This window comes from Pedococcus sp. P1_H8, assembly GCF_056405175.1.
In genome coordinates, this window is the sequence record NZ_JBFUCP010000012.1 from 1 (window position 1) to 55,926 (window position 55,926).

57 protein-coding genes (1 of these 57 only partly in view) are annotated in these 55,926 nt (G+C 69.2%); 29 read left to right on the forward strand and 28 right to left on the reverse strand.

Translation table 11 applies throughout. The annotated features are described in order from the left end of the window. Positions 1-127: 127 nt before the first annotated feature. From AC1DYG_RS16490 to AC1DYG_RS16510, 5 genes are all read right to left on the reverse strand, one after another. Entirely contained in the window at positions 128-1,363 is a 1,236-nt protein-coding gene (locus AC1DYG_RS16490) for a DUF6884 domain-containing protein (protein WP_477640955.1), read from the reverse strand. A gap of 186 nt (positions 1,364-1,549) precedes the next feature. Further along, a complete protein-coding gene (locus AC1DYG_RS16495; protein ID WP_477640956.1) occupies positions 1,550-2,446 on the reverse strand; it encodes an HNH endonuclease in 897 nt (298 codons plus the stop codon). 9 nt (positions 2,447-2,455) lie between these two features. After that, positions 2,456-3,004, reverse strand: a complete 549-nt coding sequence (locus AC1DYG_RS16500; RefSeq protein ID WP_477640957.1) for a hypothetical protein — start codon at positions 3,002-3,004, stop codon at positions 2,456-2,458. Between the two features lie 147 nt (positions 3,005-3,151). After that, positions 3,152-5,404 carry an FG-GAP-like repeat-containing protein gene (locus AC1DYG_RS16505; protein WP_477640958.1) on the reverse strand — a complete coding sequence of 751 codons (2,253 nt, stop codon included), beginning with the start codon at positions 5,402-5,404 and terminating at the stop codon, positions 3,152-3,154. 206 nt (positions 5,405-5,610) lie between these two features. Then, positions 5,611-7,281 (reverse strand): hypothetical protein, encoded by a 1,671-nt coding sequence (locus AC1DYG_RS16510; RefSeq protein WP_477640959.1) that lies wholly within the window; start codon positions 7,279-7,281, stop codon positions 5,611-5,613. 402 nt (positions 7,282-7,683) lie between these two features. On the opposite strand from AC1DYG_RS16510, the gene AC1DYG_RS16515 reads away from it, so the two are divergent. From AC1DYG_RS16515 to AC1DYG_RS16535, 5 genes are all read left to right on the forward strand, one after another. Continuing rightward, a complete protein-coding gene (locus tag AC1DYG_RS16515) occupies positions 7,684-8,466 on the forward strand; it encodes a DUF4352 domain-containing protein (RefSeq protein ID WP_477640960.1) in 783 nt (260 codons plus the stop codon). Between the two features lie 117 nt (positions 8,467-8,583). Continuing rightward, on the forward strand, positions 8,584-10,266 hold the full coding sequence (locus AC1DYG_RS16520; RefSeq protein ID WP_477640961.1) for an NERD domain-containing protein: 1,683 nt from the start codon (positions 8,584-8,586) through the stop codon (positions 10,264-10,266). Further along, positions 10,263-11,042 carry a DUF6308 family protein gene (locus tag AC1DYG_RS16525; protein ID WP_477640962.1) on the forward strand — a complete coding sequence of 260 codons (780 nt, stop codon included), beginning with the start codon at positions 10,263-10,265 and terminating at the stop codon, positions 11,040-11,042. The genes AC1DYG_RS16520 and AC1DYG_RS16525 overlap by 4 nt, the downstream gene beginning before the upstream one ends. Further along, positions 11,042-11,584 (forward strand): YkvA family protein, encoded by a 543-nt coding sequence (locus AC1DYG_RS16530; protein ID WP_477640963.1) that lies wholly within the window; start codon positions 11,042-11,044, stop codon positions 11,582-11,584. The genes AC1DYG_RS16525 and AC1DYG_RS16530 overlap by 1 nt, the downstream gene beginning before the upstream one ends. Positions 11,585-11,603: 19 nt before the next feature. Continuing rightward, positions 11,604-12,293 (forward strand): DUF4230 domain-containing protein, encoded by a 690-nt coding sequence (locus AC1DYG_RS16535; protein ID WP_477640964.1) that lies wholly within the window; start codon positions 11,604-11,606, stop codon positions 12,291-12,293. 60 nt (positions 12,294-12,353) lie between these two features. Here AC1DYG_RS16535 and AC1DYG_RS16540 read toward each other — a convergent pair whose 3' ends face one another. Continuing rightward, complete coding sequence (locus AC1DYG_RS16540) at positions 12,354-13,106, reverse strand: DUF5995 family protein (RefSeq protein ID WP_477640965.1); 753 nt, start codon at positions 13,104-13,106, stop codon at positions 12,354-12,356. A gap of 198 nt (positions 13,107-13,304) precedes the next feature. Here AC1DYG_RS16540 and AC1DYG_RS16545 point away from each other — a divergent pair, with 198 nt between their 5' ends. Next, positions 13,305-13,898, forward strand: a complete 594-nt coding sequence (locus tag AC1DYG_RS16545) for a hypothetical protein (protein ID WP_477640966.1) — start codon at positions 13,305-13,307, stop codon at positions 13,896-13,898. Beyond that, the gene (locus tag AC1DYG_RS16550; protein WP_477640967.1) at positions 13,895-14,866 is read left to right on the forward strand and encodes a hypothetical protein; all 972 of its coding nucleotides are present in this window, start codon (positions 13,895-13,897) and stop codon (positions 14,864-14,866) included. The genes AC1DYG_RS16545 and AC1DYG_RS16550 overlap by 4 nt, the downstream gene beginning before the upstream one ends. Before the next feature lie 15 nt (positions 14,867-14,881). On the opposite strand, the gene AC1DYG_RS16555 is transcribed toward AC1DYG_RS16550, so the two are convergent. Further along, a complete protein-coding gene (locus AC1DYG_RS16555) occupies positions 14,882-15,646 on the reverse strand; it encodes a hypothetical protein (protein WP_477640968.1) in 765 nt (254 codons plus the stop codon). 256 nt (positions 15,647-15,902) lie between these two features. On the opposite strand from AC1DYG_RS16555, the gene AC1DYG_RS16560 reads away from it, so the two are divergent. The 3 genes from AC1DYG_RS16560 to AC1DYG_RS16570 all read left to right on the forward strand — a co-directional run bounded on the left by AC1DYG_RS16560 (position 15,903) and on the right by AC1DYG_RS16570 (position 21,923). Beyond that, positions 15,903-18,056, forward strand: a complete 2,154-nt coding sequence (locus AC1DYG_RS16560; protein ID WP_477640969.1) for an MMPL family transporter — start codon at positions 15,903-15,905, stop codon at positions 18,054-18,056. Positions 18,057-18,214: 158 nt separating this feature from the next. Continuing rightward, the gene (locus tag AC1DYG_RS16565) at positions 18,215-20,134 is read left to right on the forward strand and encodes a S8 family serine peptidase (protein ID WP_477640970.1); all 1,920 of its coding nucleotides are present in this window, start codon (positions 18,215-18,217) and stop codon (positions 20,132-20,134) included. 274 nt (positions 20,135-20,408) lie between these two features. Beyond that, entirely contained in the window at positions 20,409-21,923 is a 1,515-nt protein-coding gene (locus AC1DYG_RS16570) for an HNH endonuclease signature motif containing protein (RefSeq protein WP_477640971.1), read from the forward strand. Between the two features lie 147 nt (positions 21,924-22,070). Here the strand turns inward: AC1DYG_RS16570 and AC1DYG_RS16575 are convergent, their stop codons facing one another. Both AC1DYG_RS16575 and AC1DYG_RS16580 read right to left on the reverse strand, forming a co-directional pair. Then, complete coding sequence (locus tag AC1DYG_RS16575; RefSeq protein WP_477640972.1) at positions 22,071-22,742, reverse strand: response regulator; 672 nt, start codon at positions 22,740-22,742, stop codon at positions 22,071-22,073. Between the two features lie 16 nt (positions 22,743-22,758). Beyond that, entirely contained in the window at positions 22,759-23,889 is a 1,131-nt protein-coding gene (locus AC1DYG_RS16580; protein ID WP_477640973.1) for a sensor histidine kinase, read from the reverse strand. Between the two features lie 171 nt (positions 23,890-24,060). Here AC1DYG_RS16580 and AC1DYG_RS16585 point away from each other — a divergent pair, with 171 nt between their 5' ends. Next, complete coding sequence (locus tag AC1DYG_RS16585; RefSeq protein WP_477640974.1) at positions 24,061-24,738, forward strand: hypothetical protein; 678 nt, start codon at positions 24,061-24,063, stop codon at positions 24,736-24,738. 147 nt (positions 24,739-24,885) lie between these two features. Here the strand turns inward: AC1DYG_RS16585 and AC1DYG_RS16590 are convergent, their stop codons facing one another. From AC1DYG_RS16590 to AC1DYG_RS16615, 6 genes are all read right to left on the reverse strand, one after another. Continuing rightward, a complete protein-coding gene (locus AC1DYG_RS16590; RefSeq protein WP_477640975.1) occupies positions 24,886-25,221 on the reverse strand; it encodes a YciI family protein in 336 nt (111 codons plus the stop codon). Between the two features lie 124 nt (positions 25,222-25,345). Beyond that, a complete protein-coding gene (locus AC1DYG_RS16595; protein ID WP_477640976.1) occupies positions 25,346-26,323 on the reverse strand; it encodes a TIGR03086 family metal-binding protein in 978 nt (325 codons plus the stop codon). Then, entirely contained in the window at positions 26,320-26,625 is a 306-nt protein-coding gene (locus AC1DYG_RS16600; RefSeq protein ID WP_477640977.1) for an ArsR/SmtB family transcription factor, read from the reverse strand. Before AC1DYG_RS16600 ends, AC1DYG_RS16595 begins: the two co-directional genes overlap by 4 nt. Positions 26,626-26,715: 90 nt before the next feature. Further along, on the reverse strand, positions 26,716-27,633 hold the full coding sequence (locus AC1DYG_RS16605; protein ID WP_477640978.1) for an RNA polymerase sigma-70 factor: 918 nt from the start codon (positions 27,631-27,633) through the stop codon (positions 26,716-26,718). A 14-nt stretch (positions 27,634-27,647) separates the two neighbouring features. After that, positions 27,648-28,613 carry an NAD-dependent epimerase/dehydratase family protein gene (locus tag AC1DYG_RS16610; RefSeq protein ID WP_477640979.1) on the reverse strand — a complete coding sequence of 322 codons (966 nt, stop codon included), beginning with the start codon at positions 28,611-28,613 and terminating at the stop codon, positions 27,648-27,650. Between the two features lie 76 nt (positions 28,614-28,689). Then, entirely contained in the window at positions 28,690-29,049 is a 360-nt protein-coding gene (locus AC1DYG_RS16615; RefSeq protein WP_477640980.1) for a MerR family transcriptional regulator, read from the reverse strand. A 181-nt stretch (positions 29,050-29,230) separates the two neighbouring features. On the opposite strand from AC1DYG_RS16615, the gene AC1DYG_RS16620 reads away from it, so the two are divergent. Further along, positions 29,231-29,653, forward strand: a complete 423-nt coding sequence (locus AC1DYG_RS16620; protein ID WP_477640981.1) for an Hsp20/alpha crystallin family protein — start codon at positions 29,231-29,233, stop codon at positions 29,651-29,653. 63 nt (positions 29,654-29,716) lie between these two features. Here AC1DYG_RS16620 and AC1DYG_RS16625 read toward each other — a convergent pair whose 3' ends face one another. Beyond that, the gene (locus tag AC1DYG_RS16625) at positions 29,717-30,715 is read right to left on the reverse strand and encodes a hypothetical protein (RefSeq protein WP_477640982.1); all 999 of its coding nucleotides are present in this window, start codon (positions 30,713-30,715) and stop codon (positions 29,717-29,719) included. Positions 30,716-31,016: 301 nt separating this feature from the next. On the opposite strand from AC1DYG_RS16625, the gene AC1DYG_RS16630 reads away from it, so the two are divergent. The 3 genes from AC1DYG_RS16630 to AC1DYG_RS16640 all read left to right on the forward strand — a co-directional run bounded on the left by AC1DYG_RS16630 (position 31,017) and on the right by AC1DYG_RS16640 (position 33,109). Then, positions 31,017-31,535, forward strand: a complete 519-nt coding sequence (locus tag AC1DYG_RS16630) for a hypothetical protein (protein ID WP_477640983.1) — start codon at positions 31,017-31,019, stop codon at positions 31,533-31,535. Positions 31,536-31,678: 143 nt separating this feature from the next. Further along, positions 31,679-32,689 (forward strand): aldo/keto reductase family protein, encoded by a 1,011-nt coding sequence (locus tag AC1DYG_RS16635; protein ID WP_477640984.1) that lies wholly within the window; start codon positions 31,679-31,681, stop codon positions 32,687-32,689. Between the two features lie 141 nt (positions 32,690-32,830). Next, positions 32,831-33,109, forward strand: coding sequence for a hypothetical protein (locus AC1DYG_RS16640; protein WP_477640985.1), 279 nt, complete (start codon positions 32,831-32,833; stop codon positions 33,107-33,109). A 41-nt stretch (positions 33,110-33,150) separates the two neighbouring features. Here AC1DYG_RS16640 and AC1DYG_RS16645 read toward each other — a convergent pair whose 3' ends face one another. From AC1DYG_RS16645 to AC1DYG_RS16655, 3 genes are all read right to left on the reverse strand, one after another. Next, positions 33,151-34,833 carry an ABC1 kinase family protein gene (locus AC1DYG_RS16645; protein WP_477640986.1) on the reverse strand — a complete coding sequence of 561 codons (1,683 nt, stop codon included), beginning with the start codon at positions 34,831-34,833 and terminating at the stop codon, positions 33,151-33,153. Positions 34,834-34,911: 78 nt separating this feature from the next. Further along, positions 34,912-35,592, reverse strand: coding sequence for a response regulator (locus AC1DYG_RS16650; RefSeq protein WP_477640987.1), 681 nt, complete (start codon positions 35,590-35,592; stop codon positions 34,912-34,914). Next, the gene (locus AC1DYG_RS16655) at positions 35,589-36,737 is read right to left on the reverse strand and encodes a sensor histidine kinase (RefSeq protein ID WP_477640988.1); all 1,149 of its coding nucleotides are present in this window, start codon (positions 36,735-36,737) and stop codon (positions 35,589-35,591) included. Before AC1DYG_RS16655 ends, AC1DYG_RS16650 begins: the two co-directional genes overlap by 4 nt. A 174-nt stretch (positions 36,738-36,911) precedes the next feature. Here AC1DYG_RS16655 and AC1DYG_RS16660 point away from each other — a divergent pair, with 174 nt between their 5' ends. Together AC1DYG_RS16660 and AC1DYG_RS16665 are read left to right on the forward strand one after the other, a co-directional pair. Beyond that, on the forward strand, positions 36,912-37,553 hold the full coding sequence (locus AC1DYG_RS16660) for a hypothetical protein (protein ID WP_477640989.1): 642 nt from the start codon (positions 36,912-36,914) through the stop codon (positions 37,551-37,553). Between the two features lie 169 nt (positions 37,554-37,722). Next, the gene (locus tag AC1DYG_RS16665) at positions 37,723-38,154 is read left to right on the forward strand and encodes an SRPBCC family protein (protein ID WP_477640990.1); all 432 of its coding nucleotides are present in this window, start codon (positions 37,723-37,725) and stop codon (positions 38,152-38,154) included. Between the two features lie 66 nt (positions 38,155-38,220). Here AC1DYG_RS16665 and AC1DYG_RS16670 read toward each other — a convergent pair whose 3' ends face one another. Next, positions 38,221-38,568 carry a hypothetical protein gene (locus tag AC1DYG_RS16670; RefSeq protein WP_477640991.1) on the reverse strand — a complete coding sequence of 116 codons (348 nt, stop codon included), beginning with the start codon at positions 38,566-38,568 and terminating at the stop codon, positions 38,221-38,223. A 91-nt stretch (positions 38,569-38,659) separates the two neighbouring features. After that, positions 38,660-39,487: a hypothetical protein gene (locus tag AC1DYG_RS16675; RefSeq protein ID WP_477640992.1), complete on the reverse strand. Its 828-nt coding sequence runs from the start codon at positions 39,485-39,487 to the stop codon at positions 38,660-38,662. 316 nt (positions 39,488-39,803) lie between these two features. On the opposite strand from AC1DYG_RS16675, the gene AC1DYG_RS16680 reads away from it, so the two are divergent. Both AC1DYG_RS16680 and AC1DYG_RS16685 read left to right on the forward strand, forming a co-directional pair. Further along, on the forward strand, positions 39,804-40,262 hold the full coding sequence (locus tag AC1DYG_RS16680) for a DUF6318 family protein (protein WP_477640993.1): 459 nt from the start codon (positions 39,804-39,806) through the stop codon (positions 40,260-40,262). A 332-nt stretch (positions 40,263-40,594) separates the two neighbouring features. Further along, positions 40,595-41,194, forward strand: a complete 600-nt coding sequence (locus AC1DYG_RS16685; protein ID WP_477640994.1) for a hypothetical protein — start codon at positions 40,595-40,597, stop codon at positions 41,192-41,194. A 224-nt stretch (positions 41,195-41,418) separates the two neighbouring features. Here AC1DYG_RS16685 and AC1DYG_RS16690 read toward each other — a convergent pair whose 3' ends face one another. The 4 genes from AC1DYG_RS16690 to AC1DYG_RS16705 form a co-directional block, all read right to left on the reverse strand. Beyond that, positions 41,419-43,044, reverse strand: coding sequence for a LuxR C-terminal-related transcriptional regulator (locus AC1DYG_RS16690; RefSeq protein WP_477640995.1), 1,626 nt, complete (start codon positions 43,042-43,044; stop codon positions 41,419-41,421). A 152-nt stretch (positions 43,045-43,196) separates the two neighbouring features. Beyond that, positions 43,197-44,354, reverse strand: a complete 1,158-nt coding sequence (locus AC1DYG_RS16695; protein ID WP_477640996.1) for a flavin-containing monooxygenase — start codon at positions 44,352-44,354, stop codon at positions 43,197-43,199. Beyond that, complete coding sequence (locus AC1DYG_RS16700) at positions 44,327-44,656, reverse strand: hypothetical protein (RefSeq protein ID WP_477640997.1); 330 nt, start codon at positions 44,654-44,656, stop codon at positions 44,327-44,329. The genes AC1DYG_RS16695 and AC1DYG_RS16700 overlap by 28 nt, the downstream gene beginning before the upstream one ends. A gap of 128 nt (positions 44,657-44,784) precedes the next feature. Next, entirely contained in the window at positions 44,785-46,113 is a 1,329-nt protein-coding gene (locus tag AC1DYG_RS16705; RefSeq protein WP_477640998.1) for an MFS transporter, read from the reverse strand. Positions 46,114-46,318: 205 nt separating this feature from the next. Between AC1DYG_RS16705 and AC1DYG_RS16710 the strand changes: the two genes are divergently transcribed. Beyond that, positions 46,319-47,194, forward strand: a complete 876-nt coding sequence (locus AC1DYG_RS16710) for a LysR substrate-binding domain-containing protein (RefSeq protein ID WP_477640999.1) — start codon at positions 46,319-46,321, stop codon at positions 47,192-47,194. A gap of 20 nt (positions 47,195-47,214) precedes the next feature. Here the strand turns inward: AC1DYG_RS16710 and AC1DYG_RS16715 are convergent, their stop codons facing one another. Further along, complete coding sequence (locus AC1DYG_RS16715; protein WP_477641000.1) at positions 47,215-47,436, reverse strand: hypothetical protein; 222 nt, start codon at positions 47,434-47,436, stop codon at positions 47,215-47,217. A gap of 234 nt (positions 47,437-47,670) precedes the next feature. On the opposite strand from AC1DYG_RS16715, the gene AC1DYG_RS16720 reads away from it, so the two are divergent. Genes AC1DYG_RS16720 through AC1DYG_RS16730 form a run of 3 tightly spaced genes read left to right on the forward strand, consistent with a single transcriptional unit; the run spans position 47,671 to position 48,704 of the window. Further along, positions 47,671-47,970, forward strand: coding sequence for a hypothetical protein (locus AC1DYG_RS16720; RefSeq protein ID WP_477641001.1), 300 nt, complete (start codon positions 47,671-47,673; stop codon positions 47,968-47,970). A gap of 55 nt (positions 47,971-48,025) precedes the next feature. Further along, on the forward strand, positions 48,026-48,454 hold the full coding sequence (locus AC1DYG_RS16725) for a hypothetical protein (protein ID WP_477641002.1): 429 nt from the start codon (positions 48,026-48,028) through the stop codon (positions 48,452-48,454). A gap of 49 nt (positions 48,455-48,503) precedes the next feature. Then, on the forward strand, positions 48,504-48,704 hold the full coding sequence (locus AC1DYG_RS16730) for a DUF4177 domain-containing protein (RefSeq protein WP_477617823.1): 201 nt from the start codon (positions 48,504-48,506) through the stop codon (positions 48,702-48,704). 47 nt (positions 48,705-48,751) lie between these two features. On the opposite strand, the gene AC1DYG_RS16735 is transcribed toward AC1DYG_RS16730, so the two are convergent. Next, the gene (locus AC1DYG_RS16735; protein ID WP_477641003.1) at positions 48,752-49,543 is read right to left on the reverse strand and encodes a TetR/AcrR family transcriptional regulator; all 792 of its coding nucleotides are present in this window, start codon (positions 49,541-49,543) and stop codon (positions 48,752-48,754) included. A 163-nt stretch (positions 49,544-49,706) separates the two neighbouring features. Here AC1DYG_RS16735 and AC1DYG_RS16740 point away from each other — a divergent pair, with 163 nt between their 5' ends. The 4 genes from AC1DYG_RS16740 (at position 49,707) to AC1DYG_RS16755 (ending at position 54,291) form a co-directional block, all read left to right on the forward strand. Further along, entirely contained in the window at positions 49,707-51,917 is a 2,211-nt protein-coding gene (locus tag AC1DYG_RS16740; protein WP_477641004.1) for an MMPL family transporter, read from the forward strand. A 180-nt stretch (positions 51,918-52,097) separates the two neighbouring features. Further along, the gene (locus tag AC1DYG_RS16745; RefSeq protein ID WP_477641005.1) at positions 52,098-53,474 is read left to right on the forward strand and encodes an RNA polymerase sigma factor; all 1,377 of its coding nucleotides are present in this window, start codon (positions 52,098-52,100) and stop codon (positions 53,472-53,474) included. A gap of 51 nt (positions 53,475-53,525) precedes the next feature. Beyond that, positions 53,526-53,891: a hypothetical protein gene (locus tag AC1DYG_RS16750; RefSeq protein ID WP_477641006.1), complete on the forward strand. Its 366-nt coding sequence runs from the start codon at positions 53,526-53,528 to the stop codon at positions 53,889-53,891. Beyond that, positions 53,884-54,291 carry a hypothetical protein gene (locus AC1DYG_RS16755; protein ID WP_477641007.1) on the forward strand — a complete coding sequence of 136 codons (408 nt, stop codon included), beginning with the start codon at positions 53,884-53,886 and terminating at the stop codon, positions 54,289-54,291. The genes AC1DYG_RS16750 and AC1DYG_RS16755 overlap by 8 nt, the downstream gene beginning before the upstream one ends. A gap of 15 nt (positions 54,292-54,306) precedes the next feature. Here the strand turns inward: AC1DYG_RS16755 and AC1DYG_RS16760 are convergent, their stop codons facing one another. Then, entirely contained in the window at positions 54,307-54,753 is a 447-nt protein-coding gene (locus tag AC1DYG_RS16760) for a nitroreductase family deazaflavin-dependent oxidoreductase (RefSeq protein WP_477641008.1), read from the reverse strand. A gap of 105 nt (positions 54,754-54,858) precedes the next feature. Here AC1DYG_RS16760 and AC1DYG_RS16765 point away from each other — a divergent pair, with 105 nt between their 5' ends. After that, entirely contained in the window at positions 54,859-55,149 is a 291-nt protein-coding gene (locus AC1DYG_RS16765; RefSeq protein ID WP_477641009.1) for a hypothetical protein, read from the forward strand. After that, positions 55,146-55,926, forward strand: partial view of a hypothetical protein gene (locus AC1DYG_RS16770; RefSeq protein WP_477641010.1) — the 5' portion only. Its footprint extends 473 nt past the window's final position; 781 of the gene's 1,254 nt are visible here — the first part of the coding sequence; its start codon is at positions 55,146-55,148; its stop codon lies beyond the right edge, outside the window. The genes AC1DYG_RS16765 and AC1DYG_RS16770 overlap by 4 nt, the downstream gene beginning before the upstream one ends.

Consider the following 55,926-nt stretch of genomic DNA (forward strand, 5'->3'; position numbering starts at 1 on the left):
CGGCGGCGAGACCCGCGTGGTGCGCCGGACCACGACCCTGCCCGTGCGTAACATCAAGGCGGACCGACCGTGGACGGACCACTCAGTTTCCTAGGCCAGGTGTAAAGCATCACCTGACACAGATCCGTTAAGGATCAACTGAGACTCGGCAGAGCACATCAGACTCCAGGCGTCCCAAGCCGTCGGGATCGTTATGCGGAACCGGGATCACCCGCAGATGTTCGAGCATCCAGACTGTGAGCCGGTCCTCGTTGATCTCTTCGGCGTCGTCGGCCGCGGCGAGGATGGACCCGAGGGTGCGGCGAAAGGTGGAGAACTCGTGGCGTCCGCCGAGGTGCATCCCGGCGATGCGTGACCAAAGCGTGTTCGCCGAGGGGCGTCCGCTAGGCCAACGAGTCGCGCCGGCCAGTCCGGCATAGATCAGGCCAGGACTCAACTGTTGGCCGAGTCCGGCCGAGAGCTCCTCGGCACCCGCCACGTCGACCCACCAACTGTACAAACCGGGCGATGACCAGTCCGATCGACGCTGCCCTAGGAACGCTGCAGGCGCAACCGCGGCACTCTCTTCACGCAGCGCATGCACAAAGGCAGACACGTCGCGACGTGGACGATCGGCAACAGGCGGTGGGGTGTCTCGATTGGCGCCCTGATGTTGGTCGTACCAGTTGAGCCGCAGTCCTTGGGATAGGCCTTCGAGCGGTGTGACCACGACGGCCGCCTTGCTTTCGAGCGGATTCCTGATCGCGTCGACATAGTCGCGCGATGCGTGGACCTCGATGCGCTTCCCCGCCAAAGGGCCCATCAGAAGTTCGAGGCGCTCGACGACGAAGGACCCCCAGGCTCGTTGGTATGACGGCGTCGTGTCCGGGAGGTACCGTTCGTACGGTGCCAGCCATTCGTCTGGCTGAACGAGACCATGTTCTGCAGACAGGATGAACCAAGGCAGACCAGTTGCCTCTGAATATGCGCGTTCCTTGCGGAACAGGGGAGAAGTGTAGAGCTCCTTGGCGGCTGCTGGACCCGGGCCCTTGGACTTGACACACGTCACAAGAAGGAGGTCCACGTCAACCGACTCCTTGCTTGCAACGATCGGCTTCGGGACGTTCACCTTCAAATCCGTGGTGGGACTAGACCAACCTTTTTGCCGGGCGAAGGTGACGCTTTGCCCCAAAGCAATTGCTGTCAGGTTGTACCCCGCAGACTTCCAGGCGCGAACGTGGGAGCGGTCGCCGGACCAGAAGGCCCTGTGCCTTGTCGCCGACTCGGGCAGCGGACCGACGATCGCCTCAAGCTGGGGCCAGGTCAAAGGCACGATGTCGTCTGCTGTCCTGAGCCAGTCGGTCAGCCGTTCCCACTGCGACATACGAACAGTTTGCCTGCCAATCTGCGCCAGGTCCTCAGTCAGCCGAAGCCATCTCTTCAGCGGGGGCTTCTCACAGCCCTAACTGGCCTGTCCGTCGGCCGTGCGTTGGTGTGAGGACGAAGGTGGGCAGAGTGCCTGGCAGCCACGCAGTCTCGAGCTGGCCGCAGGCCTTCAGACCGCACGCACTCAGGCCGTGGCGAATGTTTGGAAGCGGGCATCCAGTCGGTCACGGTCTGGGCGGTCTGCTTTCGCGTGAGGAAGGGTGAGTCCTCGGCCGTGCATCTCCTGTAGGCCGTGCCGGAGCATGGGGCCGTCGATCTCTTCGAGGAGACCCTGGTTAATTCGCACCTCGTAGTCGGGCGTGATTCCCAGCAGAGACCGGTCGTAGGCGGCGTGGTGCATCTTGCAGAGGCTCAGCCCATTCGTCACGACCGGATCGCCGCCCTCGTTACCGTCTTCGATGATGTGGGCGGCGTCAAGCAGCTCTGGGTGTCTCAACGCGCACACCGCACACGTCCCTTCGTACGCGAGCATCACACGCGCTCGGAAGGCTGGCTGGTGTACCCGTTGGTTGACCAGCCGCTGGGCATACGCCTTCTCGATGGGGGAGAGCGGCTCTGACGTCGGCAGCGCACGCAGCACCTCATCCAGAGTCAGAGTGAACTCTCGCGCGATGGGGTTGTCGCCCACCACGAAGACCGGATAGATCAACTGGTACGTCGCCCTGGCGATCTTGTCGAAGCGCAACACCGGGAGGCGGTGCTCCATGGCCGCGCGAAGCTTGAGGTTCTTGCCACCGTCAGGGCCGGATTGGTAGCTGTACGTGAGGAACCCGTCGGTCTCGCGGTCCGCATATGGGCCGTCGGGCGACGTGAGGATGCTTAGGGTCGCGACGAGCTCCTTCGGGTTCCAGATCCCGCCCCGACCTGGGTCGACCAGGCGGACAGTCGTGCCATCGGGGAGCGCGAAGTCCGTGAGTTCAGTCCACGGCAGGTAGCCGCCAAGGGTGTCGGCCCTGCGTTGGACCGCCGCGGCGATTACCTCACGCCCAAGTCGCTCCTCGTTAATCGCATTCCCCGCCACAGGGTCAGCTTAGGAGTCGCTGGCTTTCGCGGGGGTCGATTCAGGCTGTTGCCCAGCCTCAACGAGGGTCTTGACCTTCGTAACGTACTCGTCCAGATAGGCCTGTAACTGACGACCGACCTTGGGCGCGGACCCGAGGGGGATGCGGGTGCCCAGGCTTACAGCGAAACTGCACCCTCCCGGCACCTCGCCGATCGTCTGTACCTCAACCATCGGCACCTGCGAGTTGACGATCTTGCTGCTTACCCGGTGCGGGGGGTCGTACTCGATCACCTCAGAGACCGTGACCTCGAGCACACCGTTGTCACTCATGATGAACATGCATGATTGGTGGCCCGGGCCTGACTCTGGAGTACCGGGCACATGGAAGGTCTTCTGATGCTTCCGGTGAAGGAGCACGCCGACTCCCGGTGCGTCGAGGAAGGCCCACACCGCTTGAGGTTCCTGGAGAATGAGCGTGGCGGATTGAGCTGTGAAGGCCTCCCGACCGTCGCGGTACGAATCCGCTCGACGGTCCCACCGCTCGCCAAGTCGAGACATAAGACTGGTCTGGGTCACGCGCATAGTTTGCCCGGACGAATCTGTCGGTGTCGGGGAGATGGAAGAAGTCGCCATACTCAGGGACATCCTTTTGGGGCCGTTGCCGCGGGTAGCGCGGAGCGGTTGGCACGCCGGTGACCACGCGGCATACCTCTGACTGCTTAACTATCGGACTCCGGTGATTCTTGTCGTGGCGCCCCAGGGGGCGGTGAACCGCTTGGGTGCCGCGAAAGCGCCCTTGCCAGTGCCGGCATACACGTAGTCGACGTTGGCCGGGGTGCGCCCCATGAGGTCGGCCTTGCCGTCCCCGGTGAGGTCACCGGTCGAGAGCACAGTGTTGAAGACCCGCCATCCGGACGAGACCACGATGCCGGGCAGGTAGCCAGTTGCCGTGGCGGTGGCCACCCCGATGCCCTTGTAGAGGTACAGCTTGCCGGCCGGCGTGCGGCCCAGGAGGTCGACGCGACCGTCGCCGGTGACGTCCCCTGGGGTGATCATCTGGGCGTACATCTGCCAGCCGGTGCCGATCCGTCGCCAGGCGCTCGGGAACCCGCCCTTGCCGTCGCCGGCGACCATCCAGAGCTCACCGTTGGCCTTGCGCGCCAACAGGTCTGGCTTGCCGTCGCCGGTCCAGTCGCCCGGAGTGAGGATGTCGGTGTAGGCCGACCAAGAGCGCGTAAGCAGGGTGCTTCCAGCGAGCAGGCCGCCCTTGCCGTTGCCCTTGAACAGGTAGGCCGCTCCGGTGGAAGTGATGGCGAGGACATCGGCGAACCGGTCGCCGGTGAGATCGCCGGGGGAGATGACCTGGCGGTAGGCGTTCCAGCCGCTGCCGATCCGCACCGGCGTGCCGATGCCCCCGAGCTTGGCGGGGTAGAAGTACAGGTCGCCGGCCGTGGTGCGGCCGAGGACGTCGCCGCGTCCGTCGGCGTTGAAACCGGCAATCGCCTTGAGGGGCAACGGGGGTGGGGGAGCGCCAGTCTTGACGTAGCTGAGCCCCGACAGCGCCTTCCAGTCGTTGGCCGCGACCTTGCCGGTGACCGTGAGCAACGCAGCCTTCTGGAAGCGCTGCACCGCGGTGAGCGAGGAGGCGCCGTACGCGCCGTCTGGCGTGCCCGCGGCATACCCGCGCTTGTTGAGCTCGACCTGGAGGTCTCGGACCGCCCACCCGGTCGAGCCCGAGGCGAGGGTGAGCGTGCCGTAGGTCGCGAACAGGTTCGCCGTCGTCACCGGCGCCGGTCCTGAGGTCGAGGAGTACTTCGCGTAGAGGGCGGCCTTGCTGCGGATGGTCGCCATCATCGGGTAGAGGTTCTTGCCGGGGCACGCGGTGTACGACGTGTTCCGGTGCGCGTTGATGGTCGAGAGGGTGGCGACGACCCCGGCGGCGAACTTGGCGCCGGTCCCGCCGGCCGAGGTCAGCTTCGTCGTGGCGGTCGGGTCGACGCCGTACTGCGACAGCTTCCAGCCCGCGACCTTCGCGATCGAGTCGACCATGACGGCGGGGGCGGCAGTCGTCTCGTAGTTGCCGAGTGCGGCGACGCCCATCGTGTTGGTGTTGAAGCCCATCGCGTGGGCCCCGCGTACTGCCTGGGTGATCGACCCGGCACGGCCTTCGTAGATCCGGCCGAACTTGTCGACCAGGAAGTTGTAGGCGATGTCAGACCAGCCGAGGCCCTTGGTGTCATAGGCGTAGATGCCGCGGAGCTGGGCGGCGGCCGTGGCAGCGGTGTAGTCGTTCGAGCTGGCCGTGTGGTGGATCGTGATCGCCTTGACGGTCGAGTTGTAGGTCGTCGACCCGCGCAGCGACTCGTCTGCGCCCCACTGCTTGCGCGTGATGATCGTGGGAGTCGTCGCTGCGGCGGACGCGGAGGCGGCGGGTGTGTGGGGGACGAGGTCGTCGTCGGCGGACGAGGTGCCGGGGTTGATGGTGGTGACCCGGACATCGGGGAGGGGCTGGCCGTTCGCCGTGTCCACACGGACCTGGATCGCGGTAGCGCCGTCGGTGACGAGTGGGTTCGTGCCGAGGCGAGCCGTGGCCGACTCGGTGGTCCCGCCTTGCGGACCCTCGTCGGTCACGCCGGGCGTCTCCCAGTCGCTCCACCCTGAGTCCTCGCGGACACGCACCTGCACGATGACGTCGTCTCCGCTGAGCCCGGTGCTGCGCGCCCAGGAGACTCCCGCGACGGTGAACCGGGACCGCTCCTGCACCGGAGTGAGGGTGCTGGTGGCGTGTCCGGGGCGAAGAACGCGGCGGTCCCTAAGCTGGCCCTTGGCCGCGGCGTCGATCCCGCGCACCGCGGTGGACTGCACGCGGGGGGCTACGGGATGGGGCGTATCCGTGGAGGCAAAGGACACCGTGGGGAGGGCCACGAAGACAGGGGTGATGGCCAGGACAGCGAGGGAGGCAGGCAGAAGGCGCACGGTTTTAGTCCGGGGGGATCGTGGGGGACAGGAGGCTGGTGTGACGACAGTGAAGAGTGGCACCCGCGCCGTCGTCGTGTCGCATTCCTCCCGGAAACATGTCCGTTAGGACGATCCACCTCCGGCGTGTCGCCGCGACGCACCGCGCGGCGCCGCTCTACCTGCCGGTCGCGCGGAGCATGCCTGCCAGAGCGGGCATGCTCCCGTCACACGTCGGCCGGGCCGATGTCACCCCGCACCAAGGCGCGCAATGACTCCAGGTGCATTGGATATGCGCCATTGAAAGTCTTGGGCGCGGTGGCACCCGTGGGGTGCCACAGGTACACCACGAGTCTTTGGTGGCCGCCGACCTCGACGAGGGTCATGTTGTCTCTTTCCCGCCACCCGTCACCGTTTTGGGTGCCGAAGTCCGGGCCTAACGGCCATAGCCCGGAAAGCAAGAGTCGGGACCGTCGACCCAAAACGACGACGAGTTTCGCCGGACTGATGCCCATCACGCTGTCGAGGTGTCTGTCGACGCAGGTGGCCGCTGCCTTGGCGACGCCAGCCTCGCCCTTGGACTTGCAGTGCACGACCTCGGTCATGGCGTAGTCAACGGCGGGACTGGCCTCCTTCTCGAGGAGCTCGCCAGCGCGCCGGCGTACGTTGTTCCAGAAGGCGACTGGTTTCGGAGACAGACTGCCATCCATGCGTCGGAACTTCCCCTCCTTGGTGGCCCACCCTTGGTGCGAGTCGAACCGGTGCTCGATGAAGTCAGCGATGTCTTCGTCGGCCCAGTCCGCGGTCGGGTACATCTCGGCAACCTCGCCGCTTTGGTGGTCGCCGGCTTCGCTGATCGACGGGTTCGAGGAGAGGAACACGATCCGTCCGTCCTGGATGTTGCCCGCCCACGCCTCCGGCACCTGAAACTCATCGGGGGCGGATCGCTGAAGGGCGACGATCGGGCGGCACGGGTGACTGTCCTGAGCGCGTGCCGCATCGACCTCAGGGCAGCGGGCGACGCCCAGGGCGACGACCGTGGACGGCCGGTCCGAGACCACCGATGTTCCCTGTGTGCGGTTCGCGGATCGACGATCATCCAGGTGTAGTTCGGCGTTGCGTGGACGCCGATGAGCGCGGGGGAGGGCGGGCAGCGTGTGGAGCCTGGGCAGCCGTCCGGTACCCACCAGATAGGTCCCGAGCTCGCCGAAGCCGCGGATATTCACGGTGACTTGGCTGCCTTCCGGTGGCGCAAGATATGAGAGGTTAGCCAGGGCTCGGTACCACCCGCCGTAACCTTGGGATTGCAGCACCAAGCGGTCATCAACGGCGGCGACGTGGACCGGCTCGCTCGGCGACAGGGGGTGAGCGCTGTGGTCCGCGAGGTGGAGTGGGTCGTAGCCGCCGCCCCAGGTCGCCTGCCAAGCGGGCGTGTCACGCAGGCGCCGGAACTTGTCCGAGCCGCGCGGCGGGAGCGGCACACTGTCGGGAAGGTCAAGAGGCCAGGGGCCACCGGTTAGGAGCCACTGGTCGCCACCGCCGGTGCCCCAGGCGATGAAGTCGTCCAGACTGGACCCCCACCAGAGCTCGATCAAACGCTTCGCACGCTCTGTCGCATCACTTCCATCACCGCTGTCGCACATCAACTCCGCCAGGCCAGCACCGGGATGCGCGAGGCCCAAGCCGAACCGTGCGAGGTGCACTAGGGGCGTCCACCACGCCACCTTCATTAGGTGGTCGCCGTCCTCGGGCGGTTGCCGCGGCAGTCGGGCGCGGAACTCATCCGGGTCTGGTAATGCGGACCAGAGCAGCGAGAGGTGTGTCGTCCACGGCCCGCTGCAGGACGGGTCCATGCTCTGCCGTGATCCGAGGTTGCGCAGCACCACACTTTCACCCACCGATTACCCCTTGCTCGATTGCCCCGTGGCGCTAGTCGCGGTCATTCAACAGCATGGCTCTAACCCCTGGTGGTGATTCAACCGGGTCCGGTCAGACACGAACTTGTCTGAAGCCTTGGCCGGTAGCCCCAACTCTTGTTCGCTCGGCGACGCCCCACGCATGACCACGGCGCAGTCTGGATGCTGACCCGCGTCAAGACCGCGAAGAATCATCCGTTCGGCCGACCCCCGCAGAGGCACATTGCGAACTCCGTTGTCAGTGGTCGGTTCTACGTTCACTTCAGCAGGACCGAGGGGGCTGTGCCGCTCTGGCGCAGTGGGGTCGACCAGCTCATGAAGCCCAGACGGGCTCTATTCGTGATGCCTTCTCTCGCCTCGCCTTTCACCCATCAAGGAGGAGCAGTGAGCACATCACCAGCGGGTTGGTTCCCGCAGGAGGATGGCCGTCAGCGGTACTGGGACGGCCAGCAATGGACCGAACACTTTGCACCGGGAGTCGATGGCCAGCAAGTTCAGCAGGCCAGCCTTGCGACGGGGCACACCTCGACGACGCGACGTTGGTACGCGAAGAAGCGGTTCATCATCCCGGCGGTTGTGGTGGCCCTCGGAATCTTCGGCGCTGCACTGCCGGACAGCGACCCGACGCAGCCGGTGTCGGCCCCGAGCCCCACAGCCTCTGCCGCCAAAGCCGAGGTCGTGGCGCCCCTAGGGACCAAGGCGCCGGCTTCGGCGACGCCCACCAAGGCTGCCGTTGCAGCTCCCAAGCCTGCCCCCAAGCCGGCGCCCCCGACATCGCAGATCGGCAAGGCAGTCCGCGATGGCAAGTTCAAGTTCACGGTCCGCAGCGTGAAGTGCGGGATCGCGAAGGTCGGCGATAACCCCTACCTCATTAAGAAGGCGCAGGGTCAGTTCTGCGCGGTCTCCCTCACCATCGAGAACATCGGCGACGAGGCGCAGTCGATGTTCGCCGACAACCAGGAGGCGTTCGACAGCAAGGGGCGCAAGTTCTCGGCCGACAGCGAGGCATCGCTCTACGACGGCAGCTCCGACGTCCTGTGGGAGGAGATCAACCCCGGCAACAGCGTCAAGGGCAAGGTCTACTTCGACATCCCAAAGGGCGCCAAGCTCGCCAGCCTCGAGCTGCACGACTCGATGTTCTCCGGCGGCGTGACAGTCCGTCTCTGACCACCCAAGGGTCAGGTATGCCGGGCGGTCGCCACCCGGCGTACCTCACCGCCCGACCAAGATTCAAGGGCCATCTGTGGCAGCATCGCGCAGACGCGGAGTCGAAGAGGGGGAGCGATGGCAGCGACAACACTGCCCACTGAGCCGAAGTTCACGACGGAGTCGGAGCGGGAAGTCTGGGAACGGCTGGTCCGACAGCTCGGGGCGGACGATGTGGTCCTGGCCAACGTGCGCCTGACGGACGAGCGCAAGGACCACGAGCTAGACCTCGTCCTGCTGATGCCTGACTTCGGTGTCGTGGTCGTCGAGGTCAAGGGCGGCAGCGTCTGGGTCGACAAGGACGGGTGGCACCAGTCGCGTGGTGCCGGGACACGCCAGATCGATCCGGTGGACCAAGCGCGCAGCAATCTGTACGCCCTGCGGAAGTACGTCGAGTGCGATCCCAGGTGGAAGCAGAGCTCACGCACTCGCATCCGTTGGGGTCACACGGTCGTCGTGCCCTTCTCGGAGATCCACGATGACTTCGCGATGCCGGACTGTCCTCGATGGGCGATCCATGGCCGCGACGACCAGGACCACTTGGGGGAGCGGGCAAGGGACGTCGCGGGCCGTCAGGAGGGCGGGCAGCGACGACCGACCGAAGACGACGTCGAGCTGATCGTCGAGATCCTCCGCGGTCGGCACCTGCCGGCCTACGACCCGGACTCGGTTGCCGAGGACCGGGCACGCGAGGCGGACCGGCTCACTGCTGAGCAGGCCACGCTGCTCAAGGTGACTCGGCTCCTGCACCGCGTCGAGGTGCGGGGCGGCGCGGGGAGTGGGAAGACCGTGTTGGCTCTGACCCAGGCCAAGGAGCTGGCCCGAGGCTCCGGCGATCGGCGATCCCAGCGCGTCGCCCTGGTCTGCTACTCGATCGGGCTGGCGGAGTACTTCAAGCGACAGGTCGCGGCTGCTCCGCGCAAACACCGGCCTGCGTTCGTGGGTACCTTCCACGAACTGGGTCAACTGTGGGGAGGACCCGAGGGCAGCCGCGACAATCCCGCGTTCTGGGAGGAGGAGCTCCCGACGCAGATGGCAGAGCTGGCCGCTGCCCTTCCCGACGGCCAATGCTTCGACTCGCTGATCGTCGACGAAGGACAGGATTTCGCGGACCTCTGGTGGACGCCGCTCATGCGCTCGTTGCGCGATGAGGAGACGGGCGGTCTCTATGTCTACTCAGACGAGAACCAGCGAATCTTCTCGAGATTCGGCCAGCCTCCTGTGCCCCTGGTGCCATTGGTGCTGGACCACAATCTGCGCAACACCAAGCAGATCGCCGCGGCGTTCGGGCCGCTGGCGCCGATGCGCATGACGCCGCGTGGCGGAGAGGGCGTAGAGGTGCGGTTCGTCCCTGCTGAAACTCCCGAGGAGGCTGTGGACGCTGCGGACGAACAGGCCGTCAGGCTCCTCGACGACGGCTGGCTGCCCAAACACATCGCGGTCATCACCACCGGGAGTCGGCACCCGCAGCAGATCAAACTCGCCGGCGACACGGACCAACGCGACTACTGGCGCAGCTTCTGGGAGGACGACGACGTCTTCTACGGGCACGTCCTTGGGTGCAAGGGACTCGAGCGACGAGCCGTCGTGCTCTGCGTCAACCAGGCCAAGGTCACCGATCGATCCCGCGAACGGCTCTATGTCGGCATGTCGCGAGCAACAGACCTCCTTGTGGTCGTAGGCAATCCCGATGTCATCCGCGAGATGGGCGGCGAGGCCGTCGCCAAGCAGCTAGGCATCAACTTAGGAGGCAACAGATGACGTATCCGGAACGGTTCGCCAGGGTCCCCGAAGGCTGGGAAGCCCTGACCGATGAGATGTACGCGCGGGCCCACGAAGCGACTTGGCAGGCACTCGGACACGAGCTGGCAGTCGATCGTCTGGCGGCCTACTACTCACGCGAGGGCGACTTCGCTGGAGCAACCTTTCTGACGGTCGGACCTTGCGATCCCCACGGATTCACATCGGGCGATCTGCTTGCTCTGACTCTCCTCCAAGTGTCGGTGTCGCCCGCCGTCGTCCGCCGGCTCACCGAGCCGAGTCGGACTGGCGCGCGTCTCATCGACATGCTGGGCGAGCAGCATCTGGCCCTCGACGCGAACCTTGCGCTGGCGGACGCTGCGACTCTGGAGGCGATGGCAGCCTTCCATCGCGCCCTGAAGCCAGCGCTCTCCGCAACCGAGTCTGCGACAGCCAACCCCTGGGTCACTGTGTCCAAGCTGTCGGCACGCAAGAGACCGGACCTGTTTCCCGTTCGCGACTCGGTGGTGTGCGCGCTGCTTGGGATCGGGAAGAACTACGAGGTTGACTGGCAGGTCTACCGACGGCTGCTCCAAGACGACGGCATCCGCAGCAGCCTCGACCAGATCGTCGAAAAGGCGGCGGCCATCCCAGGTGTGGACGTCGGGTCGCCGACGGCGAGGTTGCGGCACCTGGACGTGGTCCTGTGGATGCACGCTCGGCGTGGATATGCGGCATATCCGGAGATTCGGACGATAGAACCGATACGGTCCGCTTTGACGAAAAGGGGGAGCTGATGACACAGCCCATCAAGACCACGCCGGCCAAGAAGGCCACGGCCACCACGGCGACCAAGAAGACGCCCACCCAGAAGACGCCCACCAAGAAGGCCATCCCGGCGAAGAAGGCGACGACCAGCACGAAGGCCGCGCCCGCCAAGAAGGCCGCGGGTGCCGTCGAGTCGAAGTTCTTCCGGCGTGCGACCGAGCGGGCTCGGCGTATCGCCAGTGACCCCCAGAAGCTGCGCGAGATCGCGGACAAGGCAGGGCGTTCGGCGGCGATGAGGTCGGGGCCCTTTGCGGCCGTGCTGGAAGACTTCCGGGCGCTGATCCGGCTCGTCGTGGCCTACGCCCGCGGCCATTACCGCGCCATTCCGGTGGACGCTCTTGTGATCGTCGTCGCTGGCCTCATCTACGTCGTCTCGCCCGTGGACCTAATCCCTGACGCGATCGTTGGTGTCGGACTGCTCGACGACGCCGCCGTTGTCGGGTGGGTCATCAAGACGGTCCGCGGCGAGCTCGATGCGTTCCGTGAGTGGGAAGCGGGAGCGACGGACTAGGCATGGAGCAGTTGGGCGCATGAGTGAAATGAATGGCAAGTCGCGCCTCCGTGGTCGGGGCGGTTCCCGCCTGTTGCCGACCCTCGGGCTGATCACGTCAGTGTTGGGTGCCGTGGTCATCGTGGCGTTGGTGGCCGGGGCGGTGGGGATGCTCGCCGGTTGGCGGCCCTCGCTCAACCCGTTCGGCGACAAGACAACAGCCCGCAGTGGCTCGCCGGTGCTCAGGTCGCTCACCGACATCAGCGAGTACCACGCGGTGACCGGGCACTACGAGACCGTGGTGGACCTCGACAGGGACACGAGCCGTCTGCCCGACTGGGTCAGCGGCGAGCGGGTGCTCTACGTCGGCAAGGGCGACGTGGATGCGGTCGTGGACTTCGGCGAGCTCGACAAGAGCCGGGTCGTCGTTTCTGAGGACGCCAAGTCGGTGACGATCAAGCTGCCTGCACCCACCGCCGGCAAGCCCGCGCTCGACCTGCAGACCAGTTATGTGGTCAGCCACGAGAAGGGCATCGTCAACAGGTTCAAGGGGTCGGACCTCGAGCGGGAGGCCCAACTCAAGGCGATCAGCCAGATGACCACCGCCGCCACCGGCGAGGACCTGCTGACCAACCAGGCCAAGGAGAACACGAGCAAGATGCTTCGCGGCCTGCTCGGCTCGCTCGGCTACACCAGCGTCACGATCACCTACGACGAGGACCCGCGCTGACGCGCTGACGCGCTGCCTGCGCTGCCCCGCTGACGCGCGGGCCCGCGGGCGCCGGCAACCTCAAGTGACTGACGGTGGTGGGATGGTGACGCCGAACCCGGCCACCGCCAGCCGCAACAACACCTGACCCGGCGCCAACAGGTCCGCGATGCGGGCGGCGCTGAGCACTTCGAGCTCTGCCAGCCGCGCGGCATACCTGTCCTCACCCAGGAGCCGCGCCTGCTGGAGTTCCACGGTGTTGTGCCAGACCTTCTGGCGCGCTTCGCGCAGGAATCGCTTGGAGGACAAGCGATTCAGCGGTTGCAGGACCCGGTCCACCAGAGTCCGCGTCGACACCACCCCCAGCTCGTCGTCTTCGGCGGCGACCCGGCCGGACAGCACGCCGTCGATCCGCTCGTGGTCACGCGCCCGCCGCGCCACCACCAAAGGGTCCGCGAACTCCGCGTCACTGATCACCGCCAACAACGCCTGCGGCAGGTCGTAGTTGATGTGCGCGTTGATGCCCAGCAACACGTGCCGCAACGCTGGCAGAGAAGCAGGCGCCGAGAAGGCCAGCCGCCAGGGCCGCGGCACGGAAGGACTCCCCGCTAGGTCGAGGTCGAGCGCGTCCAGGTAGAGGTCGGCGAACACCACGTCCCACCGCTCGACCCACTCCGGGTCCTCGAACTGCGCGTCCGCGATCGCCTTGCCCACGGCCAGCGTCGTCCGGCGATAGGTCTCGAGGAACAGGCGCTGCGCGGTCCTATCGGGAGGCATCCGGACGAGCCGGGCATCCATGGCAGCGACGACCGTTTCGATGTCGCGCTCGGGCATCTGCACCCCCTGACCGGACGGGCCTGCGCGACTATTATCGAGCCCGGGGCCGGCGGTCGCCAGCGCTCGTGCTGGCGGTTGGTCAGCGGCTCCTGCGGGGGGACGTCAGCGGCTGGGGACGGACGCCTCCGGCCGGGAAGCAGGTGCGGCGTGGCAAGTCGACACAGTCCCAGGCGCCACAGTTTGAGTCGTCACAGTTTGAGTCGTCACAGTCCTCGCGACTTCGACCCCGTCTCGCTCGGGCGCCTCGAGACTCAGGCGTGGGCGAGCTACTACCGACGCGAGTGGGGTCCAGCGCTGCGGGCCTTCGTCGGCATGGTCGACCAGGGTTTCGGCCTGGGACCGCGGCTCACCTTCGTCGCGGCGTGGCACGTGCTGCGCGCCAACAAGGCGTGGGCTCCGGTGCCCCACAACGATCCTGACGCCGCGCGGGCTTCGATGCGGCGGTTCTACGAGCTCGTCCTCGCGCACTCGGACCTGAGCTTCGACCCCCAGCGGGCGTCGGAGCTGGAGGTCGAGTGGTGGCGGGTCCATCGGGCCCACCAGCGCGACGACGCGGCGACCCGCGGCGAGCTCGAACACGCCCTGGTCGAGCTCTACGCCCACGTCTACTCGGCGCCCCGGTCGACGATGCACGAAGCCGCTCGATGGCGGGCCGAGGCGATGGACCTGTCGGACGCGTGGGTCGCCGCCGGGTGCGACCTCGCCGACCCGCGACTGGCCGCCGAACGACGCGCGCTGGTCGCCTCCTACGCAGCCCTCCTCGACTCCGTCTCGCGGGTGCCGGCATGAGCACCGCCGGCGGCGGCGACCCCGGCACCAGCGACCTCGGCAGGGGCGAGGCCGGCATGGGAGACGCGGTCGCCCACTACCCAGGTCTGGACGACGAAGGCCCGCTCCGCGACGACCGTCTGCTCACCGCCACCCGTGCCCTCGCGGCCTTCATCGCGCCGTTCCTGCTCGTCGCCTTCGTCCTGCTCTACGGCTTCCCCGGCGAGACCGCCCGCCTCTGGTCGTGGCCCATCCAGGCCCAGATGACCTCGATGCTGCTGGCGTCCGCCTACCTCGGCGGCTGCTACTTCTTCCTCCGCGTGCTCCTCGTCGAGCGACGCTGGGCAGCGGTGCGCGCGGGCTTCGTCTCAGTGGCCCTCTTCGCGACGCTGCTCGGGGTCGCGACCATCCTCCACTGGGACAAGTTCGCCCACGGCAAGGTCGCCTTCTGGCTGTGGGCCGCCCTCTACTTCACGGCTCCCTTCCTCGTGGTGGCGGCTTGGCTCGCCAACCAGAGGTATGCCGCGCAGCCGGCTCCCGACGCCCCTCGCCTCGGGCGCGTGACCCGACGGTTCGTCGCCGACATGGGAGGCCTCGCCCTCGTCACGGGACTCGTCCTGTTCGTTGCGCCGGCGTGGGCGATCACCATCTGGCCGTGGCCGCTCACGCCACTGACGAGTCGGGTGGTGGGCGCGACCTTCTGCCTCGGTGCAGCAGGGCTGGGAGTGCTGGTGGACCACCGCTGGGAGTCGCTGCGGCTGATGCGTCGCGTGCAGCTCGTGATGTTCGCCCTGGTCTTCGTAGCCGTCGTGCGGGCGAGGGACGAGTTCTTCACGGACCGTCCGCTGACCTGGGTGATGGGAGTGGGCTTCGTCGGGCTGTTCGCGGTCTCGATCGTCTCGGCGGTGCGGGACCCGGATCGTCAGGGGAGTCGGGGTCGACACGAGCGCGCTCGCGCGCGGTCGGCCAGATCCTTGGCCGACAAGTAGGGGTCACCCCGTTCCTCAGGCGAAGTCGGCCAGGTCCATGCCCAGCAGCGAGAAGCTGTAGAGGGCTATCGCGAAGTAGAACGTCCGCGCGGCGAGAGTCCCGGCTGGCGAGGACGCGATCGGCCGGTGGAACAGTCGGCGCACCGGGAGCAGGACGGCGATGATCGCCGCGACGATCGGGACGACCCCTGCGAGGGGGTTGGCCGCAATCAGCACCAGGAGCGCCAGCGGCAGGACCCACGCCGTCTTGCCTCGACGCGTCCACGAGTCCCGCTCCGCGACGCGGTCGACGAGAAGGGCGACGCCGTAGCCGAAGAGGAACGGCAGGGCGAGGAAGAGCCCGAGGGCGAAGGCCTGTGGCTTGAGGGCGTGGAAGTCGATGCCGTCGTAGTGGATGGTCCCGGACCCGCCGATCGCGGCGCTGGTCAGGGCAACCGTGAACCGGCGAAACCCGGGCGGCCCGATCAGCCACGGCGCCACCGCGATGTAGGCGGCCGCCCCGATCACTCCGAGGGCGGCGCCGAGGACGGCGAGGTTGTAGGTGCCCGACAACGTGAACTGGCCGATGATGAATCCGTCGTCACTCTCCACGCCCCGCACGTAGTCGGGGGAGGTGAGGCGGAGCAGGAACATCGCGAGCCGGCCGCCGAGCCCCAGGCACAGCAGACCCCACCCGATGCCGACGACCCCCACGACGCGGAGGATCTCGAGCAGCTCGCGGAGGTAGGTCGGGGTGTGCTGGTCGTCCCACCGCCCGTCGACGGAGAGGGTGCTGGCCATGGTGTCCTCTCTCCGTGACGCTGCTCCTTCCACGGTAGGCGCAGCAGGCCCACGCCCGGGTCGGCCATTGGTCGTAGCCACGCGGCATACGACCCGAATTGCCCGAAAGCGTCTCAGGGTCAGCCCTGACTGTTCCCTGAGACCCACCTCACCTGCACCCGAAAACCGTTGTACGCCACCATGACCGCGGCTTACGGTGGAACGAGACTGCGCCGAGCTGGGAGGTGCGACACCGGGTAGGGGAGAGGCGACCGCAATGGCACAGACACGGATCGGGGACGTCGGGCGGTTGGCGTGGTTCCCGTCATCGAAGGTGACCAAGTGGCTGGTCCTCGTCTTCTGGCTGGCGGTGCTGGCCGCGGCGTTCGGACCCGCGGGCAAGCTGCAGGGCGCGCTCAACAACGAGGCCGTCGCGTGGCTGCCGGCCGACGCGCAGTCGACCCAGGTGGTCAAGCAGATCGAGGCGTTCCAGAGCAAGAACGAGTTCCCGGCGGTCATCGTCTATGAGCGGCCCGGCGGGCTGACCCCGGCGGACACGCAGTCGGTCACCGCCCAGGTCGCGAAGTTCAACGCCCTCGAGCCGGTGCGCAACGACTCCGTGGGCCCGATCCCGTCTCAGGACGGCAAGGCGCTGCAGGTGATCGTGCCGATCGACGCGGGCGATGCCGGGTGGGACTCGCTCGGCGCGACCGTCAAGGACCTGCGGGCGATTGCCCAGGACCGTCCGGACGGGCTGTCGATGCTGGTGACCGGTCCGGTCGGCTTCTCCGCGGACTCGTCGGAGGCGTTCTCGGGCATCGACGGCAAGCTGCTCTACTCCGCGATGACCGTCGTCATCATCATCCTGCTGCTGACCTACCGCAGCCCGATCCTGTGGCTCATCCCGGTGGTCTCGGCGGGCACCGCTCTCTTTGTCGCGCAGGCGGTCATCTACTTCCTCGCCAAGGACGACACCCTCACCGTGAACGCGCAGAGCTCGGGCATCCTCACCGTCATCGTGTTCGGCGCAGGGACCGACTATGCCCTGCTGCTCGTCGCCCGCTATCGCGAGGAGCTGCGTCGTCACGAGGACCGGCACGAGGCGATGGCCTTTGCGCTGCACCGCGCCGGCCCCGCAATCTTCGCCTCCGGCGCCACGGTCATCGCCGGCATGCTCTGCCTGCTCGTCGCGACGATGAACTCCACCAAGGGCCTGGGGCCGGTCGCGGCCATCGGCGTCGCCGTCGGCCTGCTGGTCATGCTGACGCTGCTGCCCGCGTTGCTCGTCGTGTGCGGGCGCTGGATCTTCTGGCCGGTGCGGCCGTCCTACGGCTCCGACGACCACACCCGTGACGGGTTCTGGGCGCGCATCGGCGCCCGGATCGCCCGCGCACCGCGGCGCACGTGGGTCGTCACCTGCCTGTTGCTGGCCGTGGCCTCGCTCGGCGTCCTGCAGCTCAACGCGGTCGGGCTGCAGAACAAGGACGCCTTCTACGGCACCCCGGAATCCGTGGTGGGAGAACAGGTTCTGGCCAGGCACTTCCCGGCCGGCGCGGGCTCACCCGTCATGATCCTCGCCAACGCCGACCAGGCCGCCACCGTCGTGACCACCCTGAAGTCTGTCGAGGGAGTCGCCTCGGTCGCCGACCCGGTCACGAAGGGCAACCTCACCCTGATCCAGGCGACCCTCACCGACGCGCCGGACTCGGACGCGGCCACCCAGAGCGTCGACCGGATCCGCACCGCCATCGCCGAAGTCCCCGGGGCCAATGCGATCGCCGGTGGTGACACCGCCACCCGTGCCGACACCCTGCGCGCGTCGGCCGACGACAACGTGCGGATCATCCCGCTGATCCTCGGCGTCGTGCTGCTGATCCTCATCCTGCTGCTGCGGGCGATCACCGCGCCACTCATCCTGATCGGCACGGTGGTCCTGTCCTACGGTGCGGCAATGGGCCTGTCGGCGTTGATCTTCCGACACGTCTTGGGCTTCGCCGGGGCGGACTCGTCACTGCCGCTGTTCGTCTTCGTCTTCCTCGTCGCGCTGGGGATCGACTACAACATCTTCCTGATGACCCGCGTCCACGAGGAGGCCAAGGAGATCGGCACGCGACGTGGCGCCCTCGTCGGGCTCGCCGCGACCGGTGGCGTCATCACGTCCGCCGGCCTGGTGCTCGCGGGGACGTTCGCGGTGCTGGCCACCCTGCCGGTAGTCACCTTCGCGGAGATCGGGTTCGCCGTCGCACTCGGCGTCCTGCTCGACACCCTCGTGGTCCGCTCCGTCCTCGTGACGGCTCTCAACCTCGACGTGCGCGGCCGCATGTGGTGGCCGAGCGCGCTGTCCAAGCGTGACGCCGACCTCGACGCGGGGACCCCGACCGCGGCGGAGGAGCCCGAGGCCACGCAGGACACGCTCCAGCCCGCCCATTGAGCGAGGTGAGGTATGCCGCGGGGCACGGCCCCGCGGCATACCTCTGCCTTTGGATGGCGCCGGGTGGGCGTCGGCGTCGGTGACCTGCGTTTCCGGCTCGCGTAACCCCGAGGCGCTGCGTCGCGTTAACGGTTCACCTACTGCTCCGTGGAGGAACCATGCTTCGCACGTCCCACCGCGCCACGAAGGTCGCGCTCACCGGCGCGACCGCCCTCGCGTTGCTCGTCTCCGGCGGGTATGCCGCGGGTGCGGCCTCCGCGACCACCGTCACCCTCCCTGCTGTTGACGGAGCGGGAGGCACCCCGGGCCTGGCCCGGCTGCTCGACAACGGCACGCCGAGCGGGCGCGCGATCGCGACGTTCGACGGCATACCCACGGCCTCCCAGGTGACCGCCCTCAAGGCCCTCGGCCTCACCGTGCAGCCCATGAAGCGGCTGCCGCTCGCGTTGGTGAGTGGCACGGTGGCGCAGTTCCGTGCGGCGGTGACCACGGGCCCGGCGAACGACGTGTACCCCGACGAGAACATCGAGCTGCTCGACACCAACTCGTCCGACGCGATGGGCGGCGCGGCGCTGCGGGCCCAAGGGCTGACGGGGAAGGGCGTCACCGTGGGGGTCGTCGACTCCGGTTGCGACGCAACGCATCCCGACCTCGCGCACCGTGTGATGCACAACGTCTCGCTCGTCAGTGGTGAGTACGCCAACCTGCCGGCAGACTCCTCGACCACGCTCGTCGTGCCGGCTGACCAGGGGCCGTACTCGAACACCGATGTCGGTTCGGGGCACGGCACGCACGTGGCGGGCATCATCGCGGCTGACTCGAGCTCGGTGACCGACGGCTCGCGCTATGGCGTGGCCCCCGACGCGGAGCTGGACTGCTTCGCGATCGGGGCAGTGCTGTTCACCACGGCCGTCGTGACCGCCTACGACTACATGCTCGACCAGCCCGACCTGCTCGGCATCGACGTCGTCAACAACAGCTGGGGCAACTCCTACCGCCAGTTCGACCCGCGCGATCCGGTAGCCGTGGCGACGAAAGCCGTGGTGGACCAGGGCGTGACGGTTGTCTTCGCCGCCGGGAACTCGGGCTCCGAGAACGCCGAGCTGAGCCTCAACCCGTTCAGCCAGTCGCCCTGGGTGATCTCGGTGGCGGCCGGTGCGGTGGGCGCTGCTTCGGCGGATCGCCACCGCGGCGACTTTTCCTCGAACGGGCTGACCCACGACAACTCGCAGCCGACCGGGATCACCGCCGGTGGGCACACCACCTACACCGGCGACCGCATCGGCCTCGTGCACCCTGACATCACGGCGCCGGGCGTCGACATCTCCTCGACGTGCGACACGACCGGCACCGTCGTCGGCCCGTGCCCGCCCGGGGAGAACACCACTGCCTCAGGGACCTCGATGGCCTCCCCGCACATCGCGGGTGCGGCGGCGGTGCTCAAGCAGGCGAACCCGGCGCTCACGCCCGACCAGGTGCGGCTCGCACTGCAGGCCACGGCCAGCCCGGTCACGAACGACGACAACACCGGCACGCTGCCGTTCTGGCAGATCGGCTACGGCTACGCGAACCTCGACAAGGCCGTCGCCCTGGTCAGCAGTCGCAGCTGGGCCAAGGACCTCGCCCGGGCCGGTGCCCAGGCGGACGCCCGCGTCCTGGCCGAGGACGGCTGGAAGGTCGCCCGCGGTGACTTCTGGACCTACGACAGCCCGCGCGCCACGGTGGGCGGTACTGACAGCCACACCTACTCGGTGCCGGTTGGGGTCGGGGCTGGCGGCGCAGGCGTCACTTCACTCAAGGTGTCGCTGTCGCACCCGTCGCTCGCGGCGGTCGGCATCAACGGCACGAGCTACACGGTCACGGTGAAGGACCCGTCCGGGGCCGTCATCGGCACCTCGACCGAGTCCTTCACCGAAGGTGCTGGCACGGCGACCGTGCAGGTGCCTGTCACCTTGGCCGGCACGTACACCTTCGACGTCGTCGGCAACTACGCCGTCTCCGACCCCGACACCCTCGACTCCGACAGCGTCGGCGGGCGGATGGTGACCCTGCACGTGGCGCAGCTGCAGAAGGGCTGAGCCGGCTGCGGGGTGGGTTCGGCCCGGTCCGCGAACGTTTCGCTGTGAGCCGAACCTTGTCCACAGATCGCCTTTGGAGGCACTGGCACGCGGGTTGTTGCTGCAGACCTGTGGAGGGGCGATGCCGATACGGCGCCGTGACGGCGCCGTATCGGCACTGGCATGACATTGGCAGGGGCTTTGGGCGGGACCATCGAAAGGCGTTTGACAGCAAGCGAATTCGCCCGGCGTCGATTTCGATGCGGTGTCAGTGGGTTGCCCTAGCGTTGGGTTCATGGCAATCGCACCCGATGGCACGACGCGAGGCCGGGCACCCCACGCCCGGCCGGTGTTGGATGCTGCCCGGGAGTCGCGCGATGCCTTGGCCGGTGCCGGGGCGGGTCAGCTGTGGGCGTTGTCGGATACCGAGGTGGAGGAGGCCATGACCATCCTCGGCCAGCTCCATGCGAGCGGTGAGGCGCATCTGGCGGCGGTGCTGGCGGAGGCGAAGTCCCGTGGGCTCGGGGTGGGCGAGGGGTGGGGGGCCCATGACTGGGCGCGGATGAGGGCGCCGGGGTTGAGTCCCCGGCTGCTGTCCGACCTGGACACGGTCGCCGGTGCCAGCGATGAGCTGCGGTTGGCTGGCGTGCAGGAAGCCGTTGCCCAAGGGCTGGACCCAGAGGCGACCGACGCGTTGCCGGTGGGCAAGGCGGCCACGCTGGTGCGGTTCCATCAGGGTGTCCGGGGCATGGCCGACCCTTCCGAGTTGGAGGACGCTACCCAACACCTGCTGACGGGGTCGCGAGGCCACGACGGGATGTCAGAGAAGGCGCTCGCCATCGGGGTGCGCCGGACCGCGGACATGATGCGACCGGACCGGCTGGTCGAGCACGACGCGGAGGTCAAGCGGGCCCATCGCTCCCTGGTGAAGGGCAAGGGCCCGATGGGGATGTGGCGCTACACGATGTTGCTGGACGCCGAGGGGGCTGCGATCGTCGACGCGGCCGTCGATGCCCTGGCCAAGCCGGAGACCGACCCCGAGACGCGAGAGCGCGACCCACGCACGCCCGGCGCCTGTCGTGCGGACGCGATGCTCGAGCTGGTGCAGCGGGCCGTGGCTGCTCCCGACGGGGTGCCGCGTCAGGCCAAGACCAGCCTGGTCGTGACCATCGGCCTGGCTGAGCTGCAACAAACCTGTCGTGGGGCTGGCCTCACGGTGGACGGAGAACCCCTGTCCATCGGGACCATGCGTCGGCTGGCCTGCGACGCCGAGATCATTCCGGCCGTGCTCGGTTCCGACGGCGAGATTCTCGAGCAGGGCCGCGCCGAGCGGCTGTTCACTCGTGGCCAGATCCGCCATCTGTGGCTGCGGGACCGGCACTGCACGTTCCCGTGGTGCACGAAGCCGGCGACCTGGTGCGACGCGCACCACCTCATTCACTGGGCCGACGGTGGTCCCACCGACATCGACCACGGAGCGCTCCTGTGCCAGGCGCACCACACGGTCGTGCACAAGCACCGCTATGCCGGCGAGGTCGTCACGGGTGCGAACGGCCCCTTCGTCCGATGGGACCTGACACCCGGGTCGTACGACACCCAGCTCGAGGCCTGGCGCGCCMGCGGCGCGCCCGAACGGGGTGGCGGGCTCCTGGACGGGATTGACGAGTCCGGCGACCGGGGTGACGAGCGCGTCGACCGGGGTGACGAGCGCGTCGACCGGGGTGAGGAGCCCGTCGACGGGATTGACGAGTCCGGCGACCGGGGTGACGAGTCTGTCGACCGGATGGCCAGGCCGCCGCCGCGACCATGAACCCGCTTCGCACCCCGCMCGCGCGTGCGGGGCGCGAAGCATGCCCGCGATGGGTCCCACCCATCTACAGGGCACCCGAGCCCGCGTGTCAGCCGAGCCCGCGGGCGACTGGTCGCGGGGGCGAGCGGGCAGTCGGGACAACAACACTCAGCCGATGGAGGGCCGAGCGACCTCTGTTCGGCCTGGCTGTACCAGACCGCACTCGTAGGAAAGCACGACCGCCTGCACGCGCGAGGCGAGTGCGAGCTTGGACAGGATCCGGTTCACGTGGGTCTTGACCGTCGTCTCCGCGACGACGAGGGTTCGCGCGATCTCTTCGTTGGACAGCCCGTGGGCCATGAGGCTCAGCACCTCGAGCTCACGCTCAGTGAGGGTCCGCACTGGTCCGGGCACGCCATCGGACGGTGGTGGTCGCCGGACGTGCTCCTCGATGAGCCGCCGGGTGAGCGACGGCGCCAGCAGTGCCTCCCCGGCCGCCACCGTCTCCACGCCCGCAACGAGCCGGTCCGGCGGGGTCGCCTTGAGCAGGAACCCTGCGGCGCCCGCCTTGAGCGCGCCGTAGACGTAGCGGTCGAGGTCGTAGGTCGTCAGCACCAGCACCCGAGTCGACACCGCGCGCCGCCGGAGCTCGGCCGTGGCCGCGATCCCGTCCAGCACTGGCATGCGGATGTCCATGAGCACCACGTCTGGCCGCACGCGGCATACCTCCTCCACGGCCTCGCGGCCGGTGGCGGCCTCACCTAGCACGTCGACCCCGCGCGACTCGAGCACCAGATGCAGCCCCGAGCGCACCAGGTCCTGGTCGTCCGCGATCACCACGCTCGTCACGGTCCGTTCACAGCCCTTCCACCCCCGCCGGCGGCAACGTTGCGCGCATCTCGAAACGACCGTCTCCGGCAACCCCGTGTTCCAACGTGCCGCCGAACACACTGACCCGCTCGGCCATGCCCGCCAGACCCAGTCCCGAGCCGCCGACGCCGAGCGAGTCATTGGGGGACAGGGCGTTCGACGCGGCGATGGTCAGGTTGGGTCCGCTCGCCGTGACGCGAAGGCGAGCGGCGCGGTCCGCGGAGTACTTGAGGGCGTTCGTGAGTGCCTCCTGCGCGATTCGGTATGCCGACAGGTCAAGTCCCGCGGGCAGCGCGGGCACCGCGGGCGTCACCTCGAGTTCGACGTGCAGCCCGCTCTCACGGAACTCCTCGACGAGGGAAGGCAGCTGGGCCAAACCAGGCGCCGGCTCCAGACCGAGCTCGTCGTCATCGTCGCGGATCACGTGCAGCAGGCGCCCGGTCTCGGCCAGCGCCCGCCGCCCCGTGGTCGCCACTGACTCGAGGAGGGCGCTCGCCCCGTCGGGATCGCGGACGACGAGGTCCTGGGCCGCTGCCGTCTGCACCACCATCGCGCTCACCGAGTGCGCTATGACGTCGTGCAGCTCGCGGGCGATTCGCTGGCGCTCGGCGCTGACCGCCTCGCGCCGGATGACCGCCTGCTGCTGTCTCAGCTGTTCGCTCTGCTCCGCGAGACGACGATTGAGCACCCCCAGCACGTAGGCCGGCACCATGAGCATCGCGACGAACGCGATGTCCCCGAGCGTGCTCGATCGGGTCTTCACCGTCACGCCGTCGAGGACGAGCATCGCCAGGGGTACGAGGAGGACGATGCCCCCTACCGGTCGCGTGACCCAGCGGCCCCCGGAGTACACCGCCAGCGTCCCGATCAGGATCGGCACGCTGCCCACGTCGGGGTCGGTCTGCAGGTACAACGACGGAGTGAACAGGATCGCCAGCGCCAGTGGTGCCACGACCAGGGCGTGGCGACGTCGAAGGACGAGCAGCGCGGACGCGACCAGCAGCGGCAGGATCGACCAGCCCCAGTCCACCGGCCGCAGGATGGCCAGCTCGGCGGCGCACGCCACACCGATCGCGACCGGCAGCGCCGCGTCACGCAGGAGCCAAGTCCTGGCCATCTTTCGAGGCTACTGCCGCACCTGTGCGCACGCCTCAACCCTGGGGTGGAGACCGGTCCAACACGAGGTGGAGAACGGTGCGGCACGAGGGTGGACGACTGCCCGTGGTGCCGCTTCTAGCGTCGAAGTCAGCGCCGGTCCCGGGGGCCGGCCCCGACGAAGGAGCACACCATGGACATCTCAGCTCGCGCCGCCCGGCGCATCAGCATCACCGCGTGGGCGGGCGCCGCCTTCGGCACCTTCGTCGGTCAGGTCCACGCCCTGGCCCGCATCGAGGCGCACCCGGACGACCTCGTCGAGGCGCCCCTGACCCGGATCTGGGCGGAGCCGGCGGCGCGCGCGCTGCGGCCGCTGCTCGACTGGAGCGATCCCGAAACGGTCTACATGGCCTGGGGCAAGATCTGGCTGCCGGTCTGCGTGGCGTTCACGCTCGCAGCCGTACTCGCCTACCAGCGGCGGCGTCCTCAGCGTGCAGAGAAATGGCTCTGGCGCGTGGCGCTGGGGGGCTACACGGCCATGACCTTGTCGGTGGCCGGCGACTACTTCACGCCCTGGATGGACCAGATGTTCATCGCGGGAATCGTCGCCATGCTCCTCATCGGACTCGGAGGTATCCCGTTCGGAATCGTCCTGCTGCGCAACGGTTTTCGTCCCCGCACCACGCCGATCCTGCTCATGGGCTTCCTGCCGTTCCTCTTCGCGATCACAGCGGTCACCTCGATGGGCAGTGCGCTGATGCCGCTGACCTGGGGCTGGGCCATCGCTGCCCAGGCAGCCGTGAAGCGGGATGCGGCGGTCGCGGGAGCCCCGGAGCCCGTGGCTGCGCACGCCCTCGTTCCGCGCACCTGACGCACGGCACGCGACCCGAACGCCTCACCGCAGGGGACCTGACCACCAGGCCTCAGCCGGAGGGGGAGCGAGGGTATGCCGCGGGGCGAGCCCGCGGCATACCCTCGCCTCTTCGTGTGGCACGGCCCGGGAGTCGTGCCCGAACGGTCACATGCCGGGAACGGGCTGGGCCTCGTGCACCTCGATGGTGCAGCCGCCGGGCATGTTCAGGTGCGGGTGGCCCTGGGCGAGGGCGAGGGCGGCATCCAGGTCGGCGGCTTCGAGGATCGTGTAGCCGACGACCTCGCGCGTGCTGGGCGAGGTGCCTTCGGGCGTGACCTGGACACCGCCGGCGAGCGGGGTGCCGAAGTCGACCATGCCGTCGCCGACGCGGCCGGCCCACTCCATCCACTGGCCCATCACGGCTTCCATCTCGGCGGGGTCGGCCGGCGCGGCGTCGGCGGGCGGGGTGGGTGCGTGGTAGATGAACAGGAACTTGCTCATGACTGGTTCTCCTTGGGTGTTGGGGTTTGTGGTGATGGGTCGTGCGGGGTTCGGTGGTGCCGGGTTTGGTGCTGCGGTTTCGCTGTGCTGTTCGGTGGAGCTGCGGCGGCTCCGGCGACCGCCGTCAGGCGGAGATGCGAGTGCGCCCGGCGTAGGCGGCGAACCGCTCCGCGGCATCGGCGTCCGCCGCAGGGGTGATCTCATCGGAGAAGGAGCTGCCCCGCCCCTGTGCGATGACGCCGCGCGTGAGGTCGTGGATGTAGCCGACGACCTCGTCGGAGACGCGCAGGTCCTGACCGGACGCCTGGGCGAGGTCCCACCCGTGCAGGAGCAGCTCGAGCGGCAGGATGCTGGCCAGGAACATGGCCGGGACGTCCGCGCCACCGGGGCCCGCGACCGTGCCGTCGAGGTCGATCCCGCGCCACGCCTCGATCGCCTGCCCCGCGAGCACGGACACCTTGTCCTCGAGCGAACCCTCGGCCGGGATGCTGAGGGTCGCGCCGGCCATGCCGGCGAGCTGCACGAGCGAGCCGAGCAGGTGGTCCGCGAGCTCGTGCGCGGTGAAGTCGGCGCACGGCGTGGGCTTCGGGCGGTCGGCCGGCGTGAGGTTGCGCAGCACGGGCTGGATGACGGCCAGCGCAGCCTCGGCCGCGACCAGGGGGGTGAGGTTCTCGGGTGCCCACGCCCACTCGTCCGCACCGGCGTCGCCGGTCGCGGCGAGCCGCTCGAGGCGCTCGAAGAAGTGGTCCCAGCCCTCGGCGTGCATCGCGGCCTGCGCCTCGGTGAGCCCCTCGTGCACCAGCGTGATCCTGGACCCCTCGGTGACCGGTTCGATGGTCACGGTGACGGTGGAGGCGTCCTTGGGCAGGTCGGGGTTGCCCTCCCAGCCCCAGCCGAAGACGACCCTGCGGCCGGGCTCGACCTCGCGGTAGGTGCCCTCGGCGATGTGCCCGGGCGTGACCGTCCACCGGTAGGAGCCGCCCGCGCGCAGGTCGACAGTGGCCGAGATCGTCTGCCAGCGACGGAGCCGCTCGGGCTCGGTGATCAGCGCGAACGCCTCGTCGGGCGAGACGGGCAGGACGGCGGACTTCGTGAAGCTCATGGGGTTCCCTTCAGGTGGTGCGCGTCAGCGACGAGCAGGTCGAGTTCGGACGTCCAGAACCGGTCGATCTCGGCCTGCAACCGCTGCAGCCCGCTCGGCACGACCCGGTAGGTCCGCGTGCGTCCGACCTTCTCGGCCTCCACCAGCCCAGCCTCGGCGAGCACCAGCAGGTGCTGGCTGATCGCGGACCTGGTCACCGGGAACTCGCCGGACAGGTCCGTGACACCCCGTGGCCCGCGGGCCAGGAGCTGCAGGATCCGGCGGCGGGTGGGCTCGGCGGCGGCGGAGAGAGGATCATTCACAACACCCAATACGTTAGTCGCGACTAACGCATTCTGTCCAGTGGGCATCGAGCAGCGCCCACGGCATACCCGGTGTGGAGGGGTTGAGCGTCAGCGGGCGGAGCGCAGGATGGCGACGGCGTCGCCGACTGGGCCGAGGTGGCCCAGCTTGTCGGGGTTGACGATCGAGCGGATCCCGATGATCTCTCCCTCGGCGAACTCGAGGGCCCAGACGCCGAGCACCCGCTCCTGGTCGTCGACGTAGATCGCTCCCGGGTCGCCGTTGATCTCGACCGGCCGCATCGACACCTGGGGGAACCGCGCGAGCGCCCGCAGCCAGTTGGTCAGGGTGTGGGCGACCCGGCTGCGACCGCTCAGCGACCGGGCCAGGGCAGGGACCTTGCCGCCACCGTCGCCGGTCAGCGTGACGTCGTGGGCGAGCAGCGCCTCGAGTCCGGCGAGGTCGCCGTGTTCGGCGGCGGCGAAGAACTTCGTCGCCAGCTCGCGCTGCTGCTCACGGGTGGTCTCGAACCGCGGTCGGCGTGCCTTGACGTGCTGTCGGGCCCGCGTGGCGAGCTGACGGACGTTGTCCTCCGTCTTGCCCACGATGTCGGTGATCTCGGGGTAGCCGTAGCCGAACACGTCGTGCAACAGCAGCACCGCGCGCTGCTCGGGGGACAGGCTCTCGAGGAGGACCAGCATCGCCAGCGACAGCGAGTCGGCGGTCTCGGCGTGCCTGGCGGGGTCGTCGGCGGCGTCGGTGACGATCGGCTCGGGGAGCCACTCGCCGACGTAGCGCTCGCGACGGGCTCGGGCGGAACGCAGCTCGTTGATCGCCAGCCGGGTGGTGATGGTGGCGACGAAGGCGCGAGGCGACGTGATCTCGTCACCCGCGTCGAGCGACTGGTGCACTCGCAGCAGCGCCTCCTGCACCACGTCCTCGGCCTCGGACACGCTGCCGAGCATGCGGTAGGCGATAGCGAACGCGGTCGGACGCAGCTCGTCGAGCAGTGCCTCCCGATCGCTCACGGGGCCTCCTGCGTTCACGTCACCTCCTGGCTCACGGTGCCGGGCGCCGTGAGCATCTCGCGGAAACCCTGCCGCCAGCTCGGGTGCGACGGGCTCCAGCCGAGCTCGCGCTTCGCCTTCGCGTTGGACGCACCCCTCAGCTCGGTCATCATCACCGCTCCGATCTCGCCGGTGAGCAGCCGCCCCACGACACGAGGCACGTGCATCGGCTCCTTGGCACCCAACGTACGCGCCAGGGCGGGCAACCACTCGGCCACCGCGGCGGGGTCGTCGTCGACGACGTTGTAGACCCCCCGACGGCCGTGGTCGATCGCCGCGACCGTCGCCTCCGCGGCGTCGGCGATGTGGATGAACGACCACACACCCGCACCGTTGCCCACGACGGGGAACTTGCGCCGGCGGACCGCCTCGGTCTGTTCGCCCTCCGGTCCGAGCGAGGTCCCCGGCCCGTAGAAGCCGCCGTAACGCAGCACGACTCCCTCGGTCCAGGTGGCCGCGAGGACAGCGTCCTCGACGTGCCGGATCGCTGCAACCGTCTCGCGCATCTCCTTGGCCGGGCGGGGTCCGAACGGATCTTCCTCGGTCTTGACCAGACTTCCCGTGCGTTCGTATGCCGCGAAGAAGCTCTGCGCGACGAAGCGCTTCACGCCGACGGCTTGGCCGGCCGAGAGCAGGTGGTCCGTGCCTTCGGTGCGCAGCCGGTTGGTCGTCGCGAACGCGCGGTCGAAGTGGCGCAGGTCCATCGGCCCGATGGAGGTGAGCTGGTGGACGATCACGTCCGGCTGCACGCGGCCCACAGCCTGGGCAACCTGATCGGCGTCGAGCGCATCCGCGACCACCGGGACGGCGCCAAGGTCGCGGACGAGCTGCTGCTTCGAGGCATGGTGCGTCATGCCGTAGACCTCGTGGCCAGCCTCGACCAGCTGTGGCACGAGCTGGTGGCCGATGGCTCCGGTGGCTCCTGCGACGAAGACCTTCATCATTCACTCCCTTGTCGGTGACCTGTGACCTCACTACCCATCAAGACAAGACAGCCTTCCGGCTTGTGACAGCTGATCAGGCGTCCTTGTCGGGGGTGTCTCCATCGCCGCGCAGGCGCTGGTTGTGCCGCATGAGGTCGGTGTTGCGCGCCCGCAGGCTGCGGTTGCGCGTGGTGAGGTCGGCGTTGTCGTCCTGGAGCGCCAGCACCATGGCCACCGCCGTGAGGGGGATCCCCGAGTCGGCCAGCTCGCTGATGCGGGCGATTCGAGCGAGATCGGCGTCGCTGTAGCGGCGGGTGCCGCCCGGTGTGCGTTCCGGCCGGAGCAGGCCTCGCTCCTCGTACAGGCGGAGCGTCGGGATGGGCAGGCCCGCGAGATCGGCCGCGACCGAGATCGTGTAGAGCGGGCGGTCGGAAGGCCCCTCGGCGGTGCTCATGCGATCCTCGGCCACTGGCTTGACAAATCCTGTGTTGCAGCCTTAAAAAATCTACAGACCATGGCTGAGATCCTAGCCGATCGAAGTCGGGTCAAGCAGCACCCTCACAACAGACAAGACCCTCACAACAGACAAGACCCTCACAACAGACAAGATCCTCACAACACTGGAGGTGGTTGAGATGCTCATGCGGACTGACCAGTTCCGCGAGCTGGACCAGCTGGCACAGCAGGTATTCGGGACGATGGCTCGCCCCACCGTGATGCCGATGGACGCCTGGCGCCAGGGCGACGTGTTCGTCGTGGAGTTCGACCTTCCAGGCGTCGAACCGGGCTCGATCGACCTCGACGTGGAGCGCAACGTGCTCACCGTCAAGGCCGAGCGCGACAGGCTCTCCGACGAGGCGGAGATGATCGCGACCGAGAGGCCGCGCGGCGTGTTCAGCCGACAGCTCTTCCTGGGCGACAGCCTCGACGTCGACCGGGTCGAGGCCGCCTATCGAGACGGCGTGCTCCGGTTGACCATCCCCGTCGCGGAGCAGGCCAAGCCCCGCAAGATCGAGATCAGCTCGGGCGAGCGGCGACAGCACGCGATCTCCGCCTGAGATCCCGGGCCGCGACGGGTGTCCCCGCCGACCGCACGGTGGGCGGGGACACCCGTGGAATCCTCAGCGCTGGGCGACCGATGCGACCGGACGGCGTGCCGGCAGCATCACGTCGGACCTACGCGGCAGCCACCGCACTGCAGCAGCGGTCGTCGGGTTGGAGCCGTAGGCGAGCATGGCCAGGAAGACGCCGTAGACCGGCAGGTGGCCCACCAGCTCGGTCTGGCCGAACAGGACCAGGGTGGCGTTGAACGGCACCATGGCCACCAGTACCGCGACCTGCGGCAGCGCCCCGGACAGCACGAGCAAGCCGAACAGCAGCTCGATGCTTCCGGCGATGACGATGAACACGTCTGTGGGCACGTGCAGTCCGACGAGGCTGAGCACGTTGAGCGCCGGGTAGTGCTCCAGCGTCTCGCGCGCCATCGTCGGGTTGGTGAACTTCTCGGTGAACGCCAGTGCGATCAGCGCGACGCCCACCCCGGCCCGCAGCGCGAGCAGCGCCCACCGCAGCTGGGCGGCGGACAACGTCGTGGCGCCGTGACGGTCTGCGCCCGCAGGCGCGATCACGAGGAAGGCCGCGACGGCGGCGATGTTGGCGCACTCCAGCAACGCCATCGGCCCGGTGAACGCCGCCATGATCGGCCCCAGCGCCAGGGTCAGCGCGGCCGCCGACCGTTGCTGGAACCCGGTGATGAGCCAGACGCCGAGGGTCGCCTCGAGCAGCAGGAGGATGCTGCCGCCAGCCGAGTGCAGGTCGTCCACGGCGGGCGTGACGAAAGCGCCCGACGCCGCCAGCGCGAGCAGGGCCACCCCGAGGTGCACCCCGAGCAGCCGCGGCACCCAGGGCACCAGCCGTCCGACCCCGCCCAGTACGGGCAGCTCGGGGCGGTCGAAGCGAAGCCCCACCCTGCGCCACACCACGGTCACGACGACCACCGCGGCGGTGAGGGTCAGCGGCAGGGGCCGCAGGAAGAACCCCCAGTCTGCGGGCGCGGAGTCGACGAACCAGCGTTCGTGGGTGGGCAGGACCAGCGCGGGCAGGGCCAGGACGGGGACCATGGTGGCAATTCTCCAGGGAGTCGATGTGGGCTGGGACGCGGGGTGGTGCGCGCGGTGAGGCGTTGAGGGGCGCACCTCACCCCGGCCATCCGCGTGGACGGCATACCGAAAGTACGGTGCGGAACCGCCCGGCACCCGGGCCCTTAGTCCCGACCTCCCGTCCGACGGCTACGGCATCCGGCGTGCGCCCCGTCACCCTTCGGCGGGATCCTGCCGAAGGGTGGGCCCGCCTAGCGTCGAGGGGCGCCGGGGCCGACAACCGGTCCGCGCGAGAGATTCCCACGAGGATGAGGAGAACCCGATGAGACTTGCCCGTGTCGCTGCTGGTGCAGTGCTGGCCCTGGTGACCGCCATGGCATTGCCCGCCGGCTCAGCCTCCGCCGAGGAGCTTGCGCCCCCGGAGATCGCCTGGGTGGGGGACCACGTGGTCGCCAACGGCAGCAACGCCTACATCCAGGCCAAGTTCCGGTGCTGGGGTGGGGAGACCGGCACGCACCTGTGGGCGTCGATCAAGCAGGGCGGTCCCGACCCGACCGCCGAGGGTTCAGGGATGACCTCGGCCGCCTGGTACGACACGAACTACCAGTACGCCAACAACCCTGCTGGACAGACCATCCAGTGCGATGGCAAGTGGCACGTCAACCGGTTCACGGTCAAGCTCGTCGACCACCCGTTCGGCACCGGCTACGTCTCGGGTGAGCTCGCGAAGGGCACCGCGTGGGTGCAGTTCTGCGTCTTCGACTCCAGTGCGACGGACGACAACTCCCCGACCGGGTTCGCCTACAACTACGGCTGGCGGACCGTGATCGCCCAGCACTGACGCAGCCAGACCCAAGCACACAGACAGCCAGGCAGGTATGCCGGGTGGTGACCACCCGGCATACCTGCCTGAGCGTTGGGTGGTTGCGTGGGCGGTGGCTGGTCGATTGCGCATGGTGGCCGGTCGCGGCATACGGTTGAAGCATGGACTACCGATACCTCGGCAACAGCGGACTCAAGATCTCCGAGATCACCTACGGAAACTGGCTCACCCACGGCTCCCAGGTCGAGAACGACGTCGCCGCGCAGTGCGTGGCAGCCGCGCTCGACGCGGGCATCAGCACGTTCGACACCGCGGACGTCTACGCCAACACCAAGGCGGAGACCGTCCTCGGCGAGGCGCTCAAGGGCGAGCGGCGCGAGAGCCTCGAGATCTTCACCAAGGTGTACTGGCCGACCGGCCCGGGTGGGAAGAACGACACCGGCCTGTCGCGCAAGCACATCATGGAGTCGATCAACGGCTCGCTGCAGCGGCTGCAGACGGACTACGTCGACCTCTACCAGGCGCACCGCTACGACACCGAGACCCCGCTCGAGGAGACGATGCAGGCGTTCGCCGACGTCGTCCGCCAGGGCAAGGCCCACTACATCGGCGTCAGCGAGTGGACGGCTGACCAGATCCGCGAGGGCGTCGCGCTCTCCAAGGAGCTCGGCTTCCAGCTCATCTCGAGCCAGCCGCAGTACTCGATGCTGTGGCGGGTCATCGAGGGCGAGGTCGTGCCGACGTGTGAGGAGCTCGGCGTCAGCCAGATCGTCTGGAGCCCCATCGCCCAGGGCGTGCTCACCGGCAAGTACCAGCCGGGACAGCAGCCGCCCGCGGGCTCGCGCGCCGCCGACGAGAAGGGCGGTGCAGACATGATCAGCCGCTTCATGAACGACGACGTCCTCACCCGCGTCCAGGTGCTCAAGCCGATCGCCGACGAGGCCGGCCTGTCGATGGCGCAGCTCGCCGTCGCCTGGGTGCTCCAGAACCCCAACGTCGCGTCCGCACTAGTCGGGGCATCGCGTCCGGAGCAGGTGCACGAGAACGTCAAGGCCGCTGGTGTGAAGCTCGAGCCGGCCACCATGAAGCAGATCGACGACGCCCTCGGCGACATCGTCGAGCGCGACCCGGGCAAGACGAAGGAGACCGCGCCGCAGAAGCGCGTCGCCTGAGGCTCGCCTGCCTGAGGCTCGCGTGCCTGAGGCTCGCGTGCCTGAGGCCGCGACTGGGGCCGTCGGCTGGAACATCCGCGCGACCCTGATCTCCATCGATCGACGGAGGCGAATCCGCTCGATCCGGGCCACGATCACCTCATGGGTGATCTGGACCGGATCGACGCGGGGGCCACCTGGGTCACGTACGACGGACCCCCTTTCGTCGACCCGACGATCGGTCACCCGGGCAGGTTCCTGGATGTCTGTCTGGCCCTCAACGAGGCCGAGCTCACGCAGCTGTGCGACTACTGGGAGTGGCGCGCAGACTTCGCGGCCCGAGACATCGACCGCTGGTGGTGTTGGACCGTCGTCCGGTTCGGCCGAGGCCTGCTGGCCGGGCAGCGCGAGTCCCGGCCGCGTCCGCACCAGTGGTTCTGACCAACCAGTTCTGACCACCCAGTGGTTCGGAGCACCGCCGGTCAGGGTGTGGGGTCGCGGTCGGTGGCCACCTGCCTGGCGATTCGGCTGTCCGTCCGCACGATCGAGACGACGAGCGCGGCTCCGCCCAGCGCTGCCAAGAGGAAGAACACCATGGCGATGGCGGGATAGCCGAGGATGCGGTTCTCGGTGGGCACCTGCATCATGAGCGCCGCACCCACCACGAGGGCCGCCAGCACGATGCCCATGGTCAGCCGGTTCGCGAGCCGCTGGAGGACGTGCAGGAAGCGGGCCTCGTCGAGGGCATCCACCCGCAGCGAGAACTTGCCCCCGGCGAGATTCTCCATGATGGCGTTGGCGCGGCTGGGAAAGTTCGCCGTGAACTCCTTGGCGTCGATGGCCGCAGCCATCAGCCCGGACGCCGAGACGTTCAGCCCGCTGCCCATGATGTCGGCGACGTTCTCGCGGATCGCCGTGGCGGGGGCGAACGTCGGGTCGAGGTGCTTGGTCACCTGGTCGAGGTTGAGCAGGGCCTTGGCCACCATGGTCATCTCCGGTGGCGGGCGCAGACCGTGGACTCCCGAGAGTCGGCTCAGCTCCATCAGGACGGCACCCGCCTGCACCTGCTCGCCCAGCGACACCGCCCGCGACACCAGCGCCGCGACCTCGTCGCGGAACTGTGCCGCGTCATAGCCGTCGAGCGGCTCTCCCATCGAGGCGAGCACCGTTGCCACCTCTTCGCCGTCGGCGTCGCCAATCGCGAGGAGCAGCTTGACGATCTTGTCCTGCACACGGGGCGGGACCGTTGCCACCATGCCGAGGTCGATGAGGCCGAGCCGGCCGTCCGGGGTGAGGAGCACGTTGCCCGGGTGCGGGTCAGCGTGCAGGAACCCGTCCACGAGGATCATCCGCAGGTATGCCGCGAAGAGCTCGCGCACGAGTGGCTCGCCGTCGATGTCCAGGAGGCCCAGTGCACCGATGTCGGTGACCTTGCGGCCGGGCACCAGGTCCATCGTGAGGACCCGACCACTGGTGTAGTCGGGAACGGGTTGGGGGACCACCAGTCGCGGGTAGTCCGCGGTGAGCTGGCCGAGACGCACCAGGTTGGCCGCCTCCCGCTGGTAGTCCAGTTCGCCCGCGAGCGAGCGGCGGAAGTGCGTGAGCAGCTGACCGAAGCCGTAGCGACGTCCGACGTCGGTGTGGTCGTCGGCGAAGGCGGCGATCTTGCCCAGCGCTTCCATGTCGTCGCGGACCACCTCGCGCACCCCTGGCCGCTGCACCTTGACGACGACCTCCCTGCCGCTGGGCAGCACCGCGCGGTGCACCTGCCCGAGGGACGCGGCGGCCATGGGAGTCTGCTCGAAGGAGGCGAACGCGTGCCGGATCGAGACGCCCAGCTCGTCCTCGACGGTCTGCTGGACCTGGTCGTACGGGAACGGCTCGACCTTGTCCTGCAGGCGGGTCAGCGCCTCCGTGTACGCCGGCGGCAGCAGGTCGACGCGCGTCGAGAGCAGCTGCCCGAGCTTGACGTACGTCGGACCCATCGCCTCGAGGTCATCGGCCAGGGACTCCGCGGCCGAGGTGTCGCCGGCCGGTCGCTCGTCCTCGACGAGGAACTCGTCGAATCCCGCGCCACTGACCAGGTCCGACCGACCGTGCCGGACGAGCATCCGGGCGAGCGCGGCATAGCGGAGTGCGTTGGACGGGTCGAACGGAGGTTTCATGGCGCCATCTTGGCAGGCCGGCACTTCTGCGCTGCCAGCGCCGTTCCCGCAGGTCAGGGGACATGTCGGTGCAGTCGGCTACGTGCGCGTGCCGTCCGTGCCGGATCCGTTGACCAAGCCGGTCTCGTAGGCGTAGATCACGGCTTGCACCCGGTCACGCAGGCCGAGCTTCATGAGCACTCGCCCGACATGGGTCTTGACCGTCGTCTCGGAGACGAACAGCTCCTCCGCGACCTCGGCATTCGTGAGCCCCCGCGCGAGCAACGACAGCGTCTCCAGCTCACGCGGCGTCAGTGACGTAAGTCGATCCTTCGCCTCACCCTCGACCGCCCGGGGCCTCGCGAGGTACGACTCGATCATCCGACGCGTCACCGTGGGAGCCAGCAGTGACTCGCCCGAGTGCACCGCCCTGATCCCCGCGACCAGCAGCTCCGGCTGCACGTCCTTGAGCAGGAAGCCGCTCGCCCCTGCCTGCAGCGCCTCGTACACGTAGCCGTCCATGTCGAAGGTCGTGAGCATGACCACGCGCGTCTGGGCCGCACCGTCCGCCAGGAGCCGCCGCGTCGCCGCGATGCCGTCGACCCCGGGCATCCGCACGTCCATGAGCACCACGTCCGGGCGCAGCGCCGCGACTTGAGCGACGGCCTGTTCACCGTCGGCGGCCTCCCCGACGACGTGGATGTCGGGCTCGATCTCCAGGATCATCCGGAACCCCGCCCGCACGAGCGCCTGGTCGTCGACGATCAGGACGCCGATCACGCCGACTCCAGTGGCAGGGTGGCGACGAGCTCGAAACCGCCCTCCGGCCGCACTCGAGCCACGAGCGAACCCCCATACACCGCAACGCGTTCCCGCATCCCGAGCAGACCGCTGCCGGCCTCGGCCGGGGGAGCTGTGCTGGACGCCGGCTGCCCGTCGTCGCGCACCGCGAGCTCGATCCGCTCCGCGCCGTAGTCGATGGCCACCGCCGCGCGGCGAGGGTTCCGCGCGTGCCGCAGCGTGTTGGTCAGCCCCTCCTGCACGAGCCGGTATGCCGTGAGGTCCAGTCCCGGTGCCAGGGCCTTCACCGCGCCGGTCACCTCGAGGTCGACCGGCAGCCCGGCGGTGCGGAACTTCTCCGCGAGCCGGTCCAGCTGGTCCAGACCCGGGGGTGGCTCCAGCTGCGTCTCGTCTCCCGACTGCCGAAGGACGCCGACCATCCGGCGCATCTCGGCGAGGGCTTCCCGGCCCACTGCCTCAACGGTTTCCAGTGCTTGCCGCTCCGCAGCCTGGTCGGGGGTGAGGCGACGACGCACGGCTGAGGCCTGGACCGTCATCACGCTGACACTGTGCCCGATGACGTCGTGCAGCTCGCGCGCGATGCGATTGCGTTCCTCGGCCACGGCCTGCGAGGCCCGCTGCTGACGGTTGACGCGCCGCTGCTCGGTGTTGAGGACCGTGAGCCGCACGAGCGCGCCGACCAGCCACGCGATGACCGAGGGGCCCAGCCAGATCAGCGTGAGCAGGTGCTCAGTCAGGGTGGCGCCCTCGCTGGTCGGGTCCAGACTCGACCAGGACAGCCAGAACGCCGCCGCCAGGACCAGTCCCCACCAGGCCCGGCGCGACGGCAGTTGTCGGCCGACGGTGTACGAGGCGATCACCATGGGCAGCATCACGCCGTTGCCCTCGGGAGCGCCGAACACCGCGAACTCCACGGTGCTCGCGACAAGGATTCCCCCTTGGCACGCAAGGGGGTTCACCCGGCGACCCGCGAGGACGACGGCCGTCACGGCATACAGGAGGGCTTGGGCCCACAGCGGTCCCTGGCGGTGGGTCGAGGTGACCCCCCACCACGCCTCGAGCTGCCCGAGGACGCCGACCACCGCCGCGACGGCGATGTCGAACGCCCAGTTCCTGCGCGTCACGAACCGAAGGTACGCCCGCGGGGACGACTTCACGTCCTCCTTGCGGAGGATGCGCGAATCCTGCTGTCGGACACCGCGATTTCGTGCCCTGGCAGGACGACGCGGTGGGCCCGGGTTCCTACCGTCGTTGAGGGCGACACCACCACGGTGTCAACACCACCAAGGGGAGGAACCATGAACACCATTCCACGCAGCGCCGGCATCGGGCTGCTGGTCTATGCGGTCGGCACCACCGCTGCCTTTGTCGGCGCCGGCGGTCCGGGGGGCGACTACGAGCCGGATATCGTCGCGGGCTACGTCGACCCGAGCCACTACGCGACTTCGCTAGCCTTCTGGTACCTCGGGGCCCTCGCGGCCCTCGGGCTGCTCGCGTTCGGCCACGGTCTGCGCCGGCTGGGCGGTGTCGTGGGGGAGACAGCGTGGGGGCTCTCGGTGGCCGGCGCAGCGATCAGCGTGGTCGGCGCGTTCGTCGGAGGCGGCCTCGTCGTGGCTCTCGCGGAGGGAGGCGCGGCGGTCCAGCAGGGCGTGCCGCACCCGGTCGTCTACACGATCAGCGAGATCGGCAACCTGCTGTCCCTCTGTGGACCGGCGTTCTTCACCGGCGTCGTGGCGATCCTGCTGGCGGCTCGCGCCGGACTGCCGCGCTGGTTGAGCACCTTCTCCGTCGTGGCCGGCATCTGCGGGATCCTGCTGCCGTTCTACTTCACGATCCCGGTCTACCTCGTCTGGACGCTGGTGTTCGGCGGGCGGCTGGTGGCGAAGGGGTCCCGTCGTGGCGAGCGTGCAGGCGCGGTCCTGACCGAGTCCCTCGTCTGAGCCAGGGGGCGCACGAGGTGAGGTATGCCGGGTGGTCACCACCCGGCATACCTCACTGTTGTCGTCTTGAAATATTGCCCGCTGCTGTTGCCAGCGAGCCCAAGGCTTGGTCGACTGGACCTCGTGGGTCACGCCCACCCGGGGAGTGGCCCTCGGACGGAGGTTCTTCATGAGCAGTGTGGTCGAAACGGTCCCGGACGACGCAGACGCAGACGCCGGCGACCTGGAGGCAGGCGTGCACGCGCGGGTTGTGGTCCCCGCACCGGTCGAGCAGGTCTGGCAGCACCTGATCAGTGCAGCCGGCACCGAAGCCCTCTTTGGCGAGGGCGCCCGCATCGGCAACAAGGGCGAGCCGTGGCACGCGGCTGACGGGTCGTACGGCGTCGTACGCAGCTTCCATCCCGTCGAACAGGTGCGGGTCACCTGGCACCCCCACGAGGACGGGCCGCTGAGCATGCTCGACGTCCGGCTCCGACCCGAGGGCGACGGGACGAAGGTCGAGGTCTTCCACGAAGGACGCGGCATCGCCGGCGACCCTCGCGCGGACCTGCAGCACTGGGACGACGCGCTCGGCCGACTGGCAGGTGGCCTCCAGGCCTGAGGGCCCGCCAGCGGCTGAGCGAGCTCGGCGCCGGGCCGCTCCACAGCGATGCCCGCGCAGGGCGAGTCAGCCAGCGCGGGACAACGCACGGGGAAGGTATGCCGCCAACTCCGCTGCTGCGGCCTGCTGCGCCTTCACGGCGGCGGGGCTGCCACTGAATCCGTGGAAGTGAACCACCACGCGTCCGGAGCTGAAGACCAGTTCGCGGCTGCGAGTGGGGTGGGAGAAGGCTCGGTACTTGACCTGCCACGAGAGCGTCGCGCCACCGTCGCCGATGGCGTTGGGGGTCAGTGCCGTGATCTTCGCGGGGGACGGGTAGGTATTCGGCCTGTCGGTCCAGGTCTTGGGGCAGCTCGAGAGGCGTGCCTTCAGCTCGACAACCTTCGCTTTGGCCTCGGAAGGCGAGTCGAACACCTGGATCGTCGCCTCGCCGACGTCGGTGCCTGCCTCGGCGCCTGGTGCTGGCGGCGTCGAGATCGAGACGGTTGCTGAACCGGTCGCGAGGTCAGGATCCTTTGCCGTGGGGCACGGCTGGTTGATGACGTTTCCCCGACGCCGTCACCCAACGCTTGGCCGCGAACTGCGCCGCCAGCATGAAGGTCCCGATGCGATCGGTGACGGTGGGTGCCGACAGCCCCTTGGCCGCGGCGACCGTATCCGTGAGGCAGGACGTGACCGTCGCGCGTGGCGTCCCCTGGTGCGGCCCCTTCGCCTCGCAGACGATGAAGACGTTGCCCACGCGGGCGTACGCGTCGACCTGGTGGCGCTCGGCGGCTGGAGCTTTGGGTTCCTCGATCTGCATCAGCGCGATGGCGTCGGCCGTGACGGTGGTGGGCAGCTTGGTGCGGACGGTGCCTTTCGGGCCCGGGCAGGAGGACCAGATCTTGATGAGCTCGTCGATCTCGGCGATCCTGTCCGGCCCATCGAGCACGGCCGTGCCCACTGCGGTGTGATCGAGCTTGGTGGCGGCGGACAAGCCTGTGGTCGCGTTGTTTGGCGCGGAGGTCACGCTGACCCAGCCCTGTCCGGGCGGCGCCTCGTACGGGCTGTCGTGCTTGCAGAAGTTCGAGCCCTTCAGTGCGTTCTCCGGCGGCGTGGCGACACTCTGGTCTGCGTGTCGCTGGCCGACCAGGGCGATGGCCCTCGCCTGCTCCACGGTGAGGTGCACCGGGGCGGGGCTGGTCACGGCCGCAGACGTCAGCGGCCCTTGCTGTTGGGGCCGCGTGGGCGAGCCGCCGTCGTGGCGCTCCTGGTCGCCGGGGCTGGAGCAGGCCGACAGCAGGCAGAGGAGGACGACGGCGGTGGCTCCACGGAGCGCAGGTGTTCCGGTCATGAGAGTGAGTCTCTGGGATGCGGCGAGGGAGCCCAGCAACTTATCCACAGGGGTCGGTGCACGGGGTGAAAGTCGCGGGGTCCTCTTGCGGGTCTCCGGTAGGTGACCGTCCTGTGGATGATGCTGGGCCAGTTGTCCTCTGTTTGCATAGACTCGCGTGCGATCGAGTAGCGGGGGGCTACTGAAGGGGAGATCGAGCGTGAGTTCTGTGCGTGCGTATGCCGTGTGCGGACTTGTCGTACTGCTGGGCTTGGTGGGTTGCTCGGGTGGGGACAACCCGCCGCCGAGCAGCTCGACGACGTCCAGCAATTCAACGATGAGCTCACCAGCGCCCAGCACGACCACCACGAGCGGACCAGCCGACGGCTACCCGGCGGCGGCCCGGGCGCAAACAGTCGAGGGCGGCCAAGCCTTTGTCGAGTACTACTACGCGACCCTCAACAAGGTCCTCCAGGAACCGAAGGTCGGCGTTATTGCAGGCATTGCCGCCCCCTCATGTGTCTTCTGTCAACGAAACGAACAATCGGTCAAGGACCTTGTCGCCGGCGGAGGTAGGTACTCATCCCCTCCGCTGGCCCTCAAAGGCCTGGGCAAGTTGGATGGCGCGCCCAAGGGGCAGCTCTATTTCCAGGCGACATCTTCGCAGCTGGGAGCATGGGTGGTCGATCGGGACGGCAAGAGGGTGCATCAGGATGAGGTTTCGTCGCTGCCTGTGAGCATCGCAATTGTCTGGGTCGACAGTTCCTGGAAGCTCTATGGGGCGGACAAAGCATGATTCGGCGCATTGCCCTTTGCCTGCTGGGCGTCCTGCTGTTTTCGCTGGCCCCTCCACACGCGGCGTGGGCAGCGTGCCCGCCGTCATGCGACGGCACAAACGGCGAGTACACCGAGTCCGGCGCGAGTGTTCACACGCTTGGTCCCTCCTACATGAGGCAACTCCAGGCGAAGGCTGGCCGGGTCGGTCTCCCGGGGGAGAAGGGGCCCTTCTTTGTGTACGCGTCGACGGGGCTGTGCGGTGGCGCTCGGCCGGACAACGACACCGACGACGCGTGTGGTGCGGACGCTCGTTGCGAAAGGAACACGCCTGCCCAGGGTCAGGGTCCGCCCTTGGCCGTCTGGGAAGCCCGGATCGACAAGAGCGGCGCGCCCGTCGACAAGCAGGACCAACCCATCGCTGCTCCGGACTGGCAGCGACTGGGGGTGACCTGCTTGCCCGAGCTGATTCCGGGCGTCCAGCCGCGCCTCACGATGGCGCAGATCAGGGCGGCCTTCCACGACACCGACTTCGCGCTCGCCACCGTCAACATCCAGCCCGAAGGCAATGTCACGCTGGTGACGCTGCCGACCTACTTCGAACTGCGGTGGCCGTCCAAGGGTTACCAGCCCGACGAGGTGGACGCAGTGGATCCGGCGCGGATGGCCGGCTTCCGGGTCGACATCCGCCCCCGACTCAAGGCCGTGGTCTACGTCTACGGGGATGGCACGAGCGAGCGCACGAACTCCCTGGGTGGCCCGTACCCGAGCGGCGACATCCGTCACGAGTACGCCAAAGGCGGCAGCTACCAGGTGCGAGCCGACGTCACGTACGCCGGGCAGTATCGGGTGAACGGCGGCACCTGGATCACGATCCCGGGTGACGTCACGATCCAGGGCACCCCCGAGACCCTGACCGTGAAGACGGCCAAGGCGAGGCTCTACTCCCGCTGAAGGCAGTCATGCCGCCGGACTTGTTGCGCACAGATCGTCACCGACCCCCGGGTTTCGGGGTCCCGTGACCACCAGGAGGCAACAAGTCACGCGCGCATGGGACTTGTTGCGCACAGATCGTCACCGACCGCCGGTTTGGGGGGTCTGGTGACGACCAGGAGGCAACAAGTGCCGCGCCCACCCGAGCGGCTGAGGCCCTGGGAAGTGCAGGAGGTGCCAGACCCCTAGGCCAGGTCGTGCTCCGACGCGTAGACGCCTGCGGCGGTTCGCGACGTGACCCCGATCTTGGTGAAGATGTTGCTGAGGTGGCGCTGCACGGTCTTCTGGCTGAGGAACAGAACAGACGCGATCTGCGGGTTGCTCCGCCCCTGTGCGACCAGGCGCAGCACCTCGACCTCTCGAGCGGTGAGCCCGTCCGGCAGGTCGTGGGCCAACAGCCGTTCGACCTCGTGCTGGGACGGCCTGGCTCCGAGTTCCACGAACGCCCGCTGAGCCACGGTCAGCTCCGACTGGGCCGAGTCCTCGTCGCCGAGCGCCCTGTAGGCCAGGCCGATCCGCACCCTGGCCCGTGCTGCCTCGAACCGGCCACCTCGGTCGATCCAGATCTTCCAGGCCCGACGCAGGGGACCCAGCGCTCCCGCGGCGTCGCCGGCGTCGAGCGCGACGATGCCCACGGCATACGCGGCACGGGCCGAGAGGCCATCGCACGCGAAGCTGTCGGCGGTCTCCCGCAGCTCCTCGGCGGCCACCCGGGCAGCGTCACTGTCGCCGTCCGCGAGCAGCACCTCGATCGCTGCTGGCAGGAGCTGCGCGCGGGTGACGGGGTCGTGCGCCTCGTTCATCAGCCGTCGCATCGACGCCGCTGCTGCTGCGGTGCGACCCCGGGCCAGCCACAGCAGGGAGAGGCCCGGCTGGGCCTCGTGCCCATGGGTGCGTGCCTGGGCGAAGGCCGCCTCGGCAGCGGCGTACTCGCCCTGGATCCGCTGGATCTCTCCCTGTTCGTACAGCGCCAGCCCGGTGGCCGGCGGCGATCCGTTCGCGGCATACCGCTCACGAGCGCGGGCGAGCTCGGTCAGGGCCAGCGGGAAGTCACCATGTGCACGCAGGACCTGGGCTCGGTGCACTGCGCACTGCCCGGTGAAGGGCACCAGGTCGGGCTGCGCGTCACACCAGCGCGACAGCACCCCTGTCCACTCGGTGATCCTCCCGTAGTCGGCAACCTCCTGGCAGGCCTCGATCATCAGGCACAGGATCTCGCCCGTGAGGATCGGCGAGACCTCGCCGCCGGTGACGCCCAGCATGGCCTCGTCGAGCAGCGTCAGCCCTTCGGGAACCCGGCCCGCATAGAGCAGCAGCCGACCGCTACTGGCCATCCCGAACGCCACGAGATCCGGTTCACCCCAACGCTGCCCGATCTCCAGGAGCTGGGTGGCGACCTCGAGCGCCTCCGCGAAGCGACCTGCGTAGACCAGCGGAATCATCTCGTGGATGCGCAGGTAGCCCCGCTCCACGCAGTCCTCGGGCTGGTCCGCCAGCAGGCGTGCTCCGCGGGACACCCAGCCGGCGCCGACCGCCGGGCTGCCGTTGGCGCTGAAGACGTACCCGAGCCAGTGCGCGTCGCGGGCGGCAGCCAGAGCCTCCCCGGCCTCGACGTGCTGGTGGAAGGAGCCCTCCAGCGCAGCGGTTGTCGTGTCCCGGTCACCCACCATGTAGGCGGCCACCGCCAGCAGCCCGAGGTCGGCAGGGGAGAGATGGCCGGTGTCGAAGGCGCTCAGCCGGTCGTACGCCGTGCCCCAGGCCCGGCGCGCATAGGCCTCCCGGCCCTCGACGACACCTGTGTCGATGCTCATCGCACCCTCCTCCTCGGAGAATACGCGCGCTGCCCTGCCCAAGACCTCGCCCACGAGGCTGATGCGACGTCGCCGATGGCGAGGTCCCGCAGTCCCCGTTCCGCACCGGGGCAGGTCTGGTGACTTGGGTCGGGAGGCGGCGCCTGTGCTGGTCAGGAGGCCACGGACTGGCCGGCGGATCGGGCGTGGCGCCGCTCCTGGCCGATCCGGGCGGTGGCGCTGCTGGCGATGCGGGTGGCGACGTGCTTGGCGTCCCGGCCGGCACCGTAGATCAACATCGAGGAGGCGGCGTACTGGAACTGGAGGCCGCAGAAGTACAGCCCCGCGACTCCTTCTGGCACCCCACGGAGCTCCCGCGGCCATCCTTCCTCGTCGAGGACGGGCAGTTCCATCCAGTCGAACCCCTGCCGGAACCCCGTGCACCACACCACGGTTCGCGCGTCGACGACGCGCCCGTCGTCGAGCAGTGGCAGGCCATCCTTGGCGCCGACCACCCGACCGGGCACCCAGTCCACCCCGCGCTCGGCGAGGTCCCTTTGTTGGATGCGCAGTCGCGGCCCACCATGGCGGAAGTGTTCCTTGGCCTTGCGGCCCAACGGGTTTGACCGCGTGAGCACGTTGCGGAAGACGAAGAGCATGGTCGGGAAGACCACCTTGAACAGGGGTGAGCTGAACGGCACCGGGATCTGACCGGTGTCCGGCCCTGCCAGCACGGTGGCGCGGCCGGCCGCCACCTCATAGGCGATGTCGCACCCTGAGTGGGCGGCGCCGACGACCAGAACCCGGCCCTCGGGGAGCTGCGCGGCGCGACGGTACTGACTGGAGTGCAGCTGCCGGATCGACGGGTCGAGCTGGTCGGCAAAACTCGGCACGTGGGGCGTCCGCCCGAAGGTGCCGGTGGCCACCACGACGTGGTCGGCGTGGATCTGCCCTCCGGCCGTCGTGACCACGTAGCCAGCCGACCCGACCAGGGCGTCGGGCAGGGTGGGCAGTGGCGACACCTTCTCCACACGGGTGTCGAGCCGCACCGGCAGCCGGAAGCGCGCGGCATACTCCTCGAGGTAGTCGGCGAACTCGTCCTTGGTCGGGAAGGCCCACCGCGGCGCCGGGAAGGCCATCCCCGGAAGGCCGTCGGCCCACGCCGGGCTGAACAGCCGCAGGCTGTCCCACTGCTGACGCCAGCCGTCGCCCACCCGGGAGGCCGCGTCGAGGACGACGCAGGGGCGGCCCAACCGTTGGAGGTGGTGGGCGGTGGCGAGGCCGGCCTGACCGGCCCCGATGATCACTGTCTCGATGTGTTCGGTGCGCATGGCTCGCTCCCGGGGGATGTGACGGACGAGGTCGTCATCGCGGTCCGGTAGCGCAGGCTCCAGAAGAGCATCAGGCCCGAGGTGACGATGTAGAAGGTGTGCAACATCCAGATCGGGCCCGGCGGCAGGTGGAAGACGTACAGCGAGTAGACGAGGTTGCCGACGTTGGCCAGGACGAGGTTGCTGCGGCTGTAGGACCTGAGGTCCTTGCTGCGGGCAGCCTTCCCCAGCATCGGCAACGCGCTGGCCGCGAAGACGACCGTGGCGATGGTGCCCGCTGCGAGGGGAAGGGAGCTGTTCATGCCCTCGACGCTAGGGAGAGCGGGCTGTGCTCCTCGTCGGGCGGTTCGCCCATTCGCCCCGCGCCTTCGCTGACCCGATCCACCCACTGACGGGTATGCCGCGTGCCCACCAGTGCGGGCACCTCACCTCAGCCGCGAGGCATCACCGATGGTCGCACCACGCGGACCGAGAAGGCGGTGAGTCCGATCCGCAGCGACGCGGTGTGAGCCAGGTGGCGGCACACGAGGATCGTCACCACGGCTGGGACCGCCCCGGAGACCAGCAGGCCGGTGCGCGGACCGAGGTGTTCGGCCAGCAACCCCACGACGGGACCACCGAGTGCTCCGCTGCCGATGAACACCAGCATGTAGAGGCCGACGATCCGTCCGCGCAGGTGGTCGGCGGTGGCGAGCTGGACCAGCGACTGGGCCGAGGTGAGGAAGCCCAGGTTGGCAGCGCCGACGAGCACGAGCAGGAGGGTGAAGGAGAGCTGGTCGGGTGCTGCAGCGGCGAGCAGCATCGCCATCGCCAGGGCCCAGGCGGCCAGGCCCACGGTCCGCAGGCGCAGCGGCTTGCTGCGCCGCGCGGTGGTGAGGGCGCCGGCGAGGGCGCCGACGGCCACGACCCCGTTGAGCAGGCCCAGACCGCTCGCCCCCGAGTGGAACTCCTCCTTGGCGAAGGCGGCCAGCGTGACGGGCAGGCTGATCGTGAAGAAGCCGAACGCCCCGACCATCACGACCGGCCACAGGACCGTCGGCGTGCGCAGCGCGTAGTCGAGACCCTCGCGGATGCCCGGCGAGGCAGCGGCGGGAGTTTCGATGGACACCGCCTGGCTGCGGCCTGTTCCGCGCATGAGCAGGAGGGCAGTGACCGGCGCCGCAAAGGTGAGCGAGTTGGCCGCGAAGGCGTAGCCCGCACCCACGCTGCTCATGAGCACGCCACCGATGACGGGACCCGCCATCGCGCCGATCTGGAACGTGCAGGACACCAGGCTGATCGCGTTGGGCAGCTGCGGGCCCTCGACGACCTCCGACACGAAGGACTGTCGCACGGGGTTGTCGACGGCCGTCACGACGCCGAGGACGCCGGCGAGGAGGAAGACCTGCCACACCTCGATGCGCCCGCTCAGCGTCAGGAGCGCAAGTGCTGCCGCAGTCAGGGACATCGACACCTGGGTGGCGAGCAGGATGCCGCGCTTGGGGAAGCGGTCGGCGAGCAGCCCGCCGTGCAGGCCCAGAGCCAGGGTCGGGAGGAACTGGCAGGCGGTGGTGATGCCGACCGCTGTGGGGCTGTCGGTGAGCGTCAGGACCAGCCAGTCCTGGGCGATGCGCTGGATCCACCCGCCAGTCCCCGAGATCAGCAGGCCGGTCAGCAACAGCCGGAAGTTGCGATTCGCGAGCGAGGGGAAGGTGCGTGAAACATGTTGGGGGAGTGTGGGATCGGAGAGGTGGACTGTGTTGGCAGCGGTGGAGCTCATGGATCGTCCTGGACGGTTTCGTGTCTGGGTTGGTTGCGTTCACCTCCAGTGTGCGCGCCGTGGGAGTCCGGTCGCGGCATTCTGAGACAGAATGAGTAATATAAGTGTCATTGCGTTCTGCAATGACTGCCAGTTCGTCGGGGTCATGGCGCCGGCGCCGCCCCGCGCCGCACTGCGTCGCCCCATGTCGCCCACAGGAGTTGTCGTGTACGAACCAGAACTGCTGCGCACCTTCCTCGCCGTGACCCAGGCGTTGAGCTTCACGCGGGCCGCCGAGGCCCTCGGAATCCGTCAGCCCACGGTCAGCCAGCACGTGCGCCGCCTCGAGGAGGCCGTCGGGCGGCCGCTGTTCGTCCGGGACACCCGCAGTGTCGCGCTCACCTCGGACGGCGAGGCGATGGCCGGCTTCGCCCGCGAGATCCTGGCCGCGCAGGAGCGCGCCGTCGGCTACTTCACCGGCTCGCACCTCGCCGGTCGGCTGCGCTTCGGGGTGACCGACGACCTCGCCCTCACACCCCTGCCGCGGATCCTGCGGGACTTCCGTCAGCTCTATCCGCGGATCGACCTCGAGCTGACCGTCCTGCAGAACGAGGGGCTGCTGAGGCGCATCGAGTCAGGTCACCTCGACGTCGCCTTCGTCAAGCGCAACGCAGGCACCTCGACCCTGGCCCGCGGACAGCTCGTGCGCCGCGACCAGCTCGTGTGGGCGGGAGTCGACGGCGCGCGGGTGGACCCCGAGCAACCGGTCCCCCTCGTCGTCTACCAGGCGCCCAGCCTCAGCCGGGCGATCAGCGTCCAGGCGCTCGAACGCGTCGGCCGCCGCAGCCGGATCACCTGCACCGTCCGTGGCGTCAACGGAGTGCTGGCCGCCGTCCGGGCGGGCCTGGGCATCTCCGTCATGGCGCGCACCCTCATGCCGCCTGACCTGGTCGAGCTCCCCACCTCCAGCGGCCTGCCGAAGCTGCCGCACCTCGACCTCATGCTGCTCACCAACCGCCAGGCCCCTGCCGAGGCGGCCAAGGCACTCACCTCGGCCATCCTGGCCAGTGGCGCCCCGCGGGGTCCCGTCACCAGCGGCTGACAGCAGCGTGAGGGCGTTCTCTACAGCGTGCGGAGCTCGCCGTTCATCGTCCCCATCAGGTGGATCGCCCGGAGCCGGCTGAGCAGCAGCTCGGCCCGCACCTCGACCCGTGCGCTGTGCTGGACCGCCGCCGCACCTGTGCACACCCGGTGGGCACCGTCGGCAAGCGTGCCACCGCAGCGGCACCACGCGGCATACGCATCGGCGGTGTCGCGACCAGAGGCAACGGGGAAGTTCTTCACGAGAAGGGACGCTAGGAGTCCGCGACCAGGACCAGTCACCCAATCCGACCGACCCCCTCCGTTCGTCCGAGGCGAAGCTGACCGAAGGAGGTGCCACCTCCACGACGTTCGGTATGCCGCGTGGTCGGCCGAGCTCCCGGGTCGCCCGCCGGTGGCCCGACGCCGGGGCGTACTGTGAACGCGACGATGGTGGCGAAACCCGACCGGGTGATGCCGAGTCCGTCGCGATGGGCGATGACCACGGTGATGAAGCAGGCAGGCGCGCAGGGAGCTGTCTCGGGACTCCCGGAGCGACCACTGTCCTCCTCCGGTCGGGCGCTGCTCGCAGAGCTGCACGCGGCCATGACGTCCGCGCAGGCGGAGGTTGCCGCGCATCGGCGTCCGCCCTCGGACGCCAACCTGCTCACGATCGCGCGCGGCCACCTCGTGTCGGCGATGACCGCCTACGAGGAGGCGCTGACCTCGCTCCACCTGCCGGTGCCCCCACGGCTTCGCGACGACCTGCGCCTGTTGCGTCGCGTGGTCCGCCGCTGACTCGGGCTGGGGATAACTTCGGGGAGGGGCCGCGGTTTCGGGCAGCATTCGTGGCATGAGCTACGAAGACCTGCCACGCGACCTGCGCACGATTCCGTTGACGGACACCACGATTCAGGCCGACGTGGTCGACCTGATCCTCGGCATCGAGGAGCGCCGCAACGGCGCCCTGGCCCTGATGGTGTGCGACGGGGCGGATCGGGGAGTGCAGCCGGTCGTCCTGTCCGACGTGCCATCCGAAGCGCCCCCCGCCGACGTGCGCAGCCTGCTGGACCTGCTGCTGCCGATGGTCGGTGAGACCGACGGGGCGATTCTCGTCGCTCGCGGCCGCCGCCGTGGCGTCACGCCGACCGACAACGACCGCGCCTGGCACCAGGAGACCATCGAGGCCTGTGCACGGCACCGGGTGCGGCTGCTGGGCTTCTACCTCGCGTCGCCCGACGGCGTCGAGGCTCTGCCGCCACCACTGCGCCACGCGTCCTGACCTGACCAATCCAACGGCCGAGCGTCGGAGTCCGCTCTAGGCTGCGGGCATGTACGAGTACAAGGTGGTCCAGGTCCGCGAAGGGCTGATCGGCGGCAAGATGAGCGCCGACAAGCTGGAGAAGGTCCTCAACGAGTGGGCCGAGAAGGGCTGGCAGGCGAAGTCCGTCACGGCGGTGGAGGTCAAGGGACGCATCGGACCGGGCGGCACCGAAGGGGTGCTCGTCACGTTCGAGCGTCAGAAGGCCTGAGCCTCCTCTCAGCCTGAGTCCTCAGCCTGAGTCCTCAGCCTGAGTCATCAATACTGGGCGCGGGCCACCTTCTGGAGCCGCGGCCACTCGCCGTCGATGCTGAGCTCGCGTCCGATGTCCAGCATGGTCGCGCCGAACAATGCTCCCGTCGAGATGAACGCCGGGTGCACGTGGCCGAACACCTCGAGCGTGACCGTGCCGTAGAGCCGTGACCACGAGCGCTCGAACATCCAGATCATGCCCGGCGTCGGACCGCCCAGCGGATCCGTCACCTCGGGGGGCTTGATCTCGCTGCGGAGCACCTCGAGCAGGTCTGGGTCGAGGTCGGAGTCGGACGGGATGTGGAACTGGTATTTGACCCACAGCCGCCCGAAGATCTCGCTGAAGAACGCCCCGAACATCTTCACGCCCGACTCCTCGGGCAGGCACGCGTCCAGGGACGTGATCACCTGCGGCTCCTGGGCCGCGGCCTCGTCGAGCGCAATGGACGTCGACGAGGCGAAGACGAGCTGGAACTCGTTGCGGTTGGTCAGCGCCCACTTCCGGAACGCCGCCGACGAGGCGACGATCTGCGCTGCCGGGTCGTCCGGCTCCTGCTGGTCCCTGGCGGTTGTCATGGCCGCCACCACGTCCTCGAAGATCGACCGCGCCACCCGCACCATCAGCTCGGCGTGGCTGTCGACGTAGCGGTAGAGCGCCGGGGGAGTCAGGCCCATCTCCTGGGCGACGGCCCGCACCGAGACGTCCTCGCCGTCGCGGAGCAGCTGTCGCGCGACGTCGACGATCTCGTCGAACGTGGCCTGCCGCTGGCGTTCTCGCCGGGTCGGAACCGCCGTCATCTGTCTCCCTGCTTCCTCGTGCACGAACTGGGGTGAGAGCTGTTTCGAAGAGTTAACCATGAACGCTTGACAACTTAGTTTACACCCATCACTGTTACTGCTGTAAACATCAGTGATGCGGGGTTGCGAGGGAGTGGTTCGGATGCACAGGTGGGGTCAGTTCGTGGCACGAAGGTCTTGGTTGGTCCTCCTCGGCGGGATAGCCGTGGTCCTGGCCGCCGCGGCCTACGGGATAGGGGTGTTCGGGAGTCTCTCCAACGGCGGGTTCGACGACCCCGCCAGCGACTCGGCCAAGGAGCTCGTCCTCGAGCAGGCGACCTTCCCGGGGCGGGAGACCGACCTCGTGGTCGTCTACTCCAGCCCGACCCTGCGGGTGGAGGACCCGGCGTTCCAGCGCGCGGTGACCGACACGGTGACCGCGCTGCCCCAGAGCGATGTCGCCGGGGCGGTGACCTACTACGGCACGAAGTCGCCCGGACTGGTCAGCAGTGACGGGCACGCCACGCGGGTCATCGTCACGCTCGCCGGCTCCAGCCAGGACGCCAAGAGCGACAACTGGGAAGCCGTCAAGGATGACCTCGACGCCCCGGGACTGAGCACCAGCGTGGGGGGCCGCTGGGCGGTCTTCGGCGACGTCAACGACCAGGTCTCCAAGGACATCGCCCGCGCCGAGTCGATCTCGCTGCCGATCGTCTTCCTCCTCAGCCTGCTGATCTTCGGCAGCCTCGTCTCGGCCCTCATGCCCACCCTGGTCGGCGGGATCGCCGTGATGGGCGCCTTCGCGGTCGTGCGCCTCATCACGGGAGTCACCGACGTCTCGATCTTCTCGATCAACGTCATCACCCTGCTCGGCATGGGTCTGGCGATCGACTACGCGCTCTTCGTCGTGAGCCGTTTCCGGGAGGAGCTGGCCCACCAGCCGGACACGTCCAGGGACAGCGTCCGCGCCGCCGTCGTCCGCACAATGGCCACCGCCGGTCGCACCGTGCTCTTCTCCGGCCTGATCGTCGCCGCGTCGCTCGCCTCGCTTCTGCTGTTCCCCCAGAACTTCCTGCGCTCCATGGGCTATGGCGGCATGGCCGCCGTGCTGGTCGCCATGCTGGCGGCACTGACGGTGCTGCCGGCCCTGCTGGGTGTGCTCGGGCCGCGCATCGAGTTCGGCCGTATGCCGTGGCGCCGCGGCTCGCGTGCGCACGTCGCCGATGCGCGCACCCCGGACGAGGTGCACGGCTCCGACCACGAAGTGGTGCACGGCACGTGGGCCAGGGTCGCGCACAGCGTGATGCGCCGCCCCGTCGCCTACCTCGTGGCCATCGTGATCAGTCTGCTCGCGCTGGGCAGCCCGTTCCTGGGGGCGCAGTGGGGCAGCGTCGACGAGCGCGTGCTGCCGGTGAGCTCGCCCAGCCGCCAGGCCGCGGACCTGCAGGCGGACCTCTTCGGTGGCGAGACCTCCACGGCGTCGATCATGCTGCGCGGAGCGGACGAGGCGGCCACCTCGGCCTACCTGACCAGCCTGAAGGCGGTTGACGGGGTCACCCAGGCGCAAGCCGTGGCGACCAGGTCCGTGGACGGCCAACAGCTCACCCTGGTGCAGGCGACCTGGCTGGGGAACTCCCAGACCGCAGGCAGCCAGGACGTGCTCAAGGGCATCCGGGCCGTCGACCCGCCGACTGGCGCCACCGCCCTGGTCGGCGGACCGACCGCCGACGCGGTGGACCTCATCGACTCGATCGGCAGCCACCTGCCGTGGATGGCGCTCATGGTGGCGGCCGTCATGCTCGTGCTGCTGTTCGTCGCCTTCGGTTCGGTCGTGCTGCCCCTCAAGGCCATCGTGATGAACGGCGTGTCCATCGTCGCGTCCTTCGGCGTGGTCACGTGGATCTTCCAGGAAGGTCACCTGGCGGGGCTGCTCGGCTTCACCTCGCCCGGCTACCTCGACGTGACGCAGCCCATCCTGATGCTCGCGATCCTGTTCGGGCTGTCGATGGACTACGAGGTCTTCCTGCTGAGCCGGGTGCGTGAGGAGTGGGACCGCACGGGTGACAACACCCGGGCCGTCGCGGCCGGCGTGCAGCGGTCCGGGCGGATCATCACCAGCGCCGCCCTGCTGCTGGCCGTCGTCATCGGTGGCTTCGCGACCAGCGGGATCGTCTTCCTCAAGATGATCGGAGTGGGCATGCTCGTCGCCGTCCTGCTCGACGCCACGGTCGTGCGGGCCCTGCTGGTGCCCGCGACGATGCGGCTGCTGGGCAGGGCGAACTGGTACGCGCCCGGTCCCCTGGCGCGGTGGTGGGAGCGGCACGGACACCGCGAGGAGCCGGCCCATCCGACGACGCTCTCCGTGCCCGCCCGCGAACTGGCAGCCGCACCCTGACCCCGGCGGTACGGCATACCGTGCCCAAGGCTCCCGTGCCCACGGAAGCCTTGGGCACGGCGCTGCGGCCCCGCGTGCTGGTGGTCCGGCGGGCCGGTCCGCAGTGTCCGTTTCGCCCGAATCTGGACTTGGGCCGAACGGCTGAGGGGACTGCGCGCGCGGGCCCGCAATACTGGAACTGTGCTGGGGACCGACTTCGCGCGCACTCTGCGCGCCGCCCAAGCCGGCGAAGAGGAAGCCTTCGCCCGGCTCTGGCGTGATGCCAACCCGGCCATGATCCGCTACCTGCGGGTGGTCGGGCACGACGATCCCTACGACGAGGCGTGCGAGGGCTGGATCACCGTCGTGCGCGGTCTGCCGGGGTTTGCCGGGGACGAGCTCGCCTGGCGTGTCTGGTTGCTCGCCTGTGCCCGCCAGCGGGCGGAGGAGAGCTCGCTCCGGCGCGCCTGGGGCTCGGTCACCGTCCTGCCCGGGATCCAGGTCGACGGCGACGGCGAGATCGACATCGACGAACTGCTGGACTCTGACGAAGGAGGCAACCCGGTGCACCGCGGGATCAACGACACCCTGACGGCGTTGCGCGGGCTGCCCCTCGGACAGGGCGAAGTGGTCGTGCTGCGCTGGGGCGCCGGCCTGCCGCCCGGTGCGGTGGCCGACGTCATCGGTGTGGACGAGGCGAACATCGCACGGGCCGAAACGCGGGCCCTGGAGCGGCTGGGCACCGATGTCGACCTGCTCACGTGGTCGTTGGCCGCCCCCGCCACGCCGGCGGAGCTCGCTGACGAACACATCGCGGTGAGTGCCTTCCGCAAGATCCCCTCCAGCGCACGCCGGTCGCCCGGGGTCAAGGTCATCGCCATCGGCCTCGGCTCCGCGGGCGCCGCGACCGCGTCGGCGGCCAGTCGGTCGCGGACCGCGATCCTCACCGCGACAGCCCTGTCCGTGTCGGCGATGTCGTTGGGCGGCCTCGGTGCAGCCGCCTACGTCGGAGTGCTGCCGGACCAGGTCCAGCAGGTCCTGCACGACGCTGTCGGGGCCCCCGCACCCGAGGCCCGCGGCAACGGTACGTCGCAGGACGGGAGCAACCCCGCGACGCGACCGACGGAGGGCGTCGGGCCCCATGCTGCCGGCAGCCCGGCGGCCGGTCTGTGCAGGGCGTGGGCCACGGACAAGGCCAAGGGCACGGCCCGAGACCAATCGGTCGCCTTCCGCAACCTGTCCGGCACAGCCGGTGGGGCAGAACGGGTGGAGGCGTACTGCGCCGGGGTGCTCGCCCCCAAGCCCACCAAGGGTGCACCGGCGCCGACCGCGCACGTCACTCCGACCGGCAAGCCCTCGCACCCGACGAAGCCGCCGACCACCCGGACGCCGGCTCCGGACTCGCAGGCCCCTGCGGCTCCCGACTCCAGCTCCACGAAGCCGGTGGCGCCGTCCGCGCAGGGCAAGTCCGCCAAGGCGGGCACCTCGGCCACCGACCCGAGTGACACGGGCACGACCAGCGAGAGCAAGGCGCCGAACCCGCGGTCGTCCGGCAAGGGCGGCAAGGCCGGCGGCTAGCCGTTCTGACCGGCGAACGACGACGTCGGGTGCTCGCGTAGGCTTCCCGCCGTGCTCTTCCCGCTGACCGTCGTCGTGCTCATGGCAGCGGTGTGCCTGATGGCCGTCGCCGCCTGGTATGCCGCGCGCAGCCGCCTCGTCGACGACCGCCTCCTGCTCGTGGCGGGGGTGACGGAGCTGGGCCTGCTCGTGCAGCTGGTGGTCTGCCTCGTCCGCCTCGGGCGGGTGCCCGGTGGCGGCGCCGAACAGGCGACGTTCGCGGCCTACGCGATCACCCTGCCCTTCGTGCCGCCGGCAGCACTGTTCCTGGCGCTGAAGGAGAAGACTCGCTGGGCCATGGGGGTCGTCGCCGTCGGTGCCTTCGGCGTCGCGGTCATGACCGCGCGCCTCCAACAGATCTGGAACCTCCGTGGCTGAGACCCCGTCAGTGCGTTCGACCCGATCGGGACCGGGCGTGGTCCTCGTCGCCGTGTACGGCCTGCTCGCCCTCGCGGCCACCGGTCGTTCGGTGCTGCAGATCTCCGAATACTTCTCGAGGGCACCGCTGGCCTATGTCCTGTCGGCGCTCGCGGCGGTCATCTACGTCGTGGCGACGGTCGCGCTGGCCCGCGGTGACCAGACCTCACGCCGGGTCGCGCTGGTGGCCATCAGCGTCGAGCTGGCGGGGGTGCTCGTCGTGGGCTTGGCGTCCTACCTGGCCACGGAAGCCTTCCCCGACAAGACGGTGTGGTCGCACTTCGGGTCCGGCTACGGCTTCGTGCCGCTGGTCCTGCCCGTGCTCGGGCTGCTCTGGCTGCGGCGCACGCGTCCCCGCTGAGAACTGGTCAGGGGGCTAGGCGCTGGGCTCGTCGATGGGCTCGAGGACGAAGACGGGGATCAGCCGGTCGGTCTTGACCTGGTAGTCGGCGTAGGGCGGGAACGCCTCCACACACCGCGGCCACCACTCCTCGCGCTCGGCGCCTTCGAGCTCACGGGCCCGCACCGTCCAGGTGCGCTCGTCGTCCTGCAGGTCAAGGACCGGGTTCTTCCGGAGGTTGGCGTACCACTTCGGGTGCTCGGGGGCGCCGCCCTTGCTCGCCACCGCGGCATACACACCGTCGTGCTCGACGCGCATCAACGGCACCTTCCGCACCTTGCCGGAGAGGCCGAGCATGGTCAGCATCACGACCGGTCGGCCCTGGATGTCGACCGCGCGGGTCGTCCCCGTGGTCTCGATCTTCTCGACCTGGCTGCGAACCCACGCGGTGGGACTGGCGACGTACTCACCCAGAATGGTCATGGTCCATCACAACACGAACCGGCAGATTCCGGGTGGGCGGGCCCAGCGCCCGGGCGGCTGTGGACAACCTCCGGAGACCTCGCGGGACCGACCTACCCTCGAATCATGACCCGGATCGAGGTGGACCCCGACGCCGTCCTGGCCCTGGCCGATGCCCTCAGGGAGGTGGCAGCGGACCTCCAGTGGCAGGCGCTGCGCGGCTCCGAGCAGACCTGGGCGTTGGGCCCCGGCGACAGCGCGGGGGCGCTCGCCTCCGTGCTCGGCGACTTCGAGCACCAACGCCAGTCACTCGGACGCGAGCTCGAGGACCTGGCCGCCGCGACCGCTCTCGCCGGGCGGTTGTACGCCGAGGTCGAGAGCGGGAGCGCAGCCGCCTTCCCGGGCGGTGGCGGATGACGATCCTGCGGCCGCTTCCCGGCGATCCCGGCACGGTGCGTGCGCTGGCCGACCGACTGGCAGGGCAGGGCGAGCTGCTGCTGGCCCTGGCGGGCACGCTGCGGGGCCTCGGCGACCCGAGCAGGGCCACCTGGTCGGGTCCCGGGGGTGCCGCCTTCGCCGCTCGATCTCGCACGGCGTCCTCGCTACTCGTCTCGGTCGGACGTCGCTACGCGGTCTCCGCGGTGGCCCTGCGTCCGCTCGGCGCGGCGCTGTCGCAGGCGCAGCACGACGCCTCCTGGGCGGTGACGACGCACGCGGAGGCTTGGCAGCTCGCCGTCACCCTCGGCAACCGGCGGGTGGCGGCGCAGGAGAGCGCCGACCTAGCGCAGCGCGTCGTCGCCGCAGACCTGCACCGCAAGGAGATCGAGCAGCTCGAGCTCGTCCAGCTCGCCGAACGCCGCCACGCGGCGGCCTGGGAGCGGTTCGCCGAGGCGGACCGCCGGTGCGCCACCGTGCTGCACCGGCTCGTCCAGGACGGGCTCGACGACTCACGGCTCTACGACTCCCTGACCGGACTGAGTCGCGCGGCCGGTGCCCTGGGGAGCGCGACGGGAGCCGTGGCCATGGCTCCCACGCCGCCGGCCAAGGCGCTGGGCGTGGTCGCCGAGGTCTGCGACGGCCTCGAGGTGACAGCAGACGTCCTGGTCAAGGTCGGCTACGGCGACGGGGACTGGGGCGACATCGCCCTGGGCGCCGCGACGTCGGCCACCGGCCCGGCGTCCGCGGTGCTCAAGC

Coding starts and splice junctions, on each gene's coding strand:
- AC1DYG_RS16585 (WP_477640974.1), top strand. CDS start 24,061: ATGGACATCTCAGCTCGCGCCGCCCGGCGCATCAGCATCACCGCGTGG.
- AC1DYG_RS16760 (WP_477641008.1), bottom strand. CDS start 54,753: ATGACCATTCTGGGTGAGTACGTCGCCAGTCCCACCGCGTGGGTTCGC.
- AC1DYG_RS16725 (WP_477641002.1), top strand. CDS start 48,026: ATGAGCTACGAAGACCTGCCACGCGACCTGCGCACGATTCCGTTGACG.
- AC1DYG_RS16695 (WP_477640996.1), bottom strand. CDS start 44,354: ATGCGCACCGAACACATCGAGACAGTGATCATCGGGGCCGGTCAGGCC.
- AC1DYG_RS16535 (WP_477640964.1), top strand. CDS start 11,604: ATGAGTGAAATGAATGGCAAGTCGCGCCTCCGTGGTCGGGGCGGTTCC.
- AC1DYG_RS16615 (WP_477640980.1), bottom strand. CDS start 29,049: ATGAGCACCGCCGAGGGGCCTTCCGACCGCCCGCTCTACACGATCTCG.
- AC1DYG_RS16720 (WP_477641001.1), top strand. CDS start 47,671: ATGACCACGGTGATGAAGCAGGCAGGCGCGCAGGGAGCTGTCTCGGGA.
- AC1DYG_RS16730 (WP_477617823.1), top strand. CDS start 48,504: ATGTACGAGTACAAGGTGGTCCAGGTCCGCGAAGGGCTGATCGGCGGC.
- AC1DYG_RS16690 (WP_477640995.1), bottom strand. CDS start 43,044: ATGAGCATCGACACAGGTGTCGTCGAGGGCCGGGAGGCCTATGCGCGC.
- AC1DYG_RS16490 (WP_477640955.1), bottom strand. CDS start 1,363: ATGTCGCAGTGGGAACGGCTGACCGACTGGCTCAGGACAGCAGACGAC.
- AC1DYG_RS16680 (WP_477640993.1), top strand. CDS start 39,804: ATGAGCTCACCAGCGCCCAGCACGACCACCACGAGCGGACCAGCCGAC.
- AC1DYG_RS16665 (WP_477640990.1), top strand. CDS start 37,723: ATGAGCAGTGTGGTCGAAACGGTCCCGGACGACGCAGACGCAGACGCC.
- AC1DYG_RS16520 (WP_477640961.1), top strand. CDS start 8,584: ATGGCAGCGACAACACTGCCCACTGAGCCGAAGTTCACGACGGAGTCG.
- AC1DYG_RS16640 (WP_477640985.1), top strand. CDS start 32,831: ATGGGTGATCTGGACCGGATCGACGCGGGGGCCACCTGGGTCACGTAC.
- AC1DYG_RS16660 (WP_477640989.1), top strand. CDS start 36,912: ATGAACACCATTCCACGCAGCGCCGGCATCGGGCTGCTGGTCTATGCG.
- AC1DYG_RS16765 (WP_477641009.1), top strand. CDS start 54,859: ATGACCCGGATCGAGGTGGACCCCGACGCCGTCCTGGCCCTGGCCGAT.
- AC1DYG_RS16555 (WP_477640968.1), bottom strand. CDS start 15,646: ATGGCCAGCACCCTCTCCGTCGACGGGCGGTGGGACGACCAGCACACC.
- AC1DYG_RS16580 (WP_477640973.1), bottom strand. CDS start 23,889: ATGGCCAGGACTTGGCTCCTGCGTGACGCGGCGCTGCCGGTCGCGATC.
- AC1DYG_RS16530 (WP_477640963.1), top strand. CDS start 11,042: ATGACACAGCCCATCAAGACCACGCCGGCCAAGAAGGCCACGGCCACC.
- AC1DYG_RS16675 (WP_477640992.1), bottom strand. CDS start 39,487: ATGACCGGAACACCTGCGCTCCGTGGAGCCACCGCCGTCGTCCTCCTC.
- AC1DYG_RS16590 (WP_477640975.1), bottom strand. CDS start 25,221: ATGAGCAAGTTCCTGTTCATCTACCACGCACCCACCCCGCCCGCCGAC.
- AC1DYG_RS16700 (WP_477640997.1), bottom strand. CDS start 44,656: ATGAACAGCTCCCTTCCCCTCGCAGCGGGCACCATCGCCACGGTCGTC.
- AC1DYG_RS16735 (WP_477641003.1), bottom strand. CDS start 49,543: ATGACGGCGGTTCCGACCCGGCGAGAACGCCAGCGGCAGGCCACGTTC.
- AC1DYG_RS16630 (WP_477640983.1), top strand. CDS start 31,017: ATGAGACTTGCCCGTGTCGCTGCTGGTGCAGTGCTGGCCCTGGTGACC.
- AC1DYG_RS16610 (WP_477640979.1), bottom strand. CDS start 28,613: ATGAAGGTCTTCGTCGCAGGAGCCACCGGAGCCATCGGCCACCAGCTC.
- AC1DYG_RS16595 (WP_477640976.1), bottom strand. CDS start 26,323: ATGAGCTTCACGAAGTCCGCCGTCCTGCCCGTCTCGCCCGACGAGGCG.
- AC1DYG_RS16705 (WP_477640998.1), bottom strand. CDS start 46,113: ATGAGCTCCACCGCTGCCAACACAGTCCACCTCTCCGATCCCACACTC.
- AC1DYG_RS16625 (WP_477640982.1), bottom strand. CDS start 30,715: ATGGTCCCCGTCCTGGCCCTGCCCGCGCTGGTCCTGCCCACCCACGAA.
- AC1DYG_RS16560 (WP_477640969.1), top strand. CDS start 15,903: ATGGCACAGACACGGATCGGGGACGTCGGGCGGTTGGCGTGGTTCCCG.
- AC1DYG_RS16550 (WP_477640967.1), top strand. CDS start 13,895: ATGAGCACCGCCGGCGGCGGCGACCCCGGCACCAGCGACCTCGGCAGG.
- AC1DYG_RS16540 (WP_477640965.1), bottom strand. CDS start 13,106: ATGCCCGAGCGCGACATCGAAACGGTCGTCGCTGCCATGGATGCCCGG.
- AC1DYG_RS16645 (WP_477640986.1), bottom strand. CDS start 34,833: ATGAAACCTCCGTTCGACCCGTCCAACGCACTCCGCTATGCCGCGCTC.
- AC1DYG_RS16635 (WP_477640984.1), top strand. CDS start 31,679: ATGGACTACCGATACCTCGGCAACAGCGGACTCAAGATCTCCGAGATC.
- AC1DYG_RS16525 (WP_477640962.1), top strand. CDS start 10,263: ATGACGTATCCGGAACGGTTCGCCAGGGTCCCCGAAGGCTGGGAAGCC.
- AC1DYG_RS16620 (WP_477640981.1), top strand. CDS start 29,231: ATGCTCATGCGGACTGACCAGTTCCGCGAGCTGGACCAGCTGGCACAG.
- AC1DYG_RS16565 (WP_477640970.1), top strand. CDS start 18,215: ATGCTTCGCACGTCCCACCGCGCCACGAAGGTCGCGCTCACCGGCGCG.